This window comes from Pseudarthrobacter sp. 10T415, assembly GCF_056394175.1.
In genome coordinates this window covers 1-57,671 of record NZ_JBFTHJ010000002.1, presented here as the reverse complement: position 1 = coordinate 57,671, position 57,671 = coordinate 1, and the positions used below count along the sequence as shown (strand labels likewise).

The window sequence follows — 57,671 nt, the reverse complement described above, 5'->3', positions numbered from 1 at the left end:
GATCAGGGTCTCCTTGTCGATGGCCATCTCGATGGCCTGCCGGACCTTCTGGTTCTGCAGGACCGGGATGTCCTGGTTGATGCCCACATACATGACCGAGAACGGGTCGCGCTGGACGATCTGCTTTCCGCGCTTCACCAGCTGGTCGAAGTTGCCCACGGTGACGGCGTCGTAACCGTCGATCCGGCCGTCGAGCAATGCCTGCAGCCGTGTTTGCGGGTGGTCGTAGGCCAGGAAGTTAATAGTGGCGATCTGGCCCCGCTCGCCCCAGTAGGTCTTGTTGGTCAGCAGGGTGACGCTTTGGTCCTCCCACGAGCCAAAGCTGAAGGGACCGGTACCCACCGGCGCGGTGGCAAAGGCGGAAACGGGCCGCCCGGCGCGGTTCTGGTCAAGGACATCGGCTTTACCCGCCGCCAGGGCTGCCGGAGATGCGATGGCGAAGGCGGGCAGCGTCAGTGCCTGGAGGAAGGCCGTGAACCTTTGCGTGAGGTCGATCCGGACGGTGCCCTGGTCCACGGCCGTGCAGCTTTTGAAGATGGACAGCGCCGCTTCGTCGGAGTGCGCCTTGAAGACGCCCTTGAACGAGCTGCCGGGAGCCTGCCGGCGCAGCTCAGCGGGGAAGGCGAACCAGCGGTTGAAGTTTGTGCAGACGGCGTCGGCGTTGAAGGGGGTGCCGTCCTGGAAGGTGACACCGTCGCGCAGCTTAAAGGTGTAGCTGCGGCCCTCGTTGGACTCGGACCATTCGGTGGCGAGCAGGGGAGTGGGCTTGCCGGTGGTCTGGTCCACTCCCACCAGGCCTTCGAGGACCTGCCGGGTGATGCGCTGGGATTCGACGTCGCTGGAGAGCGCGGGGTCCAGGCCGAGCGGCTGGGCTGCAGTACCGAAGTTAAACGTCGCCGCAGGTTCGGCAGCGACCGCGGAACTGGGGGAATCCGACGACGGCGAGGGGGACGGTGCGTTGGTGCACGAGGTCACGCCCCAGGCCAGGAGTGCGGCGCCGGCAGTGAGGACCGTTCGCCGCGATGTACTTCTGGTCACCCGTTTATCACCCCTGGATTGTGGATCTCCGCCGCCTGCGGACCGGGTCCAGTCTAGCCGCCGCCACCGGGCCGGCGCGGGCGCTGGCCGCCGCCGGGCGGGTACAGGTCCAACGCGCTGAAGCTGGGCCCGCTCACAGCGGGCCCAGCTTCAACGATTTGGGCCGGAAATCCGGCATTTCCTACTTGGGCATCAGCACCGAGTCGACCAGGTAAACGGTGGCGTTCTTGGTCTTGACGCCGCCGCAGATCACGTTGGCATCGTCCACCTTGAGGTTGTCGCCGCTGCCCGTTACGGTCACGGAGCCGCCCTGGACAGTTGCGTGCGTGCCGGCGATCTTGTCGGGCGTGATCTGGCCGGGAACCACGTGGTAGGTCAGGATCTTGCTCAAGAGGGCGTCGTCGGTCTTCAGCGTTTCAATGGTGGCGGGATCGATCTTGGCGAAGGCGTCGTCAACCGGGGCGAAGACCGTGAATTCACCGCCGTTGAGCGTGTCAACCAGGTCAACCTTCGGGTTCAGCTTCCCGGAAACCGCAGCGGTGAGGGTGGTCAGGATCGGGTTGTTCGAGGCCGCAACTGCTACGGGGTCAAGGGCCATGCCCTGGACCGATCCGGCGCCGGTGGGTACCTTCTCGGCGTAGCCGGCGCAGCCCGGGCCCACCAGGTTTGCGGCCGGGTCCATGGCGCCGGCGGAGGCGCTGGCGGTGGAGCTTGCCGACGGTGACGGGGCCATGCTGGAGGCCGACGGCGCCGCTGACGGAGCGGTCGAGGATCCGGAGGTGGTTCCGGAGCCGCCACACGCGGTCAGGCTAAGCAGCGCGGCAGCTGCAACGCCTGCGACCGTGAAAGTTGTGCGCTTGATTGTCTGCATTGCGTTCTCCTTGATTGTTGTGGGCCGGCCGCCTACTGGATGTCTGCGGTAAAGGTACTGATCCGGCTGGTGGGCACCTGCGCTGTGGCTGGCGTCTCACAGTGCATTCGGGCGGCCGGTCCATCCGGATGGGCGGTTCCGAAAAGTTTTTCCGGGATCCACCTGCTTAAACACAAAAATCCCCCGGCCGGAGCCAGGGGATTCCCGTATTTACTGAGTGCGCAAGGGGGGACTTGAACCCCCACGCCCGAAGGCACAGGAACCTAAATCCTGCGTGTCTGCCAATTTCACCACTCGCGCCCGGCACCCCTGTGCTGCGTCAAAAAACGCGCACGACGGCGGATGCCAGCTTCCATTGTAGCTGTGCGCATGCGCACCGCCCGGCAGCCCGGGACGTTAGGCGTCGAGCTTCAGGTCCCGCCGCAGCTTGGCAACGTGGCCGGTGGCCCGGACGTTGTACTGCGCCATTGCTACCTTGCCGTCCGGGTCCACCACGATGGTGGAGCGGATGAGCCCCTGGTAGGTCTTGCCGTAGTTCTTCTTCTCACCCCACGCGCCATAGGCCTCCGCCACGGCGTGGTCCTCATCCGAAAGCAGGGGAAAGGTCAGTTCCTCCGCGGCAGCGAATTTGGCGAGCTTCTCCACGGGGTCCGGGGAGATTCCCACCACGTCGTATCCGGCGGACTGAAGGGACGCCAGGCTGTCCCGGAAATCGCAGGCTTCCTTGGTGCAACCCGGCGTGGCGGCTGCCGGATAGAAATAGACCACTGTGTTGCGGCCGGAGCCGGGGGAGAGGGAAACGTCCTTGCCCGTCGCGTCCTTGAGCGTGAATCCGGGCGCGTCGTCGCCGGTAACGAGTCTTTCAGCCATTGTTTTTCTCCTTGTTGCGGGCGGGACACAACAGCCTAATAAGCAGGGGAAGCCAGCGCTAATCAGCATTTGGCTATACTTGCTGCTATGCCTGATATGGATCACTGGCCCACCGGGCGCCTATTGTCCACTGCTGCGCGCCTCGTCGAGCACTCGTGGAACGAAAAACTCGGCGCCATTGGCCTGACTCACGCCGGCGTTATCGCCATCGAGGTCCTTGCTGCGCAGGGTCCCATGACCCAGGCGCAGCTGGCCCAATACGTGCGTGTCCAGGCTCAGACCATGGGGAAGACCCTCAGCCGGCTCGAGACGCACGGACACATTGCCCGCGTCCGCAGCACGTCGGACCGCCGCAGCCACGTGGTCTCCCTCACCGAGAGGGGCAAGGAAGCGGTGGCCGAGGCTGTCGAAATGGAGCGATCGGTGCTGGCGTCCTCATCCATCGACCCCGAACTCCTGCGGCAGGAGCTCAAATCAGTGGTCCGCGAACTGGCCAGCCAGTTCGCCACCACCCCTTCCAACGCTGCTGCCTTGGTGGACAACCCTTCCAGCTGAAGGCTCCACCGCACGCGCTGATTCCACACACAACGTGGCCCGGGCTCCCGGGCCACGTTTTTTGTGCCCGTGGGGGGGCCTGTCCTGCGGGAGGAGTCTCCCTTGAGGCGCGCGTGGCGATGCGGGGTGCCGGGCAAAGAATGCCGGACAAAACAAAACAGCCCCTGGCTTGCGTTTCCGCGAGCCAGGGGCTGTTTTCCCAGTGGTGCACCCCCCGGGACTTGAACCCGGAACCCATTGATTAAGAGTCAATTGCTCTGCCAATTGAGCTAGAGGTGCATCTTATTTGTTTCAATCTCCCGGGCTTTTTCTTTCCCGTTGATCTCCGCAACGACATGAAACTCTACACGAACTTTTGGTGCATGTGAAATCGGCCTGCCCGGCGGTTCCATGTGGAGGGTCTTCGGGTCCAGGAACCGCGGAAACTCAGGGATTTCCGGCACGTGCGGACGGCTGCAAGACGGTGGAAAGGGGCCCGCTGCGCGCACTCCGGCCGCCCGGCCCCGCTGTGAGTTGGGACACAGCGGGGCGCGGGCGGGATTGACGGGTTGCCGCCACCGCCTCAGAGGCGCCTGCGGCGGGGAGCGCGGAAACCGGCGGCTTCGGCATGGGCGGCGGATTCAAACCAGACCTCGGCGCGTGTCCCGTCGTAGTCCGGGTGGCCCTCTTCGTAATAGACCATCGAGCCGGCATCCCCCTTGACCGTGTACTCAGCGGGGCCACTGCCGTCCGCACCGGCCCCTGCGGACCCTGCTCCGTACGGTTCCTCTGCCGCAAGATGGCCCTGCGGTTCCGGGGCTCCCTGCGCGGGAGCGGACGTGGGTGCCTGCAGGTGGTCTGCGCCATTCTCGGCGAGGGCAGATGACTGGGTGCGGTCCGCTGTTTCCGCTGCAGCGAAGTCAGTGGCAGCGGATTCCGCAGCGGGGGCAACAGCGTCGCCGCCGGGGCTGCTGCCCGTACCGCTGTCTGGTGAGCCGGGTGCAGTCGCTGCGCCCGTACCGACGGGGGCGTCGGCGCCCTGGGCCTGATCGGGGGAGTAGCGTGTGTGTGCGCCGGTCCGGGCGGCAGCCGACGGGCCGGCGTCGTCCTCTTCCACGGCTGCCGTCTCAGCGCCGGGAAGGGTGGGTGCGTGGGACTCCGTGTATTCCGCGTGGTGAACCGGCTGGGCGGTCGGCGCGGGGGCCTGTTCCGCCGCGGGTGCGGCGTGGGGTGCTGACTCCGTGGTGCCCGAACCGCCGGCCTCGGACCATTGCGTCTCCCATTCCGCCTGGTCCTGGCGGGTCCGTTCGTCCCTGGGGCTTTCCGTGCCGGCCTCCGCCGTCGAAACGGGTTCCGCGCCGGCGGCTTCCAGCGGCGACGACCCAGGGCGATCTGCTGCTGCTTCGTGATGGGATGTGCCGGAAACATCCTGGCCGGCGTTTGCGTGGTCGGCTGCTGCCGTGTGGACGGCGCCTGGCCGGGCTGTGGCTTCTGCCGGTGCTGTTGCCGAGTCTGCAGGCTCGTCGGCGGCTGTGGGTGCCGCGGGCTCGGCTGGACGTCCGAAGCCGGCAGCGGAGGCAATCCCGGCCGTTCCCGCTGCTTCGGCCGATGCCGCGGCGCTGCCGCCGGAAAGGGCCCCGTCCGTCCGACGGTCTGCCGGGGAACCCGGAGGCCGTGTTGCGGCCTGCCGGGTGTTCCCGGCAGGGCCTGCACCGGAGCTCTTTGCGCGGCTGTTGCGGCTGATCAGCCACCACACCACGCCGATGACAATGACTGCTACCACGATCCACATGACGATATCCATGGCAATCCCTTCAATTTGGCTACAACGCGTTCTGCCCCGACGCTACGTCGGGTCACCATGGCTGTCTAGGTTTGCCGGCAGTGGCGGGCGGGGGAATGCCTTGGCTGGCCAGGGCCGCGGCGGGGGCGTATGGAGTTGCCGCGCGGCGCAGTGGGAGGCGGGCGGTGGGCGGCATGCCCGGCGATCCGGTTTTAACCGTTCCCCTTCAGTCCGTTTGGCACTGCGGGGGTCATAGACTTTCCCTCATGAGTGAGAGCCAGATCGAAACCGAGAGCAAGCCTGACATCAAGCCCCGCAGCCGGGTGGTTACTGACGGCATCCATGCCGCACCGGCGCGCGGCATGTTCCGTGCGGTCGGCATGGGCGACGACGACTTCGCGAAGCCCCAGGTGGGCGTTGCGAGTTCGTGGAACGAAATCACTCCCTGCAACCTTTCCCTGAACCGGCTGGCCCAGGGTGCCAAGGAGGGCGTCCACGCCGGCGGCGGCTTCCCCATGCAGTTCGGCACCATCTCCGTGTCCGACGGCATCTCCATGGGCCACGAGGGCATGCACTTCTCCCTGGTTTCCCGCGAAGTCATCGCTGATTCCGTCGAGACCGTCATGCAGGCCGAGCGGATTGACGGTTCGGTGCTGCTGGCCGGCTGTGACAAGTCCCTCCCCGGCATGCTCATGGCCGCAGCACGCCTGGACCTGGCCAGCGTGTTCCTCTATGCCGGCTCCATCATGCCGGGCTGGGTGAAGCTGGAAGACGGTTCCGAAAAGGAAGTCACCCTCATTGACGCCTTCGAAGCCGTGGGTGCCTGCGCCGCGGGCAAGATGAGCATGGAAGACCTGACCCGTATTGAAAAGGCCATCTGCCCGGGCGAAGGCGCCTGCGGCGGCATGTACACGGCCAACACCATGGCCTGTATCGGTGAGGCCATGGGCATGTCCCTGCCCGGCTCTGCCGCCCCGCCCTCGGCAGACCGCCGTCGTGATGAATTCGCCCGCAAGTCCGGCGAAGCGGTGGTCAACCTGCTCCGCCTGGGCATCACCGCCCGCGACATCATGACCAAGAAGGCCTTCGAAAACGCCATCGCCGTCACCATGGCGTTCGGCGGGTCCACCAACGCGGTCCTGCACCTGCTGGCCATCGCCCGCGAAGCCGAGGTTGAGCTGACCCTCGACGACTTCAACCGCATCGGCGACAGGATTCCGCACCTTGGCGACCTCAAACCGTTCGGCCGTTACGTCATGACCGACGTCGACAAGATCGGCGGCGTTCCCGTCATCATGAAAGCACTGCTGGACGCCGGCCTGCTGCATGGCGACTGCCTCACCGTCACCGGCAAAACCGTGGCAGAGAATCTCGCCGCGATCAACCCGCCGGACGTCGACGGCAAGATCCTGCGCGCGCTGGACAACCCGATCCACAAGACCGGCGGCATCACCATCCTGCATGGCAGCATGGCTCCGGAAGGCGCCGTGGTCAAGAGTGCAGGCTTCGACGCCGACGTCTTCGAAGGGACCGCCCGCGTGTTCGACCGCGAGCAGGGTGCCCTGCAGGCGCTGGACAAGGGCGAAATCCATGCCGGCGACGTCGTGGTCATCCGCTACGAGGGCCCCAAGGGCGGCCCGGGTATGCGGGAGATGCTCGCCATCACCGGCGCCATCAAGGGTGCGGGGCTGGGCAAGGACGTCCTGCTGCTGACAGACGGCAGGTTCTCCGGCGGTACTACCGGATTGTGCATCGGCCACGTCGCGCCGGAAGCGGTCGACGGCGGTCCTATCGCCTTTGTCAGGGACGGTGACCGGATCCGCGTGGACATCGCAGCGCGCAGCTTCGACCTGCTGGTGGATGACGCTGACCTTGAAGCCCGCAAGGCTGGCTGGGAGCCGCTGCCGGCCCGCTACACCAAGGGCGTCCTGGCCAAGTACGCCAAACTGGTGCACAGCGCCAGCACTGGTGCGTACTGCGGCTAACCGGCTCCGGCAGCCCAACCGCGCCGTCCGCGGTTGAGCTGAGGCCACACGCACCCTGACCGCTGGCGAGGTTGGGGTGCGGGTGGCGAAACCTTTGGTCCCCATGCCATATGATCAAGGGGTGGACATTGGAGTCCACATGGTGAGATGGGATTGTCCCGCGTTGACACCCGTCACACCAGAGGGAAAACTGAACGCATGACTTTCGTTACCAACTGCGCAGTTGCAGTCGTCGTCCTTACCAAGCGCGTGGCTCACTAGCCCCGGCAACGAACTGTCACGCGCAAACCCCTCGAAGAGCCACCACGGCTTGAGGGGTTTTTTTATTCCCCGCAGTTTCACCGTTATTGATGATCCACAAGGAAGAGTCCGATGAGCAAAGGATCGCCGATCAGCCCCTCGCTGATGGCTGCCAAGTCCCCTGGAGCCCCCAAGGCTCCGGAACGCGCCGACCGGACGGCTGAGCATGCCGCCGTCGTCGCCGACCTTGCTGCTGTCTCTCCTGTCCTTGGGCCGAACAACGTTGTACCCCCAACGGTGATGACCGGCTCGCAAGCTATTGTCCGCTCGCTCGAAGAACTCGGCGTCGACGATATTTTCGGTTTGCCTGGTGGCGCGATCCTGCCCACCTACGACCCCTTGATGGCCTCCACCATGAACCACGTGCTGGTCCGTCACGAACAGGGAGCCGGCCACGCCGCGCAAGGCTACGCCATGGTGACGGGACGGGTGGGCGTATGCATCGCCACCTCCGGCCCCGGCGCCACCAACCTCGTTACCGCCATCATGGATGCCCACATGGACTCCGTGCCCCTGGTGGCCATCACCGGCCAGGTGTCCAGCGGTGTCATTGGCACCGACGCTTTCCAGGAAGCGGACATCGTGGGCATCACCATGCCCATCACCAAGCACTCCTTCCTGGTGACGGACCCCAACGACATCCCGCATGTCATGGCGGAAGCTTTCCACCTGGCCTCCACCGGCCGTCCGGGCCCCGTCCTCGTGGACGTTGCCAAGGACGCCCAGGTGGGCCAGATGACCTTCTCCTGGCCGCCGCGCGTTGACCTGCCCGGATACCGGCCTGTCACCCGCGGCCACAACAAGCAGGTGCGCGAGGCAGCAAAGCTCATCGCGGCGGCCTCCAAGCCGGTCCTCTACGTTGGCGGCGGTGTGGTCAAGGCCCACGCCAGCGCCGAACTGCGGGCACTGGCCGAAGCCACCGGCGCGCCGGTGGTGACCACCCTGATGGCCAAGGGTGCTTTCCCTGACTCGCACCCGCAGCACGTCGGCATGCCCGGCATGCACGGCACTGTCTCGGCGGTGACCGCCCTGCAGCAGTCAGACCTGCTGATCACCCTGGGCGCCCGCTTCGATGACCGTGTCACCGGTGTGCTGAAGACGTTTGCGCCCCACGCCAAGGTGATCCACGCAGACATCGACCCCGCGGAAATCTCCAAGAACCGTGCCGCCGACGTTCCGATCGTGGGCTCGGTCAAGGAGATCATTCCCGAATTGACCGAGGCAGTTCGGGCTCAGTTCGAGGCAGCCGGAACCCCGGACCTCACCACCTGGTGGGCTTTCCTGAACAACCTCAAGGAAACCTACCCGCTGGGCTTCACCGAACCCGAGGACGGGCTCACCGCACCGCAGAAGGTCATCGAACGCATCGGCGCCCTGACCGGCCCCGAAGGCATCTACGTGGCGGGCGTTGGCCAGCACCAGATGTGGGCGGCGCAGTTCATCAAGTACGAGCGCCCGCACGCCTGGCTGAACTCGGGCGGTGCCGGAACCATGGGCTACGCCGTGCCGGCAGCCATGGGCGCCAAGGTGGGGGAGCCGGACCGCGTGGTCTGGGCCATCGACGGCGACGGCTGCTTCCAGATGACCAACCAGGAACTGGCCACCTGCGCCATCAACAAGATCCCCATCAAGGTTGCCGTCATCAACAACTCCTCGCTGGGCATGGTGCGGCAGTGGCAGACCCTCTTCTACGAAGGCCGCTACTCCAATACCGACCTCAACACCGGCCATGACACCGTCCGAATCCCGGACTTCGTCAAGCTGGGGGAGGCCTACGGCTGCGCTTCGTTCCGCTGCGAACGCGACGAGGACATCGACGCCACCATCCAGAAGGCCCTCGAAATCAACGACCGCCCCGTGGTGATCGACTTCGTGGTGAGCCCCAACTCCATGGTGTGGCCGATGGTGCCCGCCGGCGTGAGCAACGACCAGATCCAGGTTGCCCGCAACATGACCCCGGACTGGGAAGAGGAAGACTGACCGTGAGCCGCCATACACTTTCCGTCCTGGTTGAAGACAAACCCGGCGTCCTCACCCGCGTGGCAAGCCTCTTTGCCCGCCGGGCCTTCAACATCAACTCCCTGGCCGTCGGCCCCACCGAAGTCCCCGGAATTTCCCGGATGACAGTGGTGGTCGATGCCGATGGTGAGCTCATCGAGCAGGTCACCAAGCAGCTCAACAAGCTGGTGAACGTGATCAAGATCGTTGAACTGACCTCCGAATCTTCCGTACAGCGCGACCACATCCTGGTCAAAGTACGTGCGGATGCCGCAACACGCCTGCAGGTGACCCAGGCTGCAGACCTGTTCCGCGCCTCGGTGGTCGACGTGTCCACAGACTCCGTCGTCATCGAGGCAACCGGCCATCCCGAAAAGCTCACGGCACTGCTTTCAGTGCTGGAGCCCTTCGGCATCCGCGAAATTGTGCAGTCCGGCACCCTGGCCGTTGGACGGGGATCCCGCTCCATGAGTGACCGGGCACTGCGCTCCGCCTAGGCAGCACGCCACGGCGGGACGTTTGCCCGCAACCGCAGCACCGCAAGACCACCATCTACAAAACCACTCAAGAGGAGTTACGCAAGTGACTGAAATGTTCTACGACGACGACGCCGACCTGTCGATCATCCAGGGCCGCAAGGTTGCCATCGTTGGCTACGGCTCGCAGGGCCACGCCCACGCACTGAACCTTCGCGATTCCGGCGTCGAGGTTGTCATCGCCCTGAAGGACGGCTCCAAGTCAGCCGCCAAGGCCGAGGACGCCGGCTTCACGGTCAAGAACGTTGCCGACGCCGCCGAATGGGCCGACGTCATCATGATCCTGGCGCCGGACCAGTACCAGCGCTCGATCTACAACGACTCCATCAAGGACAAGCTGACCCCCGGCAAGGCACTGGCCTTCGCCCACGGCTTCAACATCCGCTTCGGCTACATCCAGGCGCCCGAGGGCGTTGACGTCATCCTGGTTGCCCCGAAGGCTCCCGGCCACACCGTGCGCCGCGAATTCGAAGCCGGCCGCGGCATCCCCGACATCATCGCCGTCGAGCAGGACGCTTCCGGCTCCGCCTGGGACCTGGCCACGTCTTACGCCAAGGCCATCGGTGGCACCCGCGCCGGCGTCATCAAGACCACCTTCACCGAAGAGACCGAAACGGACCTCTTCGGCGAGCAGTCCGTCCTGTGCGGCGGCGTGTCCCAGCTGATCCAGTACGGCTTCGAGACCCTGACCGAAGCCGGCTACCAGCCGCAGATCGCCTACTTCGAGGTACTGCACGAGCTCAAGCTCATCGTGGACCTCATGTGGGAAGGCGGCATCGCCAAGCAGCGCTGGAGCGTTTCCGACACCGCAGAATACGGCGACTACGTCTCTGGCCCGCGCATCATCACCCCCGAGGTGAAGGAAAACATGAAGGCAGTCCTGGCCGACATCCAGTCCGGCGCCTTCGCCAAGCGGTTCATCGAGGACCAGGACAACGGCGGCGTTGAGTTCAAGGAACTGCGCGCCAAGGCAGAGCAGCACCCCATCGAAGAGGTTGGCCGTGAACTGCGCTCACTCTTCTCCTGGCAGCAGCAGGACGCGGACTACGTCGAAGGTTCCGCAGCCCGCTAAGGCCACCGCTCGCCGCCAGGCGAACGTGCGACCGCCAGCTAAAGTGCCGCGATGAGGCCGGGTTCACACTTAACAATGTGAGCCCGGCCTTTCCGTCGGCCTAGACTTGTTCCCATCCCCAGGACTGCAACGCAGAGGATCAGCCGTGTCAAAACCCGTAGTACTGCTCGCCGAAGAACTTTCCCCCGCCACCATCGAGGCCCTCGGCCCGGACTTCGAAATCCGCCGGGCCGACGGCGCTGACCGTTCCCAGCTGCTTTCCGCGATTGGCGATGTTGACGCCATCCTGGTCCGTTCCGCAACCCAGGTGGATGCTGAAGCCATCGCCGCGGCGAAGAACCTCAAGGTCATCGCCCGCGCCGGCGTGGGGCTGGACAACGTGGACATCAAGGCAGCCACCCAGGCCGGCGTCATGGTGGTCAACGCCCCCACGTCCAACATCGTCTCCGCGGCAGAACTCACGGTGGGCCACATCCTCAGCCTTGCCCGCCACATCCCGCAGGCCAGCGCCGCCCTCAAGGACGGCGAGTGGAAGCGCTCCAAGTACACCGGCATCGAGCTCTTCGAGAAGAAGATCGGCATCATCGGCCTCGGCCGCATCGGCGCCCTCGTGGCGGCACGCCTGAAGGGCTTCGACACCAAGATCCTCGCGTACGACCCCTACATCACCTCGGCGCGCGCAGCCCAGCTCGGCGTCCAGCTGGTCACCCTGGATGAGCTGCTTGCCCAGTCCGACTTCATCACCATCCACATGCCGAAGACCCCCGAAACGGTGGGCATGCTCGGTGCGGACGCCTTCAAGAAGATGAAGAACACCGCCTACGTCATCAACGTCGCCCGCGGCGGCCTGGTGGACGAAGAGGCCCTGTTCACGGCCCTGCAGGACGGCGATATCGCCGGTGCCGGCGTCGACGTCTTCTCCAAGGAGCCGAGCACGGACCTTCCGTTCTTCAAGCTCGACAACGTGGTGGTCACCCCGCACCTTGGGGCCTCCACCGATGAAGCCCAGGAAAAGGCCGGCGTGTCCGTTGCCAAGTCGGTACGCCTGGCCCTCGCCGGCGAACTGGTTCCGGACGCAGTCAACGTCGCCGGCGGAGTCATCGCCCCCGACGTGCGCCCCGGCATCCCGCTCATCGAGAAGCTGGGCCGCATCTTCACTGCGCTGACCCACGACTCGCTGACGCAGTTCGACATTGAAGTTGCCGGCGAAATCTCCTCGCTGGACGTCAAGGTGCTGGAACTGGCGGCCCTGAAGGGCATCTTCGCCGACGTTGTCACCGAACAGGTTTCCTACGTCAACGCCCCGGTGATCGCCGAGCAGCGCGGCATCAACGTCCGCCTGATCACCACCCCGGATACCGAGTCCTACCGCAACGTGCTGACCCTGCGCGGCGCACTGAGCGACGGCAGCCAGATCTCCGTGGCCGGCACCCTGACCGGTCCCAAGCAGATCCAGAAGCTGGTGGGCATCAACGGCTTCGAGGTGGAAATCCCCATCAGCGAACACCTCGTGGTGGTGGCTTACGCCGACCGTCCCGGCGTGATCGGCACCATCGGCCACATCCTGGGCATGAACAACATCAACATTGCCGGCATGCAGGTGGCCCGTCACGACGAAGGCGGACAGGTGCTGGCGCTGCTGACCATCGACAGCTCCGTCCCGCAGCAGGTCCTGGACGCCATCAAGGCCGGCATCGGCGCCGAGATGGTCCGCGAAGTGGACCTGGAGGACTAGCAGTAGTTAGTCAGTAGGTCGCGCGAAACGCCGAACGACGCGTCTCCGCTCGGCGCGTCCCGGCGCGGCCACGTATGATTGGCCGGTCTGCTTAATATGGCCTGGTCCCGTCTCGGGACCGGTCCGGCAGGCCGGCCAATACTTTTTGCACATCCGTCCGTAATCGTCCATGTCCGCTGCCGCCACGTGGTCGACACGGGTGTGCGCTACGCAATCCAGGTTTCAGGGAGTTCAATGAACGCCGTCCAGAGGTTCATCAGGAGCAAAGTGCTGCTGTTGACCGCGGCCATCCTGATCGCAGCCATGTGCTTGTCGGTCCTCGTCCAAAGCCAGTCACAGGCTGCACTCAACAGGACCGTGGATGAAAATTCACGCGGCCTGTACGACGTGCTGGTCCAGGCCAAGGCTCCTGCCGGGGCCTTGCTGCAGCCCGAGATTGCCAACGGCACCGGCGGGATCAGCTTCGAGCAGCTGGACTCGATCCGGAAGCTCTCCGGGACGTCGGTGGCTGCCCCCATCAGCCTCGTGTCCCGCGTGACGCAGAACCTTGAGGCGCCCCGGCTGGACGCCATGGACTACCTTGGCTACAACGCCGGCCTAGCCGGAACGGCAACGGCCGACCAGGCTGCCGGAGCCACGTCCCCGGACAAGTGGCCCGCCGCTGAGTCAGTGCTGGGCGACAAAGCCAAGAAGTACCGCTTGACCGCCAGCGCAGTAAGCTCGGACGGCGTTTCCGAACAGACACTGTTCAAGTCCACCGCCGAGGGAACAGTGGGCAAGGCCAAGCTCGTGGAAGAGAAAGCCGCCGGAGGCAGCAGCATCCGCATCGCTGCGCCCGCCGGCGAAACCGGCATCAAATTCCCGTCCCCGGCCGGCGGTTCCGAGCACAACCTGTTCAACCTGTCCGTCTCCCTGCCGCTCGCTCCCGAGGTGACGGAATCCGTGGTGGCTGTCGACCCCGCATCGGAGCGCGCCCTCCTCGGCACGGCCGGGGACTTCCTGGCGCCGCTCGAGAAAGCGCCGCCGGCCGACGCACGGAACGCCGGCGCCGTCGGCCGGTACCTCGAAGGACTCTTCACCAACGGCATCGGCCTCGACGAACTCAAGGACGGGCCGGACTTCCTGGGCGTAAAGCTCAAATACTGGGCACCGCTGATGACCCAGTACCAGCAGGCCAAACGCAACGGCCAGCTGACGTCCGACTCCCAGGCCATCCCTCTGGTGGTCCGCTCCGGCACCTCCCTTGACCTGAAGTACAACGTCAAGATCGAAGAGATCGACGACTCCGGCAAGGTCATCAACGAGGTGGGCACCGCCACCCGCTCCCTCGACAAGGACTACCTCCCGTTCGTCTCGAAGGACCCCTTCGCGCTGTCCTGGCCCGGCTCGACCGACCACACGTCGCTGCTGGGCGCCAACGGAAACTTCAACCAGGGCCTCTACACGCCCGCAAAATGGAGCACCGACTTCGCGGCGGCTCCCAAGTACACCGACGCCGGCACGGCGGCCAACGGCGCAGTGGACAAGAACGCCGTCCCCGGTGAATGGGTAACCGTCAACCGCCTGCCCGAAAAGAGCGCCAACGGCGCCCCGGTGGACCAGACCCAGCGCGAGCCCGTGGACGAGCGGTCCTACCGGGACAACCTGTCCACCGGACAGAAGCAGGCTTCCCCGCTGGCCATGGTGTACGGCACGTTCGACCCGGCAGCAGTGGCCGAGGCCTCCGGCGACGTCAACAAGCTGCCCCTGGGCGGCTACGACCCCACGCCGTTCACGATGGTCAAGGACGCCGAAGGCAAGGATGTTCCGGCGAAGGAGCTCCAGCCTTCCCTTAGCGCCACCGGACTGGCCAGCCAGTCCGCGGGAGCCATCACGGACTACTACGGCCTGGCCGCAGCCCGCGGCTACACCAACAACGCCAACGTCATCGACGCCATCCGGGTCCGCGCCAAGGCGCCGGGCAGCTGGAAGGAAGCACAGCCCGACGTCGAGAAGCTCGCGGCGGAGATCCGCGACATGGGACTGGAAGCCACCATCGTGGCAGGTTCAGCCCGTGAAGACGCCAGCATCTTCGTCCCCGGCTACTCCAAGGACGACGCCGGCAAGGAATCGCCGCTGGGCACCGTCCAGCAGTCCTGGGTCCGGCAGAACGCCGCCGACGCCGTCACCGGATCGCTGTCCGGAACCAACGTCACCCTGCTGTTCCTGACTCTCTGCGGGGCCGCCCTGCTCACCGGGGCATCAACGGTCAGCTACATCCGCAAACGGCGCAGCGAGGCCGGAACCCTGCGCGCCATGGGTTGGACCCAGCGGAGGATCCGCAGCTGGGTGCTCGAGGAATTCGGCGTCGGCGCGGTTCTGCTGGCCGTGGCGGGCATCGCCCTGAGCCTCATCAGCTGGAGCCTGTCCACCGCACTGGTGTGCACCGCGGTCCTGGTGCTCTACGCCGCCGCAGCACTGTTTGCCGCGCAGCAGCTCAAGCACCGCGACGTCATCGACCAGGAACCGCAGCACGACGAACGGCTGATCCCGGTGGACTCGCCGCTGACCTTCGCCAACCGCCAGCTGGGCACCAACAAGTTCAACACCCTGTCCCTGGCCGTGGCAGTGGGTGTCTTCGGGGCCGCCGTGGGCGGACTGATCGCACTGCTGATCGACATTCCCCGCGCAGCCGGCGCCAGCGCGCTGAGCGGACTTGCCGCAGCCAGCGTGGCGTTGCCCAGCATCCTGCTGGCCATCGCCGGCGTGGCCGTGGGACTCGTCCTCACGCTGGTCACCGGCAGGTTCGAACTGAACGCCAAGCGCCAGTACCTGGGCATCCTTGAAGCCATGGGCTGGAACCCCGACATGCTGCGGCAGGTCCGCCTGTTCGAAAACGCGCTGGTGGGAACCGTCGCCCTGCCCCTGGGCGTGCTGGGCGCCCTCGGCATCGGCCTCTTGCTGGCCCCCTACGCCGCGCTGTGGGCAGGCGTTGCCGGCCTCGTGGCAGTACTTTGCTGGATTCCAATTGCAACGAAAGTGGTCCAATGACAAACCCGACGAACGTCCAGCGGAGCCGCAGGGGCGGCTCCGGCGAGGTTCCCCTGCAGACCCGCGCCAACACCATCGTCAAGGCGGCCGACCACGCCACCCCGCTGGAGCTGAGTGACATCACCATCCGCTACGGCGGCGGCAAGGGCGGGGCCGAAGCTGTCAGCGTCGTGGAGGGCTTCGACCTGACCTTGCACGCAGGCGAGATGCACTGCGTCGCCGGCCGAAGCGGCTCGGGCAAGACCAGCATCCTCACGGTCGGCGCAGGACTGACACTGCCGACGTCGGGACGCGTCTTCTGGGAAGGCGATTCCCTTGAAAGCATGGGTGACGACGAAATCGCCGACCGCCGTCGCGCGCTGATCGGCTACGTGGACCAGGGCGGTGCCCTGATCGACGGCATGAGCGCCCTGGAAAACGTCCTCCTGCCCGCCGTCCCCGACGGCGAGGTGGACCAGCGCCGCGACATGGCCAAGGACCTCCTGGACCTGGTGGGCCTGGGCCGCCGCATGCGGCACCGGCCCGCGCAGCTTTCCGGCGGTGAGCGGCAGCGCGTCGCCATCGCCCGCGCCCTGATCCTTGGCACCCGCGTCCTGGTGGTGGATGAGCCCACCGCCAGCTTGGACCGCGCCTCTGCCAACCGCATCATCAGCATCCTCAAGGACACCACCTCCGACGGCATCGCCGTCCTGGTGGCGTCACACGACCACGAACTGGTCCGGCTGAGCGATAGCCTGACTGAACTGATCTAGCCCGTCCCTCCGCATCGAAGGTAACTGTCCGCACGTGACTGCTTCAGAGAAAACGCCGTTCTACATCACCACGGCCATCACCTACCCCAACGGCGTGCCGCACATCGGCCACGCCTATGAGTACATCGCCACCGACGCCATGGCGCGCTTCAAGCGGCTGGACGGCTACGACGTGATGTTCCTGACGGGCACGGACGAGCACGGGATGAAGATCGCCCAGACGGCCGAAAAGGAAGGCATCACTCCCAAGGAGCTGGTGGACCGGAACGCGGAAGTCTACAAGGCGGCGCACGAAGCCCTCGGCATCACGTACGACCGCTTCATCCGCACCACGGACGAGGACCACTACGCGGCGTCGCAGGCCATCTGGCAGAAGATGGAAGCCAACGGCGACATCTACCTCGACAAGTACGAGGGCTGGTACTCCGTCCGGGACGAGGCCTTCTACGGCGAGGACGAGACCGTGGTGAAGGACGACGGCGTGCGCTACTCGAAAGAGACGGACACCGAGGTGACGTGGACGGCCGAGGAGAGTTACTTCTTCCGGCTGTCCGCCTACCAGGACAAGCTGCTGGCCCTTTACGAAGCGCAGCCTGAGTTCGGTGCCCCGCAGTCCCGCTTCAACGAAGTGATCAGCTTCGTCAAGCGCGGCCTGGACGACCTGTCCATCAGCCGCACCACCTTCGACTGGGGCGTCCCGGTTCCAGGCAACAGCAACCACGTCATGTACGTGTGGGTGGATGCACTGACCAACTACCTCACCGGTGTGGGCTACCCGGACGTGGACTCGGAGAAGTTCCGCCGGTTCTGGCCGGCCGATGTCCACGTGATCGGCAAGGACATCTCCCGGTTCCACGCCATCTACTGGCCCGCCTTCCTCCTGAGCGCCGGCCTGGATCTGCCCAAGCGCGTCATGATCCACGGCTTCCTGCACAACAACGGCGTCAAGATGTCCAAGTCGCTGGGCAACGTGGTGGCGCCGGCCGATTTCGTGGATCAGTACGGTTTGGACCAGGTACGGTTCTTCTTCCTCCGGGAGGTGCCGTTCGGAGCTGACGGCAGCTACAACCACGAGGCCATCGTGGGCCGGATGAACTCGGACCTGGCGAACAACTTCGGCAACCTGGCGCAGCGTTCCCTGTCCATGGTGGCCAAGAACTGCGGGGGAGCGGTTCCCACCCCGGGCGCTTTCACGGACGCGGACACCGCCATCCTGGAACAGGCCGGTGCCCTGCTGGACACCGCGCGGGCTGCCTTCGACAAACAGGAATTCAGCCGCGCCCTCGAGGCCATCTGGGCGGTCCTTGGCGACACCAACGCCTACTTCGCCGACCAGGCGCCCTGGGTGCTGCGGAAGACCGACGTCGAACGCATGAACACCGTCCTTTACGTCACCCTTGAGGTGCTCCGGATCGTGGCCATCCTCGCCCAGCCGGTGATGCCGGGCTCGACGGCGCGGCTGCTGGATGCCCTCGGCCAGCCCGAGGGGGAAGCACGCCAGTTCGCTGCCGTCGCCACGCGCATCGCCGCCGGGACGCCGCTGCCTGCACCGGCGCCCGTGTTCCCCAAGTACGAGGAACCGGCAGAGGCCTAGCCGGTCCGATACACGAGAGGGCAGGAGCCGCGGAATTCCTGCGGGTCCTGCCCTTTACCGGTGGTCTTGTCTGAATAGTGAGACAGGTTGACCAGCATATGGATGTTTTGGCTACCCTGAAAGTATGAGCGCATCCTCCATTAACCTTGCAGTAATTCCCGGCGACGGCATCGGCCCTGAAGTCATTGCCGAGGCAGTCAAAGTGCTGGAAAAGGCTGTGGCCGCGGAGGGAGTGGAGCTCAAGCAGACCCACTACAAGCTTGGTGCCGAGCACTGGCTGGCCACCGGCGAAACCCTGCCGGACGAGGTCCTCGCGGACCTGCGGACCCGCGATGCCATCCTGTTCGGCGCTGTCGGCGCAGCCCCCGGCGACACCCGCATCCCGTCCGGCATCATTGAGCGCGAGATGCTCCTGAAGCTGCGCTTCAGCCTCGACCACTACGTCAACCTGCGCCCGTCAAGGCTGTACGGCACCGTTGGCAGCCCCCTCGCCAACCCTGGCACCATTGATTTCATCGTGGTCCGCGAAGGAACCGAGGGCCCTTACGTGGGCAACGGCGGCACCCTGCGCGCCGGCACCCCGCACGAGGTAGCCACCGAAGTGTCCCTGAACACCGCCCACGGCGTGGAGCGCGTGGTCCGCGATGCCTTCCGCCGCGCCAGCGCCCGCGAACGCAAGCACGTCACCCTGGTCCACAAGCACAACGTCCTGGTCTTCGCCGGGCACCTCTGGAAGCGCACCGTCGAGGCCGTGGCGCAGGAGTTCCCCGAGGTCACCCACGACTACCTGCACGTGGACGCCGCCACCATCTTCATGGTCACCGACCCGTCGCGCTTCGATGTCATCGTCACCGACAACCTTTTCGGTGACATCCTCACGGACCTTGCTGCCGCCATTACCGGCGGCATTGGGCTGGCCGCCAGCGGAAACATCAACATGGACCGCACTGCGCCGTCCATGTTCGAACCCGTCCACGGTTCCGCGCCGGACATCGCCGGCCAGGGCAAGGCAGATCCGACGGCGGCCATCCTCTCCGCCGCGCTCCTGCTGGACCACCTCGGCTATGAAGCAGCGGCACGGAAGATCGAAGCCGCTGTAGTGGCCGACGTCGAAAAGCGCGACGGCACCGCCCGCAGCACCACCGCCGTCGGCGACGCCATCGCCGCCGGACTCTGACCCGCGCCGGAGCCACCGGCATCGGGCGTAAGCTTGTCTCGAATTACCAACTGCCGCCACCTCGTTCAGCGCTGAACCCCGGCGGCCGATCGTGGAGGAACCATGACCCAGACTGCCCATGGCGTCGAATTCAGCCTGCAGCCTTCGGCGAACCCGAAGACCGCAGAACAGCGTGAAGCCATCCTGGCGAACCCGGGATTCGGCAACTACTTCACCGACCACACCGCCGTCGTCGACTACAGCGTGGACGCGGACGGCAACGGCGGCTGGCACGACCCCCGGGTCGAAGCCTACGGACCCATCGTCCTGGATCCTTCTGCAGCCGTCTTCCACTACGGCCAGGAGATCTTCGAAGGGCTGAAGGCCTACCGCCACGCCGACGGTTCCGTCTGGACGTTCCGTCCGGAGGCCAACGCGGCCCGGCTGAACAAGTCCGCACGCCGGCTTGCCCTGCCCGAGCTGCCCGTGGAGTACTTCCTCGGCGCCATCCGCGAGCTTGTGGCCGCGGACAAGGACTGGGTTCCCAACGGCGACGGTGAGGCCCTTTACCTGCGGCCGTTCATGATCGCCACCGAGGCGTTCCTCGGCGTCCGCGCCGCTCGGGAGGTTTCCTTCCGGGTCATCGCTTCGCCTGCCGGCAACTACTTCGGCGGCGAGCTCAAGCCGGTCTCCATCTGGATCTCGCGCGAGTACGCCCGTGCAGGGCGCGGCGGAACGGGCGATGCCAAGTGCGGCGGCAACTACGCCGCGTCCCTGATCGCCCAGCAGGAAGCCGAAGCCAACGGCTGCAAGCAGGTCCTCTTCCTCGACCACTTCAACGACGACGCCGTGGAAGAGCTCGGGGGCATGAACGTCTTCTTCGTCATGAAGGACGGCTCCCTGGTCACGCCCGCCCTTACCGGCACCATCCTCGAAGGCGTCACCCGGATGTCCGTCATGCAGGTGGCCAAGGACATGGGCCGGGAGGTAACCGAGCGCAAGATCACCCTCGATGAATGGCGCGACGGCGTTGCCTCCGGCGAGATCACGGAGGTCTTTGCCTGCGGAACCGCGGCCGTCATCACCCCCATCGGTGTCCTCAAGGACGCCACGGAATTCATCGGCACGGAGGACGCCAAGGCCGGTGAAACTACCATGGCCATCCGCGAGCAGCTGCTGGGCATCCAGACCGGCACCGTTCCGGACACCCACGGCTGGCTGACCCGCCTCGCCTGAGCGGGCTGACGGTTTAGAAGCGCACGACGGCGCCTGCCGGACTTCGGTCCATGCAGGCGCCGTTTGCGTCTAAGCCCTTCGCCTGCCGGTCCGGGCCTTGTTCGCGGATCACAACCGTCGAGGCCGGGTTTCGCGAAGAAGCTTCGGAGCTTTGGAGCGGTGTGCGCGGGTCGGCATAATGCCTACGACGGCGGTCAGCGCCGGGCTGCCTTGCGGGCGGCGTTCTTCTGGGCTTTGCGGGAGACCGGCTTCAGGGCCTTCCGGGCCGCCTCTTCGGCCAGCGCGTGCTGGCGCCGGGCATCGATGATGTCGTTAAACAGGGAGGAGGCAAACACGCCGCCGTCCTGCGCGTAAACCTCGTAGGGATAGCCCTCGAAGGCCGCGGGGGTGGCTCCGGCGGTGAACGGTTCCCTGCCCGTGGCCTTGGCGGCCGCGTCACCCAGCGCCCAGGTGCGGGTCAGGTGGCCGGTGAGGTTTTCACTGGCGAAAGCTGCGGCGTCACCCGACACAGCGGCACGCGTCAGCAGGTCCTCCAGTTCGCCGGCCAGGATACCGGCCGCCTGCGCGTCTGCTGCCTCCGACTCGGCGAGGTCCGCCCCGGCGGCGTCCACTGCTTCGCTCCAGTCGGCCGTCCCGCGGAACGTCTTCCAGGTGGGAAACCAGACCACGGTTCCTGCCGCATGGTTGTGGATGTGCAGGAGCCCGGTGCTCTTCTCCGTGGAGGAGTGGTCGTGGCCGTCCGCTTCTGCGTTGGCGATGAGTTCTGCAAGGCTGGGTGCGCTGGTCATGAATGTATCCGGCTTCCTGATGGTGGATGGGGCGTCATTTGTGGTCAACCCGCCCGGGTGTTCGATCTATTCCGGCCAGTGATCCGGCGCCGGTGATCGGGCAGCGCCGGTCCATCGGTGCAAGGATGGGGCAGTGACTCCAGATCCCGCCGCCAGCCTGCAGCGCAGTTCAGACCTGACCCGGTTCATCCTGGCGCCCAATCCCGGGCCCATGAGCCTGGACGGGACCAACTCCTACGTCCTTGCCGCTCCCGCTAGCCCCACCGCGGTGGTGGTGGATCCCGGACCGGACGACGAAGCCCACCTGCGGGCGCTGGCGCGCGCGGCCGCCGTCGAACTCGTCCTCATCACCCACCGGCACGCCGACCACACGGCGGGTTCGGCACGATTGCACGAGCTGACCGGCGCCCCTGTCCGCGCCGCGGATCCCGCCCACTGCCACGGCGGGGGAGCGCCGCTGCAGGACGGCGAGGTGGTCCGCGCCGCCGGGCTCCAGCTGACCGTCCTGGCCACTCCGGGGCACACCTCCGACTCGGTCTGCTTCCACCTGCCCGGCGACGGGCCGGACGGGTCCGTCCTGACCGGGGACACCATCCTGGGCAGGGGAACCACCATGCTGGACTATCCGGACGGGACGCTGGGGGACTATCTGGCCACCCTGGACCGGCTTGAGGACATGGGGGCGGCCACCGTCCTGCCGGCCCACGGACCAGTCCTCCCCTCCCTGGCGGAGGTTGTCCGCGGCTACCGGACGCACCGCCACGAACGCCTGGCGCAGATCCGCGCAACCCTGGACCGGCTGGGCCGGGACGCGTCCGTCGGCGACGTGGCGGACGCCGTCTATTCCGACGTCGGACCTTCCGTCAGGCGCGCCGCCGAGATGTCAGTGGCCGCGCAGCTGCACTACCTGCGGGAGGGGCCCGGCAATGCGGGGGCCCACCCGGGAAACGGTAGGGTATGAACCATGCGTATTGCGAGGTTTGTCGTCGATTCCGATCCCCTGTACGGCGTTGTTGAAGGTGACGCCGGCAGCGAGGAAATTACTGTCATCCAGGGTGACCCGTTCTTCAATGGCGTGGAGCGCACGTCGGTCCGCCACAAGCTGGAGGACGTCCGGCTGCTGGCGCCGATTATCCCGCGCAGCAAGGTGATCGGCGTCGGCCGGAACTTCGTGGAGCACGCCCACGAGCTCGGCAACGACGTGCCCGCCCAGCCGCTGCTGTTCCTGAAGCCGAACACGGCCGTCGTCGGCCCGAACGATCCGGTCGTGCTGCCGGAGTTCTCCGAGGAGATCTCCTTTGAGGCAGAGCTGTGCGTCGTAATCGGCCGGATCTGCAAGGACGTCCCGGAGGACCGCGTCGACGACGTCATCTTCGGTTACACCTGCGGCAACGACCTCACGGCCCGCGACGTCCAGAAGACCGACCTGCAGTGGACCCGCGCCAAGGGGTTCGATACGTCCGCGCCGCTTGGCCCGTGGATCGAAACGGAGCTGGACACCGAGGACCTGCAGATCCAGGGCAGGCTCAACGGCGAAATGCGCCAGGACGGCAACACCAACCAGATGATCCGCGGCGTCCGGGAACTGGTCTCGATCGTCTCCCAGGCGTTCACCCTGCTGCCCGGTGACGTGATCATGACCGGCACTCCCGCCGGCGTCGGTCTGGTCACCGCCGGTGACCGGTATGAAGTGGAAATCGAAGGGATCGGCCGGCTGTCCAACCCGATCGTCCGCCGCTAACGGACAAGCCGCGGTGGCGGCAGGCGCCAGACGGTAAAGTTGAAGCCACTATGACTATCGCTTCTTCGTCGCCTGCCGCCTCCATCCCGTCTGTTACCCCGGAAACACCCGTACGGGTCCGTTTCTGCCCCTCTCCCACCGGCACCCCGCACGTGGGCCTGATCCGTACCGCCCTGTTCAACTGGGCCTACGCACGGCACACCAAAGGCACCCTGGTGTTCCGCATCGAGGACACGGACGCGGCGCGGGACAGCGAGGAGAGCTACCACCAGCTGCTGGACGCGCTGAAGTGGCTCGGCATCGACTGGGACGAGGGCGTCGAGGTGGGCGGCCCGCACGAACCCTACCGGCAGTCCCAGCGCAGCGATATCTACCAGGACATCATCAAGCGGCTGCATGAGGGCGGATTCATCTACGAGTCGTACTCCACGCCGGACGAGATTGAGGCCCGTCACCGCGCCGCCGGCCGTGACCCCAAGCTCGGCTACGACGGGTACGACCGGCACCTGACGGACGAGCAGCTGGCGCAGTACCGGGCCGAGGGCCGCCAGGCCGTCCTCCGCCTCCGGATGCCCGACGAGGACCTCACCTTTACCGACCTGGTCCGCGGCGAGATTACCTTCCGTGCCGGTTCGGTTCCCGACTTCGCAGTGGTGCGGGCCAACGGCCACCCGCTGTACACCCTGGTCAACCCGGTGGACGACGCGCTGATGGGCATCACCCACGTGCTCCGCGGCGAAGACCTGCTCAGCTCAACCCCGCGTCAGATTGCCCTCTACCGGGCGCTCCACGCAGTGGGTGTTGCTGAGTACATGCCCGAATTCGGCCACCTGCCCTACGTCATGGGCCAGGGGAACAAGAAGCTTTCCAAGCGCGATCCCGAGTCCAGTCTCTTCCTGCACCGCGAGCGGGGCTTCATCCCGGAGGGCCTGTTGAACTACCTGTCCCTGCTGGGCTGGTCACTCAGCGCCGACGAGGACATCTTCACCGTGGAGCAGTTGGTGGAGAACTTCGACATCCACGACGTCCTGGCCAACCCCGCGCGCTTCGACCTGAAGAAGGCCGAAGCCATCAACGGCACGCATGTGCGGATGCTCGCCCCGGAGGATTTCCGGAACCGGGTGGCGCACTACCTGCGGGAAGCCGGACTGGTGGGGGAGATCCTGACCGACCGCGAAGAAGAGATCGTCACCGAAGCCGCACCCCTGATCCAGGAGCGCATCACCCTGCTGGGCGAGGCACCGGAAATGATCGCCTTCCTGTTCAAGGCCGATGACGCCATTGACGTTGCCGACGACGCGCGCAAGGGCCTGCCGGAAAACCTGGCCGAAGTCCTGGACGCAGCGATCGGTGCCCTTGAGCCCATCGAGGAATGGAATCCGGAGACCATCCAGGCTGCCCTCAAGCAGGCCCTCGTCGAGGACCTTGGACTGAAGCCGCGACTGGCCTTCGGACCGGTCCGCACCGCCGTGTCCGGCCGCCGCATCTCGCCGCCGCTGTTCGAGTCGATGGTGATCCTGGGCAAGGATGCCTCACTCCGCAGGCTTCAGGCTTTCCGCGGCTGATGGTTGTGGCCAGTTCCGCTGCCGGCGGCCTCCTGGAGGCCCAAGTGGGTACCGTCCGGGGTGTCCTGTTCGATATCGACGACACCCTCGTGGATCTCGAATACTCCATGACCACCGCCTTGCGGGAGGTCAGCGAGCATCTCCTGCCCGGCCTCGACCAGTCCGGGTGGGAGCGGTTCGGCCGCATCTTCACCCATGAGACCACGCACTATTACGACCAGTACCTTGCGGGCGAGCTGACGTTCAATGAGCAGCGCCTCCTGCGGGGCCGGGCTGCGCTGGGACACTTCGGCATCGAACTGGCCGACGGCGAGGAATCGCACCAGTGGCTGACCGCCTACATCCAGAAGCAGCCGTCCTACGTGAAGCCGTTCCCGGACGTCCTGCCGCTGCTCGATGTCCTGGACCGGGCAGGGATCCCGTACGGGGCCGTCAGCAACAACGTCCACGACTACCAACGGGCGAAACTGGATGGCGCCGGCCTGGAGCGGGTGGCGCACCTCGTGGGCACCGACACGTTGGGGGTGGCCAAGCCCAACCCGGCGATCTACCTCGAAGGTGTCCGGCTCCTGGGCACTGCACCCTCCGAAACCCTCTACGTGGGCGACAACAGGTTGCTCGATGCGGAGGGCTCGACGGCGGCCGGGCTGCAGGGCGTTTGGCTGAACCGGAACGCGGAAACCGCAGCGCATTTTTCAGGTGCCGCGGTTTCCACGCTGGCGGAATTGCTCCCGCTCTTTCACTAGGGGAGTGCCGGGTCAGTGCAGCCGGGCCGCCGTCGCCCAGTCCGCCACCGCTCAGTCCCTCACCGCTCAGTCCGCTCCCGTACGGGCAGCGCGGCGGCGCAGGACGAGGAAGGCGGCGACGCCGGCGGCCAGCAGCAGCCCGACGAGCAGAAGCGCCGTTGCAGGGCCGTTCAGCCACGACGACGGCGATACTGCCGTCACCTTCGCGTGCAGCTCTTCCGTGCCCGCGGCCAGCTGTGAGTTCCCGTTGGCCAGGGTGCCCGCGCCCTCCGCCAGCTTGCCCGAACCGTTGTCCAGCTTGCCGTTGCCCTCGGCGAGCTTTCCCGTGCCCTCAGCCAGTTGGCTGCTGCCAGCCTGGAGCTTGCCCGCCCCGGCGCTCAGCTGGACGGTGCCGTCGGAGAGGGCCTGCGCCCCTGCGAGGAGGCCGGGGTTCGACGGGTCGGCGTCGCCGTTAATCCCTGTCATGAGCTTGGCGGTGCCGTCATTGAGGGTGTTTGCGGCGTAAATCAGTCCCGGCCTCTCCGGGTCCCCGGGCACGCCGTCCATGCCGGTGCGGATCTTTGCCGTGCCGTCTGCCAGCAGGGATGTGCCCAAAACCACTCCCGGGTTGTGCGGGTCCGTCGAGTTGAGCCGCTGCGCCAGCGTGGCAAAGCCTGCCGTGAGCCTGCCCGCACCGGAATTCAGCTCGTCCGCTCCCGCAGCGAGGGTGCTGGTTCCGGCCTTGAGCCTGCCTGCGCCGTCGCTGAGGGCAAACGCCCCGGAGTCGAGCGTTCCAGCACCCGCATTGAGCTGGGCTGCCCCCGAGTAGGCCCTGCGGCCGCCCTCGGCAGGTTTGGCAATCTTGTCCTTGAGCAGGCCGATCGGCACCAGGCCCTGGGGGCCGTTCGCCGCAGACTCGAGCTGGTCAAGGCCCTGGCTGAGCGCAGCCAGCCCGTCTCCCTTGGCGGGGTCGTTGCCCGCGCCCGGGTAGCCCTCAAGCCGATCTGTTCCTGCCTTGAGCTTGGCTGTGCCGTTACGCAGCGCCGCCGCACCGGCGTTGAGGGTGCCCGCACCGGTGTCCAACTGTCCTGCGCCCGCAGCGAGGCGGCCGGTTCCTGCCGCCAATTGCCCGGCGCCGTCGGCAAGGTTGTTCGGGGCGTTCCCGGCCGGCGAGGGGGTCAAAGCAGTGGAAAGCTCGATGGCACCTGCCTGAAGCTTCCTGGCGCCGTCATCGACCTGGTAGACACCCGGAACGAGCCTGTTGACCACGTCGTTCTGGAGCTTGGTGGTGCCTGAATGCAGTTTGTCCGCTCCGGGCGCGAGTTTGTCCCGGACTCCGGAGTAGATCCCGCCCGCCCCGGACTGGAGGGCCACGGCGCCGGTGTTCAGTGCCTTTGTCCCGTCCTCGACTTTTGCTGAGCCGTCCCTGACCTGCACGGCGCCCGAGTTGGCCGCCCCGGCCCCGGTGGCGAGCTGGCCGGAGCCGTCCCTGAGTTGGGCCGCACCGGCCGCTGCCTTGGCGGCGCCATCACTGAGCCGGGCGGCGCCACCGGAAATCTGGCCGGTCAGGTAGGTGTAGAAAGCAAGAAGTAGAACAAGCAACAGGGATAAAGCGAAGATTGCTGTGGATTGGGACCAGCTCTTGCGGCCGTCTGCCGCAATGGCTGCTGTACGGGTTGTCAACGCTGACTTCCTAACCCGCCACCGGACGACGCTGCCCGGCGGCGAAGACCATGGTGGTTGGAACGGTTCCAGTTCTGTGGAGGTGCCCGCTTGGCAGGGCATGCATCTAGTTACCGATGAGTAACTTACTCGACAGTAACTTTAAATTTAGCCCGTGGGCAAGGGGTCAATTCCGGGGCGGTGCCGGGCGCGGTGAAAGGTCCCGTCGTCTCGATTTGTGCGAGTCGAAAGTCTCGGGTAGAGTATTTTCTCGTGCTGAGGCGCACGGAGCAGGGCGAAGGCCCTGAAGACCGGGCCCGAAAGTTCCATTGGGATATGGTGTAATTGGCAACACTACGGTTTCTGGTACCGTCATTCTAGGTTCGAGTCCTGGTATCCCAGCTCTGGTTTGAATATGGTTTACATCTTCACATCAGGCAGTTTCAGCCGGTTCGCCGATTTGAAACTAAAGCGAAGTGTATGAAACAATCACTGAGCTTGAACGGCGGAAACGCCAAAAAAGTTACTTGGCCCCATCGTATAGCGGCCTAGTACGCTGCCCTCTCACGGCGGTAACGCGGGTTCGAATCCCGCTGGGGTCACCACCAAATGGTCCCGGGCAATAAGCCCGGGGCCATTTTGTATTTCCGGCCATAATCAATTCCTCCGCCGGTCTCAGCTGGCATGATGTTGCTGTGAGCTCACCGAATGAGAACCGCCACGCGGACCGGCAGGAGCAGCGGAACACGGCAGCCGTGTCCCTGCTTGAACAGGTCCGCGGCACCCTGGCGGAGGTGGCCTTGCCCCTGGCCCTGCCGGGGGCGGAGCAGGGGCGGCGTGACGCCGCGGCCGGCGTGGCCCAGCTCGACGACTACATCCTTCCCCGCTACCGCAGCCTCGATGCCCCGCTGCTTGCCGTCGTCGGCGGGTCAACCGGCGCCGGAAAGTCAACCCTGGTGAATGCGCTGGCCGGCCATCCCGTCACCCGCTCCGGTGCCATCCGCCCCACCACCCGCCAGCCGATCCTCCTGCACCATCCTGCCGAAGCCGCCTGGTTCGAGGGCAGCAGGGTCCTGCCGGGCCTGGGCCGGATCCGTGGTGCCCTGTCCGCCGGACCTGTCCCTGCAGCCCAGACGGTGACGGGACCGGACGCTGCTGCCGTCTCCTCGCTGGTCCTGCTCGCCGATGACGCCGTTCCGGCGGGCATTGCGCTCCTCGACGCCCCCGACGTCGATTCCATCTCCGATGACAACCGGAAGCTCGCCGGACAGCTGCTCGCAGCCGCGGACCTTTGGATCTTCGTCACCACCGCCAACAGGTACGCCGACGCCGTCCCCTGGCGGCTGCTCCTGGATGCGGCCGCGAGGGACATCATGGTGGCGGTGGTCCTGGACAGGGTCCCGCCGGGCGCGGAAGAAGAAGTCAGTGAGGACCTGCGGCGCCTCCTCGACGGCGAGGGCCTGGCCGGTGCCCAGCTCTTTGTCATCCCCGAGTCCACGCTGGATCCGCTGGGCATGCTGCCCGCCGGCGCTGTCCTCCCGCTGCGGAACTGGCTCACCGGCCTGGCCGCCGACGCCTCCGGCCGGGCCGACGTCGCCCGCCGCACCCTCAACGGTGCGGTCCGGGCACTGGCCGGCCGTGTTGCAGCGATCTCCGCATCCGCCGCAGAGCAGCAGCGCGCGGCCGCTGCGCTGGAGGCCGGCGTCGGTGCCGCGTACCGGGGCGCGGGCAGCAGGATCCTCGACGCCACGCGCGACGGCGCACTTCTCCGCGGGGAAGTGCTGGCCCGCTGGCAGGACTTTGTGGGCACCGGTGAGTTTTTCCGGACCCTCGAGCAGAACGTGGGCCGCTTCCGCGACCGGTTGGGTGCCTTCTTCCGGGGTGAACCGCCGCCCGCCATCAAGGTCGAAGCAGCCATCGAAACGGGCCTGCAGGCCGTCATTGTCGATGAGGCAGCAAACGCCGCCGAGGAAACCGACCACCGCTGGCGGTCCGACCCGGCCGGCCGGCAACTGCTGGGCACAGACGACCTTTCGGGGACCGGTCCCGGTTTCGCGGACCGGGCAGCACAGGAGATCCGCGCCTGGCAGGAGGCGCTGATGGAACTTATCCGCACGGAGGGCCAGGGAAAACGGACCCAGGCCAGGTGGCTCTCCTTCGGCATCAACGGGCTGGGTGCCGCACTGATGATCGTCGTCTTCTCGATGACAGCAGGCCTGACAGGGCTGGAGGTCGGCGTGGCAGGGGGAACCGCCGTCGTAGGCCAGCGCCTGCTCGAGGCCGTGTTCGGTGAAGACGCTGTGCGCCGGATGGCCGAAAAGGCGCGCACGGACCTGGCTGCCCGCTGCCAGCGGCTGCTCGAGGAGGAACAGCAAAGGTTCCTGGTTCGGCTCCCGGCCGCAGACACGATGGCGGCCGGCGTACTCGACAGCCAGGCCGACGCTCTGGCCCGCCTGGCGGGCACCGCGTGAGCCGGCACAGCGGCGCCCGGGACTCATCGCGGCTGGACCGGCGCCTGGAAGCACTGAACGATGCACGGCAGCTGGCCGGTGGTGTCCTTCCGGACGCGCAGCTCGAGGAGGTCTTCCAGATCCTGGAGCGCGCCGGATCGCGCCGCTCCCTGTCAGCGGAACACACCGTGGTGGGGTTCTTCGGTGCCACCGGCAGCGGAAAGTCCTCGCTGTTCAATGCCGTGAGCGGCGGTGACATCGCGACGACGGCGGCGCGCCGCCCCACAACATCGGAGCCGCTGGCGGGGGTCTGGGGAGTGGACGGCAGTGAACCGCTCCTGGACTGGCTCGATGTCCGCAACCGGCACTACGCAGCTCCCGTGGAAGGCTTTGCCGGCGAGGACACCGGCCTGATCCTGCTGGACCTGCCGGATTTCGATTCCACCCGCGCGGCCAACCGTGAAGTGGTGCAGCGCATGGTGGGACTGGTGGATGTCCTCGTCTGGGTGCTCGACCCGCAGAAGTACGCGGACGCGGCGGTCCACCAGGATTTCCTCGCCCCGCTGGCCTCGCACGGCGCCGTCACGCTGGTGGTCCTCAACCAGGTGGACAGGCTCCCCGCCCATGACGTGCCACCGGTGCTGGAATCCCTCCGCGGGATCCTTGCCGCTGAGGGCCTCGGGAAAGTAAAGGTCCTCGCCGCTTCCGCGCTGACAGGCCAGGGCGTGGACGGCGTGCGTGCTGCGATCAGGAACGTGGTGGTGCAGCGCAAGGCCCGCTCGCAGCGGCTGGAGGCGGACGTCGCGAAGGCTTCCAGGGAACTGCGGAACGCGTCAGGGGACGGTGAAGCCGCCGGCGTCCGGAACCAGGCGACGGCCAGGCTGGGTACGGAGCTGGCGGCGGCAGCCAACGTGCCGGTGGTTGTCAGTGCCGTGGCCCGTTCCTACCGCCTCGAATCCGTCCGGCGGACGGGCTGGCCCGCCACCCGATGGCTCTCGAGGTTCCGGCCCGACCCCTTGCGCAGGCTCAACCTCCGCAGGGACGCTCCGGCTGAACTCAACCGCACGTCGCTTCCGCCGGCCAGTGCCCCCGAGCGGGCCCGCACCGACTCCGCCGTGAGGGAGTTTGCCGACGCCGCCAGCGCCGGCGCGCCGGGCCCCTGGCGTGCCGCCATCCGCAGCGCGGCCCGGGAGGGCCGGGAGCGGCTTCCGGATGCCCTGGACCAGGCCATCGCCGGGACCGACCTCGGGGCCAACCGGAAATCCTGGTGGTGGGGCGTCTTCAACGTGGTCCAGTGGCTGGCGCTGCTTACCGTCCTGGGTGGCCTCGGCTGGCTGGGCGGCCTTGCGGTACTTCAGTACTTCCAGATGCCGGCGCCCGAGCCGCCACGGGTGGAAGGGTGGCCGGTGCCCACCCTGATGGCCGCCTTCGGAGTGGTGCTGGGGATTGTCCTGGCACTGGCCGGCCGCTTTATCGCCGCAGGAGCCGCCGCGGCACGGGCATCGAGGGCACGGAAACGGCTGGAAGCGGCCGTGTCCGGGGTTGCCCGGGATCTTGTGGTGGAGCCGGTTGAGGTTGAGGTCAGCAGGCTTGCGGCGTTTAACGCTGCACTGAAGGTGGCGGCGGGCTAGGGGAGGGGCTCATCCCTTGGTGCCGGCGGCTTCCAGGCCGGCAGCAGCGTCCCGCACCTTGATCATGGTGCGCAGGTTCCGGGTAGTGGTGGCCGCCTTGAACTTGGCCTTCGACGAAACCTTGCTGAACGGGCTGTCCAGGGTACCGCCGGCCGGTGCGAGCCAGGCGAGGGCTTCCGGGCCAAGCCGGTGCTGCTTGTGTACGTCCCCGAGGGCCTGGCCCGCAGCGTCCAGTTCGTCCAGGACTGCGTGGTCGGAGGACAGCGTGATGTACGAATGCGTGGACTTGTCGTCCTCCGGATACGGGCATGCTTCCACCAGTTCAGCCACCCTGCCGGCCGGCAGGACCACCACCCAGGCCTCGTAGCCGAAAGCGGCGCGAAGGGCCTTCTCGCACTCCCGCTTCACGCCGGCGGCGTCCAGTCCGCTGGCAAGGACCACGTTGCCACTGGCCAGCAGTGTCTTGGCGTCCGCGAAGCCGCTGCTGTTCAGCGCGTCCCGAAGGTCCGCCATTTTGATGTTGATGCCGCCCACGTTGATGCCGCGGAGAAATACTGCGTAGCTGCCCATGGGCCACAGCCTAACCGGCGGAGGGCGGGTTGGGTGCGGGTTTGGCCCGACGTCGGTCAGTCGTTGTTCTTGCGCAGCGCTTCGGTGAGGATGCGGCCGGCGTTGCAGACCACTTCAGCATGCAACCTGCCGGGCTGGCGGGTAAGCCGCTCAATGGGGCCGGAGATCGATACGGCCGCAATGACGCGGCCGGACGGTCCGCGCACCGGTGCCGAGACCGAGGCGACCCCCGGCTCGCGTTCGCCAAGGCTCTGGCCCCAGCCCCGCCGTCGTACTCCTGCCAGGACTGTCGGCGTGAAGCGCGCGGACTGCAGGCCCTCCAGCAGGCGGTCGTGGTCTTCCCAGGCAAGCAGGACTTGGGCTGCGGAACCGGCCTTCATGGACAGCTGGGTGCCGACCGGAATGGTGTCGCGCAGGCCGATGGGGCGCTCGGCTGATGCCACGCAGACCCGCCAGTCGCCCTGGCGGCGGAAGATCTGTGCGCTCTCGCCCGTGGCGTCGCGAAGCTGCATCAGGACGGGGCCGGCAGAAGCGATGAGGCGGTCCTCGCCGGCGGCCGATGCCAGTTCAACCAGCCGGCTGCCAAGCACGAACCTGCCTTGGATGTCGCGGCTTACCAGCCGGTGGTGGACCAGCGCGAGGGCGAGGCGGTGGACAGTGGGACGGGCCAGTCCGGTGGCCGCTACGAGCTGTGCCAGCGTGGTGGGGCCGGCTTCGAGCGCGTCAAGCACCTGTGCTGCTTTATCAATGACGCCGACTCCACTAGAATTGTCCATGTAATGATATTGCCGTCTCATTATCTGAGATGCAAATCTTTCGGCTGGCGCAGTGCGGAGCCGTCCTGCTTCAGTTGAAGCATTCAGCCAAACAGCAGTGAAGGGAGATGGCCATGGCAAAGACATTGGCCGAGAAAGTCTGGGACGCGCACGTGGTGCGCAAAGGCGACGGCGTAGGTGCCAACGCCCAGCCCGACCTTCTCTTCATCGACCTTCACCTGGTCCACGAGGTCACGTCCCCGCAGGCATTCGAGGGCCTGCGCCTGGCAGGCCGCCCGCTGCGCCGCCCGGACCTGACCATCGCCACGGAGGACCACAACACTCCCACGCTGGACATCGACAAGCCTATCGCCGACCTCACCAGCCGGACCCAGATCCAGACGCTGCGCAACAACTGCGCCGAGTTCGGCGTCCGCCTGCACAGCCTCGGTGACGCCGAACAGGGCATCGTCCACGTGGTGGGTCCGCAGCTGGGCCTCACCCAGCCAGGCATGACGGTGGTCTGCGGCGACTCGCACACCTCCACGCACGGCGCCTTCGGCGCGCTGGCCATGGGCATCGGCACGTCCGAGGTGGAGCACGTCATGGCTACCCAGACCCTGTCCCTGAAGCCGTTCAAGACCATGGCCATCAACGTTGAGGGCACGCTGCGCTCCGGCGTCACGGCCAAGGACATCATCCTGGCGGTCATCGCCAAGATCGGTACCGGCGGTGGCCAGGGCTACGTCCTGGAATACCGCGGATCGGCCATCCGTGCCCTGTCCATGGATGCCCGCATGACCATCTGCAACATGTCCATCGAAGCCGGCGCCCGCGCCGGCATGGTGGCGCCGGACGAGACCACCTACGCCTACATGCTGGGCCGCCCGCACGCTCCCGAAGGCGCTGACTGGGATGCCGCCGTCGAGTACTGGAACACGCTCAAGACCGACGACGACGCCACCTTCGACGTCGAAGTGGACCTGGACGCCGACACGCTGGAGCCATTCGTCACCTGGGGCACCAACCCCGGCCAGGGCGTGTCCCTGTCCCAGGCCGTTCCGTCCCCCGAGGACTTCGGCGACGAAAACGCCAAGGCCGCCGCCGAACGCGCCCTGCAGTACATGGGGCTGGAAGCCGGCACGCCGATGAAGGACATCCGGGTGGACACCGTGTTCCTCGGTTCCTGCACCAACTCCCGCATCGAGGATCTCCGTGCCGCCGCGGACATCATCCGCGGCCGCGAAAAGGACCCGAAGGTCCGCATGCTCGTGGTGCCGGGCTCTGCCCGCGTCCGCCTCGAAGCGGAGGCTGAAGGCCTGGACCGGGTGTTCAAGGACTTCGGTGCCGAATGGCGCTTCGCCGGCTGCTCCATGTGCCTGGGCATGAACCCTGACCAGCTGGAACCGGGGGAGCGCTGCGCCTCCACCTCGAACCGCAACTTCGAGGGCCGCCAGGGCAAGGGCGGCCGCACCCACCTGGTGTCCCCTGTGGTGGCAGCGGCCACGGCCGTCCGCGGCACGCTCAGCTCGCCGTCGGACCTTGATCCTGCCCCCGAATCCGCCGCCATCCGCACCGACGCAGCCTAGGACGCAACCATGGAAAAGTTCACCAAGCACACCGGCATCGGCGTTCCGCTGCGCCAGAGCAACGTCGACACGGACCAGATCATCCCCGCGGTGTACCTCAAGCGCATCACCCGCACCGGCTTCGAGGACGCCCTGTTCTCGGCCTGGCGCAAGGACTCCTCCTTCATCCTCAACCAGGAGCCCTTCAACGCCGGCTCCGTCCTGGTGGCCGGGCCCGACTTCGGCACCGGTTCCTCCCGCGAGCATGCGGTGTGGGCACTGAAGGACTACGGCTTCAAGGCGGTGCTCTCCTCCCGGTTCGCCGACATCTTCCGCGGCAACTCGGGCAAGCAGGGACTGCTTGCCGCCCAGGTGGCCCAGGACGACATCGAGTTGATCTGGAAGGAACTGGAAAACGCGCCGGGAACCCAGGTGACCGTTGACCTGGAGTCGAAGACTGTAGTGTGCGGCAACATCGTGGCCCCCTTCGAGATTGACGACTACACTCGCTGGCGCCTGCTCGAAGGCCTGGACGACATCGGACTCACCCTGCAGCATGAGGCCGAAATCACCGCCTACGAGGCCACCCGGCCCTCGTTCAAGCCCAAGACCCTGCCTGCCAAGGTTTCCTAGCGCCAGCGCCCTGCTCCTTGGCCCTGCGCGGGGCGCCGTACTTGGCCGCCACGCCCCGGCCAAGGAGCCTGCGTATTTCGGTTCGGTAACGCGACCTCCTATGCTTGGGTGGAGCCTTTGCAAGGATTTGGGGGCGAGTAATCGTGAGGAAACCGGTATATGAGTAGTGTTCTGACAATCCGCGGCGGAGTCCCGCTTACTGGCCGCGTCACCGTCCGGGGGGCCAAGAACCTTGTCCCCAAGGCAATGGTGGCGGCGTTGCTGGGCAACGAACCGTCGGTGTTGCGGAACGTTCCGGAGATCAAGGACGTGGAGGTTGTCACCTCCCTCCTGCAGCTCCACGGCGTGACGGTGGAGAAGGACCCGGTCAGCGGGGACCTTACCCTTGATCCGAAGGCAGCAAAGACGGCGTCCAGCACGGCCATCGATGCCCACGCCGGGGACTCCAGGATCCCCATCCTGCTGTGCGGCCCCTTGATCCACGCCATTGGCGAAGCTTTCATCCCGGACCTTGGCGGCTGCAAGATCGGCGACCGCCCCATCGACTACCACCTGGACGTGCTCCGCCAGTTCGGCGCCGTGGTGGAAAAGCGCCCGGGCGGGATCCATATTTCTGCCCCCAAGGGCCTGCACGGCGCCAAGATCTCCCTGCCGTACCCGTCCGTGGGCGCCACCGAGCAGGTCCTGCTTAGCGCCACCCGCGCCGAGGGCATCACCGAACTGAGCGGTGCCGCCACGGAGCCGGAGATCATCGACCTCATCGCCGTGCTGCAGAAGATGGGCGCGATCATCAGCGTCCAGACTGACCGCACCATCCGCATCGAGGGCGTCCGCGACCTCGGCGGCTACAACCACCGTGCCCTCTCCGACCGCAATGAGTCGGCGTCCTGGGCGTCCGCTGCCCTGGTCACGCGCGGCGACATCTTCGTCGAGGGTGCTTCCCAGCGCGACATGATGACCTTCCTGAACACCTACCGCAAGGTGGGCGGCGGTATGGACATCGGCGAGGACGGCATCCGGTTCTACCACCCCGGCGGGAAGCTCAACCCACTGGTGCTTGAGACCGACGTACACCCCGGATTCATGACCGACTGGCAGCAGCCGCTGGTGGTGGCGCTGACCCAGGCCGAGGGCGTCTCGATCGTCCACGAGACGGTCTACGAGAACCGCTTCGGCTTTACCGACGCACTCATCCGGATGGGCGCCAGCATCCAGGTGCACCGCGAATGCCTGGGCAGCGTTCCCTGCCGGTTCGGGCAGCGCAACTTCCTGCACTCGGCGGTCATCTCCGGGCCCACCCAGCTCAAGGGCACCGACATTGACGTGCCGGACCTGCGCGGCGGGTTCAGCCACCTCATTGCCGCACTGGCCGCCACCGGCGTCTCGCGGGTGACGGGCATCGACATCATCAACCGCGGCTACGAGCGCTTCACGGAGAAGCTGGCCGGGCTGGGTGCCGATTTCGACATCACTGCCGCGAAGTAGCGGGCTGCCGTGAAGGAATCTGCCAAGAGCAGGGCCACATTCGTGTTCATCGCCGGCATCGCCCGGCCGCTGTTGAACATCATGATGAGCAAGAAATGGGAAGGCCTTGAAAAGCTTCCCGCCGGTGGATTCATCGCTGCGCCCAACCACTGCACGGAGATCGATCCGCTGGTGGTGGGGCACATGCTGTACAACCAGAAACGGGCGCCGCATTTCCTCGCCAAGGCCGGCCTGTTCAAGGTTCCCGCGCTCGGCTGGCTCCTGCACGCCACCAAGCAGGTCCCGGTGGAACGTTCGACGGCGGGAGCGAACCGGTCGCTGCAGGTGGCCCAGGAGATCGTGGCCGAAGGCGGTGCCATCATCATCTACCCCGAAGGCACCCTCACCCGTGACCCGGACCTGTGGCCGATGAAGGGCCACACGGGAGCAGCCAGGCTCGCGCTCGAAGGCGGCATCCCGGTAGTCCCGATCGCCCACTGGGGAGCGCACGAGGTGTTTCCGCGCTACGGCAAGAGCTTCCACATCTTCCCCCGCAAAACATCCAGGGTGGTCATCGGTGACCCGGTGGACCTGAGCGCCTTCGCCGGCCGGCCGTTGGACAAGGCCACGCTGACGGAAGCCACCGAAGCCATCATGGATTCCATCACCGGCCTCCTCGCCGGCCTAAGGGGCGAGGAACCGCCCGCCGAGCGCTGGGATCCGGCAAGGAAGCAGCAGTCCAAGCACGGTCGTTTCATGGAGCGCGGCGGCCAGCACCCCGGCAACGGGCCGGACGAGCAGTGACCCTGAACCTGGCGGGTTCAGCCCGCTCCGTCGCCGTCCTGGGCGCCGGTTCCTGGGGAACAACGTTCGCGAAGATCCTGGCCGACGCCGCCACGGCGGCCGGTACCCCTCGTGAGATCAGGCTGTGGGGCCGCCGGGGTGAGGTGGTTGAGCAGGTCAACAACAGCCACCGCAACCACCAGTACCTCAAGGACGTGCCGCTGCCGGGCAGCATCACGGCGTCCACCGACGTCGCGGACGTGCTCCGAGGGGCCGACCTTGTGGTCCTTGCCGTCCCCGCACAGTCGTTGCGTCCGCAGCTGCGGGAGTGGCGCCACCTCATCGCCCCCGATGCTGTGGTGGTCTCGCTCATGAAGGGCCTCGAGCTCGGCACCGACGCGCGCATGAGCCAGGTCATCAGCGAGGAGCTCGGCCTCGAGGCCGGCAGGATCGCCGTCGTTTCCGGTCCAAACCTGGCCATGGAAATTGCGCGGGAGGAGCCCACCGCCTCGGTGGTCGCCTGCGCCGATTCCGCCGTCGCCGGCTGGCTGGCGCGCAGCTGCACGGCCCCCTATTTCCGTCCCTACACCACATCTGATGTGGTGGGCGTGGAGATCGGCGGGATCGTCAAGAACGTCATTGCGCTGGCCGTCGGAATCTGCGAAGGCAAGGAGATGGGGGACAACACCAAGGCCTCCGTCATCACCCGCGGCCTGGCCGAGACGTCGCGCCTCGCTTTGGCCCTCGGCGGTGAAGCCAAGACCATGGCCGGGCTTGCCGGACTGGGCGACCTCGTGGCCACCTGCTCATCGCCGCTGTCCCGGAACCACACCGCGGGAAGGCTGCTGGGCCAGGGCCTCACGCTGGAGGAGGTGGGCCAGAAGATGACCCAGACCGCCGAAGGCATCAAATCCGGCCAGGCCGTGCACGAACTGGCGGGCAAGCTGGGCGTGGAAATGCCTATCACCGCCGCCGTTGTGGCCGTGCTGGCCGGCAAGCTGTCCGTTGACCAACTGGGACCCGTCCTGCTGTCCCGGGAATTGAAACCTGAAGGTGATGACTGACGATGTCCCACAACAACCTGACGTCAGGGGAGCCGGCCCGGCTTCCGAAACCGCGGGTAGCGGTCCTGTTCGGCGGCCGGTCCAGCGAGCACGCCGTCAGCTGCGTCACCGCCGCCGGAGTACTCGGCGCTATTAACAAGGACAAGTACGAGGTCATCCCCATCGGGATCGCCAAATCCGGCCAGTGGGTACTGGCCGGCGGTGACACTGCCCAGTGGTCCCTTGCCGGCGCGGCGCTGCCTGAGGTGGCGCCGTCCGACCAGACCGTCACGCTGGCTGAGATCGGAGGAGAGCACCAGCTGATCGTCGCTGCCCCCAACGAGGTTCCGCAGGAACTGGGCACTGTGGACGTGGTCTTTCCCCTCCTTCACGGGCCATTTGGTGAAGACGGAACCATCCAGGGGCTCCTGGAACTCTCGGATACCCGCTACGTCGGCGCCGGGGTCCTGGCTTCCGCCGTGGGCATGGACAAGCACTTCATGAAGGTTGTCTTCGAATCGGCCGGCCTCCATGTTGGGCCCTATGTCGCCGTTACCGACAGGCAATGGCAGAAGGACCCCGAGGCTGTCCGGAAGCAGGTCGACCGGCTGGGCTTCCCCGTGTTCGTCAAGCCTGCACGGGCTGGTTCCTCCATGGGTATCTCCAAAGTCGACTCGCTGGAAGGGCTGGATGCAGCCATCGAGGAAGCGCGCCGGCACGATCTCAAACTGGTCATCGAGGCCGGCATCGTCGGCCGGGAAATCGAGTGTGCCGTGCTGGAAGGCCGTGGAACCGATGCGCCCCGGACCTCCATGCCCGGCGAGATTTCCGTGGCCGGCGGCGGCCACGAGTTCTACGACTTCAATGCCAAGTACGTCGAGGACGACGCCGCGTCGCTGAGCTGCCCGGCAGACATTCCCGATGAAGCCATCGCCAGGGTGCGCGACCTCGCCGCCGCAGCGTTCGATGCTGTCGGTGCCGAAGGCCTGAGCCGCGTTGACTTCTTCTACACGCCTGACGGCGACCTGATCATCAACGAGATCAACACCATGCCCGGGTTCACGCCCAAGAGCATGTACCCGCAGATGTGGGCTGCGTCCGGGCTCGGCTATGCCGATCTGATCGACGAGCTGATCCACCTGGCCCTGAACCGGAAGACCGGACTGCGCTGATCTGCGCTTTTCCTGGAGGCTGGGCGTGCCGAAACCGGCCTACTGGCTCTGGGGCAGGTCCTGCAGTTCCTGCTGGCCCACGCAGTTGCGGCCGGCAGGTACCTTGCCTGCCGCCGTGGCGAGGTCGGCCAGCACCGTAGCTGAGCTGATCTTGTCCGGATCCATCAGGATTTCGGTGGCGGGTTCGCGGCCATAGGTGGTGAGCGTCCACACCGGATCGCCCTCTTTGATGACCCAGTCAATGCCGTTGACGGTGACGCAGCGGTCCGTGGTGGGGCCAGGAACGTTCACGCCGCAGCGCAGGATCACCAGCGACGGATCGCCCCAGGCCGCGGTGGCCTGGCTGTTGGTCTGCCGCCGCTTCGCCTCACCAATGGTGTCCGGGAGGGCCACCATCATCGGTGCGCAGGCGGGGTTGGCGGCGTCCTGGGCGGGGGCAACGTCGACGGCGGGAGAACAGCCTGCCAGCGGGAGGGCAACCATGGCCCCAATGAGCACCGTCCGGGCAGCACGGCGGGGCAGGGACGGGTGGGGGCGGGGCATGGTCCAAGCCTATCGCCGGAACGGAGTGTTCCGGACATCGCCGTACCCCATCCGAACAGCCGGCAGCTCACCCAAGCTCCGGCCAACACCTGCCCTTCCTGGAATGTCAGTGCCGCGCTGTAGCGTAGTGGGGTGCCTGAAAAGCCTATGACTGAAGCAGATTCTCCGGTGGTTGCCGCCCTCTCCGAGGCCGAGCTGCTGGCACGGATCTTCCCCCGCCTGGCGATGGACGCAGGGCATTCCGCCGCCACCCTCCTCGGCCCCGGCGACGACGCCGCCATCATCAGCGCACCTGACGCCAGGACGGTTATCAGCATCGACACCCAGGTGCAGGACCAGGACTTCCGCCTCACCTGGCCCAACGGATACTGCACCACGGGGTTTGACGTCGGCTGGAAGGCTGCGGCCCAGAACCTCAGCGACATCAACGCCATGGGTGCCCGGGCCACTTCCATGGTGGTAAGCCTCACGTTGCCGCCGGACACTCCTGTTGCCTGGGTGGAGCAACTGGCCGACGGCCTCACCGCCGGGATCCGGGAACTGGGAGCGTCGGGCTGTTCGGTGGCAGGCGGCGACCTTGGCCGGGGCCGAGAGATATCCGTGACCGTGGCAGTGCTCGGAACGCTCGACGGCGGGCAGCCGGTCCTCCGCTCGGGCGCCAGGCCCGGGGACGTCCTTGCCCTGGCAGGTACGGCGGGCCGCGCCGCTGCGGGCCTGGCCCTCCTGGAGTCCCCGGTCCAGGTAGGACGGCTGGATCCGCAGCAGCGCAGCCTGGTGGACCTCCAATGCCGTCCCGTACCGCCGCTCGCCGCCGGGCCTGCGGCACGGGCGGCAGGTGCCACCGCAATGCTGGACGTCTCGGATGGCCTGCTGCGGGATGGAAACCGGATCGCACTGGCCAGCAGCGTCTGCGTGGACCTTGATCCTGACAGGCTGGACCTGCTGGCCGCTGCCCTGGAACCTGCCGCGGACCTGCTGCATACGGATGCAGGGACGTGGTTGCTGGGTGGGGGCGAGGACCATGGATTGCTCGCCACCTTCCCGCCGGACGTTCAGCTTCCTCCCGGATTCACTGCGATAGGCTCGGTACAAGCACTGGGAATCGACGAAGGTCCGCGCGTGACGATTGCGGGCCGGGCCGCGGACACCGGGGGATGGGACCACTTTGCAGACTAAGATCGCCGCCAATGCCCAGGCTATGAGGCGGTGGCTCAACAAAGCGGAAACCGCGCTGGGCAACCACAGTGACCGCCTCAACGCCATCAATATCTTCCCTGTCGCGGACGGCGACACCGGCACCAACCTCTACCTCACGGTCCGGGCCGCCTCCGATGCCCTGGACGCGCTGGACCCGTCAGTCACGGACGTCGGCGCCGTCCTGACCCACGCGGGCCAGGCAGCCCTGGAAAAAGCCCGGGGCAACTCCGGGACGCTGTTCTCCGTCTTCCTTTGCGCGGCGGCGGAACCCCTGGCGGGGCAGCAGCGCCTCAGTTCGGCCCTGCTGGCAACAGCCCTGCACCGGGCCCAGATCCGCGCCTGGACCGCTTTGAGCGATCCCGTGCCCGGCACCATGCTTTCTGTGATGGAAGCCGCGTCCCTGGCGGCCGGAGAGATCGACGCCCTGCACCCCGGAGACGACAGTAACCACGCCCTCGGAGTGACGCTGGACGCCGCGGTGGCCGCGGCATTGGCCGCCGTCGTCTCCACGGAGGACCAGCTCGATGCCCTGCAGGCAGCCAAGGTGGTGGATGCCGGTGGCGTGGGGCTGCTGCTAATCCTGGACTGCCTCCGTTCCGTGGTGCTGGGGGAGGAGCTGCAGGGTACGCTGCTCGATGACCTTCACGGCTACAGCGTCCAGGACCCCCACATCCACTCCAGCATGCCGGTGGACGAAGGCGTGGAGGTCATGTGCACCATCAGCCTTTCGCCCCTGGACGCAGCCACGCTTCGTCAGCACCTGGACGAGCTGGGCGACTCTGTCATCATGAGCCAGCTGGGCGGTGGGGAAGCCGGCGATGGCACCTACCGGTGGCGGGTCCACGTGCACGTCCCCACGCCGGGGCCCACAGTGGAACTGATCCGCACCCTGGGGACGCCCACCGACATGTCCATCAGCGCCCTGTCTGACACGTCCGGCCACCGGAGCCAGGCGCTCCAGGAGGCAGTGGACTCCGGTGGGCATGAACGCTGAGCCCGGCCTCGCCCTCGAACGCCGCATCGGCAAGCGTTCAGCGGGGGTCATCGAAAAACACCTCAACATCAGCACGGTTGAGGGCCTGCTTAACTATTTTCCGCGGCGGTACATGGCACGCGGCGAACTGACGCCCATCAGCGAACTGCCGCGTGACGAAGAAGTAACCCTCATCGCGCGCGTACTCTCGAGCAATACCCGTTCCATGCAGGCACGCAAGGGAACCATCACCGACGTCGTTATCTCGGACGATGACGGCCGGAACGGCCTGAAGCTGGTGGGCGGTACTGATTTCCACGGCAAGGTCCCCGGGACCCTGAAAATAAGTTTCTTCAACGCTTTCCGGGCCAAGAGCGAACTGCAGCCCGGCCGCCGGGCGTTGTTCTCGGGCAAGGTCACCAGTTTCAAGGGGTCCCTCGGCCTGACCAACCCTGATTTCCAGGTACTGGATTCGGACCCCTTCACGGCCGGCGGCGATGACCCGGAGAAACTCGCTGCCATGCCCATTCCCGTGTACCCGGCCACGTCAAAGCTGCCCAGCTGGAAGATCCAGCAGGTCATCGCCACCCTGCTCGAAACGGTGGACCTGGACGCCCTTCCGGATCCCGTTCCGGAGACCGTCTCCGCGCGGGAGGAATTCCTGCCGCTCGCGGAGGCTTACCGCCTGATCCATGAGCCGGAAAGCGCCGTGGACTGGCAACGCGCACGCCACCGGTTCCGCTACCAGGAGGCGCTGGTGCTGCAGTCCGCCCTGGCCAGGCGGCGGTCCCAGCTGGCCGCTGAGGAAGCGACGGCCAGGCGACCGGTCCAGGACGGCCTGCTGGCTGCATTCGACCGCAACCTTCCCTTCACGCTTACCGACGGCCAGGCCGCCGTCGGTAAGACCCTGGCGGCCGGGCTCGCCGCTGACCACCCCATGAACCGCTTGCTGCAGGGCGAAGTGGGTTCGGGTAAAACCGTCGTGGCGCTGCGGGCCATGCTGCAGGTGGTGGACGCCGGAGGCCAGGCCGCCCTGCTGGCTCCAACGGAAGTCCTCGCCGCCCAGCACTTCGACTCCATCCGCCGGACCCTCGGCCCGTTGTCCAGGGATGGATTGCTCGGCGCATTCGGCGGCACGGACGGGGAAGCGGTGCAGGTCACCCTGCTGACGGGTTCCATGCCTACCGCGGCCCGCAGGCAGGCCATGCTGGACGCCGCGTCAGGGACAGCGGGGATCGTCATTGGTACCCACGCATTGTTGAGTGACAACGTGTCCTTCTACGATCTGGGACTGATCGTGGTGGACGAGCAGCACCGCTTTGGCGTGGAGCAGCGCGATGCCTTGCGGGCGAAGGCCAGGAAACCTCCGCACCTGTTGGTGATGACCGCTACACCCATCCCGCGCACCGTGGCCATGACCGTCTTTGGCGACCTTGAAACCTCCACCCTGGACGAACTTCCCAAGGGCCGTGCCCCCATTTCCACCCATCTGGTCGGCCTGGCAGAGAACCCGGGCTGGGCCGGGCGGATCTGGGCCCGCGCCCGCGAGGAAATTGATGCCGGCCACCAGGTCTACGTTGTCTGCCCCAAGATCGGCACCGACGACGACGGCGACTTCAGCCCGGGCGAAGCGGAGCCGGCCGCCGCCGACCTCGAGGAGAACGGGCGGGAACTTGCCTCCGTGACAGCCGTCGTCGAGCAGCTGCAGGACGAACCATCCATCGCCGGCGTGTCCGTGGCCCCGCTGCATGGACGCCAGGACCCGGACCTCAAATCGGCCACCATGGCAGGCTTCGCGGCCAACTCCGTTAAACTGCTCGTTTCCACCACCGTGATCGAGGTGGGCGTGGACGTCCATAACGCAACGATGATGGTCATCCTGGACGCCGACCGGTTCGGCATCTCCCAGTTGCACCAGCTTCGGGGACGGGTGGGCCGGGGTGGGCTTCCCGGGACCTGCCTCCTGGTCACCTCGCTGGAACGCGGGCATCCCAGCCGGCGTCGGCTTGAGGCGGTGGCGGCCACAACCGACGGTTTCGTCCTGTCCCAGGAGGACCTCAAGCTGCGCCGGGAGGGCGACATCCTGGGCGCCTCCCAGTCCGGCGGGCGGTCCACGCTCAGGCTCCTCCGCGTCCTGGAGCACGAAGACATCATTGCCCAGGCCCGGTCCGACGCCCAGGAAATCGTCACCGGCGATCCGTCCCTTGCTGCCCACCCTGAGCTGGCGGATGCCATCGACAGATACCTCAACCCCGAGAAGGAGGCGTTCCTTGAACGCGGTTAGCAAGGACCCTGCCGGAAGCAGCAGGACCGCGGCCGGACAGCGGGTGCCAGCATGAGCCGGATCATCGCAGGGGCGGCCGGCGGCACCCCGCTGTCCTCTGTCCCGGGCTCACTGACCCGTCCCACCACCGACCGCGTCAAGGAGGCACTCTTCTCCCGCCTGGATGCCTTCGATGTCATCGCCGGAGCCCGCGTACTGGATCTCTACGCCGGGTCCGGTGCGCTGGGGGTTGAGAGCGGCAGCCGGGGAGCCGGCAGCGTGGACCTTGTCGAGTCCGATGCCAAGGCAAGCGCGGTTTGCCAGCGCAACGCGGACCTGATCAACGGCGTTATGGGCCGCAAGGCAGTAACCGTCCACCGGTCCAAGGTGGAGCCTTTCCTGGACCGTGCCGCGGAGTCGGCAGCGTGGGACCTGGTATTCCTGGACCCGCCATACCCGCTCGACGAAGTGGCGCTCGCCGCTGTAGTGCGGAAACTCGCAGCGCACCTGGCTCCGTCCGCCGTCGTCGTCGTGGAACGGTCCTCCCGCTCGCCCGAACCTGACTGGCCCGCCGAACTGGAACGGTTCGCCGAGAAGAAGTACGGCGAAACCCGGCTCTGGTTCGTTGAGCCCTACGTGCCGGACGCCATTGAAAGCGATGACCTACCGGCCGCTGCGGAGTCCTAGCAGCCTCATTCGGCCCGGATGACGCTGAGGGGCCGGGCGGCTACGGGGCGAGGCGGTCCAGGTCCACTCCCGCCAGCACGCCCGCCGGGTGCGGACCCCGGGCAGTGAGCTGGGCGGTCCAGTCCTGCGGCCAGGCCCCCTGGGTTCCGGCCAGGATGATGTTGCCCGGGTACCGGCCCTCGAACATGCCGGTTTCGGCGAAGGCCGCAACGTCCGCCATGGTCTCGCGCAGCGCGGCCACCTGGCTTCGGACCAGGGTGAGCGCGGGCTCGTCCCCCACATTGACCACCAGCAGCCCCGAGGGTCCCAGCTTCGCCCGGACTTCGCTGTAAAAGCCGGCGCAGGCGATGTGCTCCGGCGCTTCCGGCCCGGAGAAGATGTCCAGGATGACGACGTCGAACGTGAGCTCCGGGTCAAGGTCACCGAGTGCCTGCCGGGCGTCGCCGATGATGGCGTGCAGGTCCGTTCCCTCAGACAGGGGCAGTTCCCGCAGGACGAAATCCAGCAGCTCGCGTTCCAGCTCCACCGCGTACTGCTTGGAGCCGGGGCGGGTGGCCTGGATGTAGCGGGCCAGGGTCAGCGCGCCCGCTCCCAGGTGCAGCGCACGGACTGGCGCTCCGGTGGGGGCGGCCAGGTCAACCAGGTGGCCGATCCGGCGAAGGTACTCGTAGAAGATGTCTTCGGGGTGGGACAGGTTCACGTGCGACTGCTCTGCCCCGCCGATGCTGAGCACATAGCTGCCGTCGGTGAATGCGTCCGGCTCGATGGTGGCGTGCTGGCCGGTGGCGCGGAGGAACCGGGAGGCGTGCCCGGGGTTGCCGGCCGCCATCAGAGCCTGCTGCTGAGCGTGGCCAGCCGGCCGGCTGCCTCTTCGAGGACGTCCGCTTTCTTGCAGAAGGCGAAGCGGAGCAGGCTGCGCGTGCGTTCGGCACCTTCCGGGTGGCAGAACACCGGCACCGGGATGGCAGCCACCCCTACCAGCCCGGGCAGTCGCCGCGCGAGGTCCACCGAGTCGGTGATGCCCAGTGGCGCCGTGTCTACGTTGACGAAGTAGGTGCCCTGCGGGGTGTAGACGCCGAAGCCGGCGGCGCGCAGCCCCTCACTGAGGATGTCGCGCTTGTGCTCGAGCGAGGCCGCAATTCCCTGGTAGAAACTATCCGGGAGGCCCAGCCCTGCTGCTATGGCGGGCTGGAACGGGGTGCCTGAGCTGTAGGTGAGGAACTGCTTCACGGTCCGCGCGGCGGCCACCAGCTCTTCGGGCCCTGTCAGCCAACCGATCTTCCAACCCGTGAGGGAGAAGGTCTTCCCGGCGGAGGAGATGGTGATGGTCCGTTCGGCCGCACCGGGCAGGGACGCCACCGGAATATGGCGGACCCCGAAGGTGAGGTGCTCATAGACCTCGTCGGTGATGATCAGAACGTCGTGCAACTGCGCCAGGTTTACGATCTTCTGCAGCACCTCACGGGGAAAGACCGCCCCGGTGGGGTTGTGCGGATTATTCAGCAGGACCACGCGGGTCCGTTCGCTGAAGGCGGCCTCAAGGGCGGCCAGGTCCGGCATGAAATCGGGCGCAAGCAGCGGCGCAGTGACATGCGTGGCGCCGGACAACCCGATCACTGCGCCGTACGAGTCGTAGAACGGTTCAAGGGTGAGGACTTCATCTCCGGGTCCCGTAAATGCCAGCAGCGAGGCGGCGATGGCCTCGGTGGCGCCGGTGGTGATCAGGACCTCCGTGTCAGGATCCGGGGTCAGCCCGTAGAAACGTTCCTGGTGTGCGGCCACCGCGGCACGCAACTGGGGGATACCTTTACCGGGCGCGTACTGGTTGGCGCCCGCGGCGATGGCGTCCCGTGCGGCGTCGAGGATTTCCTGCGGGCCGTCTTCGTCGGGGAAACCCTGGCCCAGGTTGATCGCCCCGGTCTGGACCGCGAGGTTGGTCATCTCCTCGAAGATCGTGACGCCAAGCCCGCCGTCAGCGGCCAGGAGGTTCGCTCCCAGGGCGGTCCGCTGCCATGGAGCGGGGGCAGAAGGCGCGGAAAGTTCCCGTGACGCATGCATCCAGTCATGGTATCCCGGGCTTCGCATGGGGTAGGTTCGGAGCATGAGACGAGCTGTCTGCCCCGGATCCTTTGATCCCATCCATAACGGCCATCTCGAAGTCATTGCCCGCGCTGCCGGTCTCTTCGACGAAGTCATTGTGGCCATCTCCACCAACTACGCCAAGAAGTACCGGTTCGGCCTCGATGAGCGCCTCGAAATGGCGCGCGAGACCCTCGCGTCCCTCAAGGGAATTGTGGTGGAACCCGTAGGTGAGGGGCTGCTGGCTGAATACTGCCGCCAGCGGGGCGTCTCGGCCATCGTTAAGGGCCTCAGGTCCTCCTCGGACTTTGATTACGAACTGCCCATGGCCACGATGAACAGGCAACTGAGCGGCGTGGAAACTGTCTTCCTGCCTGCCGAAGCCCACTACATCCATCTGTCGTCGACCCTCATCAAGGAGGTGGCCGGGCTGGGCGGCAGCGTCTCCGAGTACGTTCCCCGGTCCGTGCTGCGGAGGCTGCTGGCGGGCGAGCCTTCGGCAAATCAGCAGCCCAGGCGGTAGGCTGGTCCGGTACTTCGGCGGTATCGCCGGCCGGTTTGAGTCCCCGTGGCTCTTCAGGCTAAGATGGTACGTCGGTCATATGTTCAACAGGAGTTCTCATTAAAAGAGATGCTGGTTCGCCCCTGGCGTTCGACGTCAAGGACCTCGGGCGCAGCCCGGGAAGCATGCGGACACTGAAGGAACATGTACCCGCACCGGGTGATCTTGGTGTGGCGCTCATTGGTGTTCAGGAAGGCTCGGATGTCGAGCTGGACCTGAGGCTGGAGGCCGTACACGAAGGAATTCTGGTATCAGGAACCGTCATCGCCGGTGTAACCGGGGAATGCGGTCGATGCCTGGATCCCCTTGCGTATGACCTTGAGGTCAATGTGCAAGAACTTTTCTTCTACGAAGGCGTTGAGCTTTCTGACGGAGAAGAAGATGAAGAGCAACGTCGAGTCGAGCACGATGTAATCGATCTTGAACCGGTGTTGCGGGACGCGGTTGTCACCAACCTGCCGTTCCAGCCGGTGTGCCGGGAAGACTGCCAGGGCCTTTGCTCCGAATGCGGAGTACGCCTGGAAGACGAGCCGGGGCACCACCACGAGGTCTTGGATCCTCGCTGGGCTGCCCTAGCTGATATGGCTAAGCCTGACCGGCAAAATTGATTTGTACGTGTTTGTCTAGAGAGAAATGAGTTAGCCGTGGCTGTCCCGAAGCGGAAAATGTCTCGCTCGAATACCCGCGCCCGCCGCTCGCAGTGGAAGGCGACCGCCCCCCACCTGGTGAAGACTGTTGAAAACGGCCAGGTCACCTACAGCCTGCCGCACCAGGCTAAGGTCGTTACCGACTCTGCTGGCACTGCGCTGTTCCTTGAGTACAAGGGCCGCAAGGTCGCTGACGTCTAATCGGCCACTCAGGCTGACTGATGTCTTCAACTGAAGAGCTTCTGAAGCGTCTCGGTGTCACTATTGACGCCGGGACGCTTCGTCTTGCGCTCACACACCGTTCCTACGCCTACGAAAACGGTGGGATCCCCACCAACGAGCGGCTGGAATTCCTGGGTGATTCAATCCTGGGCTTCTCGGTCACGGATTCCCTTTACCGGGACAATCCGGATCTCCCCGAGGGCGAGCTGGCCAAGCGTCGTTCGGCCGTTGTCAGCACGCGTGCGCTTGCCAACATCGGCCGGAGCCTTGGCATCGGCGAGTTCATCTACCTGGGACAGGGCGAGAAACTTACGGAGGGGAAGAACAAAGCCTCCATCCTCGCTGACACCATGGAAGCGCTGATCGGTGCCACCTACGTCTCCAACGACATTGAGACCGCGCGCCAGCTGGTCATGCGCCTGATCGGACCCCTGCTCAAGGATGCTGCCGTGCTGGGCGCCGGGACTGACTGGAAGACCAGCATCCAGGAGCTTGCGGCAAGCCGGCAGCTTGGATCCATCCACTATGCAGTGGAGGGTGCGGGGCCGGACCACGCACGCACCTTCAGCGCTGTCCTGAACATCGGCGGCAAGCCGTACGGCAAGGGCGCCGGCCATTCCAAGAAGGAAGCGGAGCAGGAGGCCGCGGCGGATGCGTGGCGCGTCCTGTCCGGACCGGGTGCCGCTGACGGCGCCGTTAAGTCCTCCGGTTCCGCCGCCGCCAAGTAGGCTCCCATGCCTGAACTGCCCGAGGTGGAGGTGGTCCGCCGCGGCCTGGTGAGCTGGGTCCGCGGCAGGACCATTGAGTCCGTCGAAGTCCTGGACCCCCGCTCCATCCGCCGCCACGCCCTGGGCGTGGAGGACTTCATCGGCAACCTGCAGGGTGCCACTGTGTCCGACGTCGTCCGGCGGGGCAAATTCCTTTGGCTCCCGTTAGACGATGGTTCCGCAGACCAGCAGGCGGCAGGCAACGGGCATGCCCCACCACCGGAGGTGGCGCTGATGGCCCACCTTGGCATGAGCGGGCAGTTGCTCATGCAGGATGGGGACGTCCCTGACGAAAAGCACCTGAAAGTCAGGCTCCATCTCAGCCCCAGGGACGGCATGCCCGCCCAATTGCGGTTCGTGGACCAGCGCATTTTCGGTGGGCTCTTCGTCACCGCTTTGGTTCCCACCGACGACGGCGGCCCCGGCGGCCTCGCGGAGTCACCCCTTCCGCTGATCGCCGAAGAAGCTTCCCATATTGCCCGGGATCCCCTTGACCCGGCGTTCTCGTTCGACCTTTTCTACCAGCGCCTCCGTGCGCGGAAAACCGGGTTGAAGCGGGCGCTCCTGGACCAGGGGCTGGTTTCAGGCATAGGGAACATCTACGCGGATGAGGCCCTCTGGCGTGCGCGGCTGCACTACGCGCGGCCCACCGACAAGCTGCGGCGGGCTGACGCCTTCCGCCTTATCGAAAGCGCCCGTGAGGTCATGCTCGATGCCCTGGCCGCCGGCGGAACCAGCTTCGATTCCCTGTACGTGAACGTCAACGGCGCCTCCGGATACTTTGACCGGTCGCTCAACGCCTACGGGCGGGAAGGCGAGCCCTGCAAACGATGCGCGGCCGCAGGAATCCACGCCACCATCCGGCGTGATCAGTTCATGAACCGGTCCTCCTACACGTGCCCGGTGTGCCAGCCGCGTCCCCGCAACGGACGCTGGTAACGCCAACCAAAAGTTTCGGTTTTCTTGATTCCCCAAGCGGCCACCGGCTGAAATGCTGGCCCGGAACAGGCGGTGCGCGGCCCGCGGCAGTGCAACGCCATCCCAGCTCATTGAGGGACGGGCAGCCGTTGTACATATCGATGTCGGACCGCAAGGACCAGGCGGACACTGTCCCTGCCGCCACCCGCGCAGCATTCCGCCTGTCCCCGGTGATCATCTGGCTTGGCATCGTCAGCATGGCCACTGACATCTCTTCGGAGTCCGTGGCCGCCGTCCTTCCCCTTTATGTCACGGGGTTCCTGGGGCTTTCCACCATTGCCTTCGGAATTATCGACGGCATCAACCAGGGCGCCAGCGCCATCGTCCGGATTGGCGCCGGTTGGGTCTCCGACCGGACGGGCCGGCCCAAGAGCGTGGCCGTGGCCGGATACGGGCTCTCCATGGTGGCCCGCGTGGGCTTCCTCTTCACCGGCGGGTTCTGGTCGGTCGCAGCCATTGTTACCGGTGACCGGGTTGGCAAGGGCATCCGTACCGCCCCGCGCGACGCCATGATCGCTGCGGAAGCCCAGCCCGACTACCTTGCGCGGTCCTTCGGTGTCCACAGGATGCTGGACAACATCGGCGCTGCCGCCGGGCCGCTGATTGCGTTCGCGCTGCTGTCACTCATTCCCAACGGGTACAGCAGCGTTTTCGTGGTGTCGCTGGCGTTTGCCGTCATCGGTGTCGCCGTGCTGCTGCTGGCGGTGCCCAACAGGACGGTATGGCCCGGCAAACCGCCGGCGCCGGAGGCCACAACGCGGGAACAGTTGGCCGAAGCGCCCGCGCGGCAACCGAAAGCGGGCTGGTCCCGGACGTCATGGCGGGCACTCAAGGTCCAGGGCCTGCCACGGCTGCTCGTTGCAGCAGGCCTCTTGGGCCTGCTGACCATTGGTGACGGCTTCGTGTACCTGCTCCTGCAAAGCCGCGAAGCGTTTCCCGTGCAGTGGTTCCCCCTCCTGTTCGTGGGCACCAACGCCGCATTCCTCGTTTTCGCGATCCCCATCGGGCGCCTGGCAGACCGCTGGGGCCGGGTGCCAATGTTCCTGGCCGGCCACCTGGCGCTCTTCGCCTGTTACCTGCTGGCTGCCGTCCCGGCCGGTGGCACGGCAGCAACCCTCGGCTGCCTGCTGCTGCTCGGCCTGTTCTATGCCGCAACGGACGGGGTCCTGGCTGCCTTAGTCTCCCAGCTGGCGGTACCGGAACATCTGGGCATCGCGCTTGGGACGGCCCAAACCGTGGTGGCCCTGAGCCGGATGGTATCCGCGGCTGCTTTCGGCGTGCTGTGGTACGCCGCAGGTCCGGCAGCGGCGGCGGCCTGCGTGGCTGTCCTGCTTCTCCCGGCCCTTGGCGCAGCGACGGTACTCCTGCGCCGCACCCCGCGGACTGTGTCATGAGCGGCCGGCCCCGGCAGGTCCGGCCCGCCCGCCAGGAAGGAACGGGCGACGGCGGCGGGCCGGCTGAAGCTTCGGGTCACCACCTTCGGTCCGTTGCCGGCGTCCCCCGGCGGATAGTGGCGCTGCTGGCGGTCACGCTCCTGGCCCTGGCCGCGGCCGGAGCTTACGCCGCCACTGCATTCCAGGAGGCCAGAAACAGCCAGGCTTCCGTGCCCGCGGTCCAGGTCGCTGCTGCGAACGCCCTCCCCGCGGAACCCTTCGTGATGTTTCGCAACACCGCGGCAGGCCGGGGGTACGGTGAAGCCGCCTTTGCACCACTCGCCAATCCGTCGGGGGAACGGTTCCTCTCCGGCCACGCATGCGACCGCGTCTATGCCACCCGGCAGATTGTCAGCTGCCTGGCGACGCAGAGCGGGATTCCCACCAGATTCGAGGCAGGCCTTTTTGGCCCTGCGCTTCAGCCGCTGCAGGGCTGGGCACTCGGGGGCATCCCCAGCCGGACCCGGATCAGTCCCGACGGAGACCTCGTTGCCAGCACCGTCTTCGTCGCCGGCCACTCCTACGCATCCGCCGGGTTCTCCACGGAGACCGTGATCCGCGGCGCAGACGGCACCGTCCACGGAAACCTCGAGACCTTCGCCCTGATGTCGGACGGAACCCGGATCAAGGCCACAGACCGGAACATCTGGGGCGTGACGTTCGTCCCGGGCTCGCCCAACGATTTCTACGCCACCGCCTCATCCCAGGGGAACATCTGGCTGGTCCGCGGCGACCTGGCAGAGCGGACGCTGACAGTGGTTGCCTCAGGGGTGGAATGCCCGTCCATCTCCCCGGACGGCAAGCGGATCGCGTTCAAGAAAAGTGACTCGGGGACCCTGGTTGGTGATCGCCACCCCGCCGTGCTGGACCTCGCCACGGGGAACGTCACCGTGCTGGACGAACAGCGGAACATTGACGACCAGATCGAATGGCTGGACGGCAACACCATCCTCTATGGCCTTCCCCGCGATGACACCGGCCAGGACAGCGACATCTGGTCCCTGTCCGCACGGCCCGGAGCGACACCCGAACTCTTCATCGAGCATGCCTGGTCTCCGGCCGTGGTCCGATGACGCGTCCTGGCCCAACTGCCGGCGGATTCCTGCAGGGCCGGGCGGGACAGGCGGCGCCGGATCCGGGACTTTCGGCGGCAACCCGGTAGATTTAGGACCGCCAAGCAGCCGCCCAGCCCCGTCCAGGAGACCCGAAAAGCCTTGCACCTCAAAAGCCTGACCGTCCGGGGGTTCAAGTCCTTTGCCTCCGCCACCACCTTCGACTTCGAACCGGGAGTCACTGCCGTGGTGGGCCCCAACGGCTCCGGTAAGTCCAACGTGGTGGACGCACTGGCCTGGGTGATGGGGGAGCAGGGCGCCAAGACCCTCCGCGGCGGCAAAATGGAGGACGTGATTTTCGCCGGCACCTCCGGCCGCCCTCCGCTGGGACGGGCACACGTGTCGCTGACCATTGATAACACTGACGGCGCCCTGCCCATTGAGTACAGCGAAGTCACCATCTCCCGGACACTGTTCCGCACAGGTGGCTCGGAGTACGCCATCAACGGTGCCGGCTGCCGCCTGCTCGACATCCAGGAACTGCTCTCCGATTCCGGCATGGGGCGGGAAATGCATGTCATCGTGGGCCAGGGCCAGCTGGACCGGGTCCTGCACGCCACCCCCGAGGACCGCCGGGGCTTCATCGAAGAAGCCGCCGGCATCCTCAAACACCGCCGGCGCAAGGAACGGACGGTGCGCAAACTCGAGGCAATGCAGGCGAACCTGCAGCGCCTCTCGGACCTGACGGGCGAGATCCGCCGGCAGCTCACGCCGCTGGGCAAGCAGGCCGAAGTGGCACGCCGCGCCCAGCGCGTCCAGTTCGACGTCCGGGACGCCCGCGCCCGCCTGCTGGCCGATGACCTGGTGCAGCTGCAGCAGGTCCTGGAGCAGGACGTCGCCGACGAAGCCGCCCTGAAGGAGCGGCGCACCATCGTGGGGCAGGAACTGGAGTCCGGGCGCCGGCAACAGGCAGCCCTGGAGCAGCTCGCAGCAGAGGCAACGCCGCGCCTCAACGCGGCCCGGGACACGTGGTACCGGCTCACCGCCGCACGGGAGCGGCTCCGTTCACTCGGATCACTGGCCCAGGAACGGAGCCGCGTGCTCGGATCCGTGGACGACGCACCGTCCGGGGGCCGGGATCCCGAGCAGCTGGACCGGCAGGCGGCGCGCGTAGGCAGCGAACTGGCCGGACTTGAGCACTCACTCGCGGGCCGGCGGACTGCCCTTGAAGCAGCAACGGCGGCCAAAGCGGAAGCGGAGCGTGCAGCCCAGGCCGAGGACCAGCGGCTCACCGGTGAACTGCGCGCGGTCGCCGACCGCAGGGAGGGCCTGGCGCGCCTCGCCGGCCAGGTTGGAGCAGCCCGCTCCCGGGTGGAGTCCGCCCAGGCAGAACTCGGCCGGCTGCGCGAGTCGCTGGCCGCGGGCGCCGGGCGGCGTGCCCGGGCACAGGAAGAGTTCACCGCCCTGGAAAACCAGGTGGCGGGCGTGGAGGAAGGCGAGGAATCCCTCGACGCCGAATACGAGGCCGCCAGCGACGAGCTGGATACCGTGCTGCAGGAAATCTCGGACCTCAAATCAGAAGTCAACGAAGGCATCCGCCGGCGCGACGCCCTCGCAGCCCGCCTTGAGGCGCTGAAGCTCGGCCTGGAGCGGAAAGACGCAGCCAGGCACGTCCTGCAGTCCGGGCTTCGCGGGGTCCAGGGCGCGCTCGCCGGTGAGCTGCGGGTGCGGGCCGGATTCGAAACCGCCATCGCCGCGGCACTCGGGGAAGCCTCCGAGGCGCTCCTGGTCGAGGACCCGTCCACCGCGGAGTCCGTCCTGCAGATGCTCAAGGACGACGACGCCGGCCGGGCCTCGCTGTTGCTGGCCCCCTCCGGCACTTTGCACGAAGACCTTCCGCCCGCCCCTGTACTCCCCGCAGGTGCGGTTCTGGCCGCCGGACTCGTGGACACCGCCGACGCTTACACCCCGTTGGTGCGGCACCTGCTGTGCCGGACCGCCGTCGTACCCGACATCCTGTCCGCCGCGGCGCTCGTGGCGGAACAGGCAGGCCTGACAGCAGTTACCCACGCGGGTGACGTCTTCACCGCCGTGTCCGTTACCGGAGGTTCGGCGAAGGCTCCGTCACTCCTGGAAGTCCAGGCCGCCGTGGACGACGCCGACAGGGAACTTGGGCAGGTAACCGCGGCCCTGGAGCGCAACAGGTTCGCCCTGGCCGGCGCCGAGGCGAAGCGCGCCGGAGCGCAGGAAAAGGCGGATGCCGCCCTGGACAGGTTGCACGAGTCCGACGCGCGGCTGGCCGCAGTAGCCGAGCGGCTGGGACACCTCAACTCAGTACTCCGCAGCGCCGTAGGCGAAAGCGACCGGCTGGCGGCCTCTCTGGCCCGTGCCGAGGCCAACGTGGAGTCCGAGGAGCAGGCGCTCGCGGCCATCACCGCCCGGCTTGCCGCCGCGCAGGAGGTGCCGCTCGAGCAGGAACCGTCAACGGCGGAGCGTGATGCCCTCGCGACGGCTGCCTCGGCCGCCCGTGCTGCCGAGGTTGAGGCGCGGTTGTCGCTGCGGAGCACCGAGGAGCAGGTGGCGGCCACACGCAACCGCGTTGCCTCACTGGAACGTGCCGCCGCCACTGAACGGCGTGCCCGCGAGGAGGCAGCTGAAAGGGCGCGGCGCCGGCGCATCGAGGCCCGGCGGGCCGCCGCGGTCCGGGCCGCAGTGGACTCGGCCCTGGACTTCGTGGACGTGTCCGTCGACGTGGCGCGGCACGCGCGTGACCTGGCAGAAGAAAACCGCGAACGCCGGGACCGGGAGCTGCAGGAACTCCGTGCCGCGAACGAGCTGCTTGCAAAGGAGCTTGCCGAACTGACCGATAACGTCCACCGTGACGAACTCGCCAGGGCCCAGCAGCGCGCCCGCATCGAAGCCCTGGAAACGCGGTCCGTCGATGAACTCGGGATCACCCCTGACGCCCTGGTGGCGGAGTTTGGCCCCCACGTTGCGGTTCCGGTTCCGGCAGGGGAGACGGGTGACAAATGGGCTGCCCTCCGTGCGCCGGTGGACGAAACCGGTGAAGCCATCGTCGAGGGCGTGCCGTTCGTCAGGGCTGAACAGGAGAAACGCCTCCGGAAGGCCGAACGCGACCTGTCCAGCCTGGGCAAGGTCAATCCGCTGGCGCTGGAGGAATTCGCGGCGCTGGAGGAGCGCCACCAGTTTCTCAGCACCCAGCTGGAGGACCTCAAGGCCAGCCGCAAGGACCTGCTGGACATCATCAAGGAAGTGGACGACAGGGTCCAGCGGGTGTTCACCGAGGCATTCGAGGACACCCAGGCACAGTTCGTCCGGGTCTTTGACCGGCTGTTCCCCGGCGGCGAAGGCCGGCTGGTCCTGACTGACCCTGCAGACATGCTCACCACAGGAATCGAAGTGGAGGCCCGTCCCGCGGGTAAGAAGATCAAGCGGCTGTCACTGCTGTCCGGCGGGGAGCGGTCCCTGACAGCGGTGGCCCTGCTCGTGGCCATCTTCAAGGCCCGGCCCTCCCCGTTTTACGTCATGGATGAGGTGGAGGCCGCCCTCGACGACACCAACCTGGGCCGGCTGATCACCATCTTCGAAGAGCTCCGCGAGTCCAGCCAGCTCATTGTCATCACCCACCAGAAGCGCACCATGGAAGTGGCAGACGCCCTCTACGGAGTCACCATGCGCGGCGACGGTGTCTCTACGGTGATCAGCCAGCGCCTGGGGAACGACAACTGAACGTGGTTGCCTGACCGACGCTGCGAAACCGCCGGGTGGACCTCTGAGTCAGGGCAGGTCAGCTCCCTGCCGGAGCGGGAAAGGGCTCCGGCGGTTGTGAGAAGCTAGGGGAGTGAATGACATCCTTCCCATAATCCTGTCCATTCTCGGTGCCCTGGTGGTTGTCGGAGCCCTGATCCCGGTCCTGGTGAAGACGCGGAAGAACATCAACCGCTACCCGGGAACGCGTGACGCGAACGACCCCGAACTCCGGCCCGGTGGCGGCACCCTCGTGGCCGACGACACTGCCACGGCGGAGCGGCCGGCGGAGCGGACAGCACCCGCCGAAGCGGACCTTGACGGCGTTGACACCACGGTCCCCGACGATGCCGCCGGACTGGAAACCATTCCGGTTGAAACCCCCCTGCCCGTAGCAGGCCGCCTGACCCGGCTGCGCGAACGCCTGGTCCGGTCCAACAGCATCATGGGCAAGGGCCTGCTGGCGCTGCTTTCCAGCGACAAGATCGACGAAAACGTTTGGGACGAGGTGGAAGAAACCCTCCTCCTGGCGGACCTCGGCACGGAACCGACCATGCAGCTGGTGGATGCCCTCCGCGAACGCGTCAAGGTGCTCGGCACGCGCAGCCCGGAGCACGTCAAGGCCATGCTCCGCGAGGAACTCATTAAGGTGGTCGACCCCACCATGGACCGCACCCTCAATGTCCAGCGCCACGGGGACAAGCCGGCCGTCATGATGGTGGTTGGCGTCAATGGCGTAGGCAAGACCACCACGGTGGGCAAGCTGGCGCGCATGCTGGTGGCCGAGGACAAGGACGTGATCCTCGGTGCCGCGGACACCTTCCGTGCCGCGGCCGCCGAACAGCTGGCCACGTGGGGACAGCGGGTGGGCGTTCCCACGGTCAAATCCGACATTGACGGGGCCGACCCCGCCTCGGTGGCCTACGAAGCCGTGAAGGCAGGCATCGACCAGGAGGTCGACGTCGTCATGATCGACACCGCCGGCCGGCTGCAGAACAAAGTGGGCCTCATGGACGAACTTGGCAAGGTCAAGCGCGTGGTGGAAAAGCTCGCCGAAGTGGACGAGGTCCTGCTGGTCCTGGATGCAACCACCGGCCAGAACGGCCTCAACCAGGCCCGGGTCTTCGCCGAGGTGGTGAACATCACCGGCATCGTCCTGACCAAGCTGGACGGCACCGCCAAGGGTGGCATCGTCGTCGCAATCCAGAAGAGCCTCGGCGTCCCGGTCAAGCTGATCGGCCTGGGCGAAGGCGCGGACGACCTCGCCCCGTTCGACGCCGAGCAGTTTGTGGACGCGCTGCTGAACTAGCCGCTAGCTGTAATTCCCACGGACGTTGTGAACAGCGTGGCGTGATGTAAAGGGCGAGGGCCTCCGGTATCGATTTGGGTTACCACACTCATCTCGATGCCCAGGAGGCCCTCGTGTCCTACGTTACTCATGCCAACGCCGACCTCACACC

Annotated in this window: 47 protein-coding genes and 4 tRNA genes (1 of these 51 running past the window's edge); 38 read left to right on the top strand and 13 right to left on the bottom strand. The window is 66.7% G+C overall.

Annotated features, from left to right (window positions below; translation table 11 throughout):
- The 4 genes from AC1DBN_RS03095 to bcp form a co-directional block, all read right to left on the bottom strand.
- On the bottom strand, window positions 1–1,038 hold the 5' portion of the coding sequence (locus AC1DBN_RS03095) for an ABC transporter substrate-binding protein (protein ID WP_314213520.1). Its footprint begins 633 nt before the window's first position; the window shows 1,038 of its 1,671 coding nt (coding positions 1–1,038); its start codon is at window positions 1,036–1,038; its stop codon lies beyond the left edge, outside the window.
- 181 nt (window positions 1,039–1,219) lie between these two features.
- Window positions 1,220–1,909 carry a fasciclin domain-containing protein gene (locus AC1DBN_RS03090; protein ID WP_314213518.1) on the bottom strand — a complete coding sequence of 230 codons (690 nt, stop codon included), beginning with the start codon at window positions 1,907–1,909 and terminating at the stop codon, window positions 1,220–1,222.
- Between the two features lie 218 nt (window positions 1,910–2,127).
- Window positions 2,128–2,209 (bottom strand) — tRNA-Leu (locus AC1DBN_RS03085).
- Window positions 2,210–2,305: 96 nt separating this feature from the next.
- Window positions 2,306–2,779 carry a thioredoxin-dependent thiol peroxidase gene (gene bcp / locus AC1DBN_RS03080; RefSeq protein ID WP_314213516.1) on the bottom strand — a complete coding sequence of 158 codons (474 nt, stop codon included), beginning with the start codon at window positions 2,777–2,779 and terminating at the stop codon, window positions 2,306–2,308.
- A gap of 96 nt (window positions 2,780–2,875) precedes the next feature.
- Between bcp and AC1DBN_RS03075 the strand changes: the two genes are divergently transcribed.
- Complete coding sequence (locus AC1DBN_RS03075; protein ID WP_314213817.1) at window positions 2,876–3,334, top strand: MarR family winged helix-turn-helix transcriptional regulator; 459 nt, start codon at window positions 2,876–2,878, stop codon at window positions 3,332–3,334.
- A 203-nt stretch (window positions 3,335–3,537) separates the two neighbouring features.
- Here the strand turns inward: AC1DBN_RS03075 and AC1DBN_RS03070 are convergent.
- Window positions 3,538–3,613 (bottom strand) — tRNA-Lys (locus AC1DBN_RS03070).
- 283 nt (window positions 3,614–3,896) lie between these two features.
- Window positions 3,897–5,117: a sunset domain-containing protein gene (locus AC1DBN_RS03065; RefSeq protein WP_477722557.1), complete on the bottom strand. Its 1,221-nt coding sequence runs from the start codon at window positions 5,115–5,117 to the stop codon at window positions 3,897–3,899.
- 245 nt (window positions 5,118–5,362) lie between these two features.
- On the opposite strand from AC1DBN_RS03065, the gene ilvD reads away from it, so the two are divergent.
- From ilvD to AC1DBN_RS03015, 10 genes are all read left to right on the top strand, one after another.
- Window positions 5,363–7,081 (top strand): dihydroxy-acid dehydratase, encoded by a 1,719-nt coding sequence (gene ilvD, locus AC1DBN_RS03060; protein WP_477722556.1) that lies wholly within the window; start codon window positions 5,363–5,365, stop codon window positions 7,079–7,081.
- A 372-nt stretch (window positions 7,082–7,453) separates the two neighbouring features.
- A complete protein-coding gene (locus AC1DBN_RS03055) occupies window positions 7,454–9,361 on the top strand; it encodes an acetolactate synthase large subunit (protein ID WP_314213512.1) in 1,908 nt (635 codons plus the stop codon).
- A gap of 2 nt (window positions 9,362–9,363) precedes the next feature.
- Complete coding sequence (gene ilvN / locus AC1DBN_RS03050; protein WP_045730609.1) at window positions 9,364–9,876, top strand: acetolactate synthase small subunit; 513 nt, start codon at window positions 9,364–9,366, stop codon at window positions 9,874–9,876.
- Between the two features lie 85 nt (window positions 9,877–9,961).
- Window positions 9,962–10,987, top strand: a complete 1,026-nt coding sequence (gene ilvC / locus AC1DBN_RS03045) for a ketol-acid reductoisomerase (protein WP_314213510.1) — start codon at window positions 9,962–9,964, stop codon at window positions 10,985–10,987.
- 145 nt (window positions 10,988–11,132) lie between these two features.
- Window positions 11,133–12,722, top strand: coding sequence for a phosphoglycerate dehydrogenase (gene serA / locus AC1DBN_RS03040; protein ID WP_314213508.1), 1,590 nt, complete (start codon window positions 11,133–11,135; stop codon window positions 12,720–12,722).
- 234 nt (window positions 12,723–12,956) lie between these two features.
- Complete coding sequence (locus tag AC1DBN_RS03035) at window positions 12,957–15,752, top strand: FtsX-like permease family protein (RefSeq protein ID WP_314213506.1); 2,796 nt, start codon at window positions 12,957–12,959, stop codon at window positions 15,750–15,752.
- Window positions 15,749–16,504 carry an ABC transporter ATP-binding protein gene (locus tag AC1DBN_RS03030; RefSeq protein ID WP_091721010.1) on the top strand — a complete coding sequence of 252 codons (756 nt, stop codon included), beginning with the start codon at window positions 15,749–15,751 and terminating at the stop codon, window positions 16,502–16,504. Before AC1DBN_RS03035 ends, AC1DBN_RS03030 begins: the two co-directional genes overlap by 4 nt.
- A 34-nt stretch (window positions 16,505–16,538) precedes the next feature.
- A complete protein-coding gene (gene metG / locus AC1DBN_RS03025) occupies window positions 16,539–18,098 on the top strand; it encodes a methionine--tRNA ligase (protein ID WP_477722555.1) in 1,560 nt (519 codons plus the stop codon).
- A gap of 124 nt (window positions 18,099–18,222) precedes the next feature.
- Window positions 18,223–19,275 carry a 3-isopropylmalate dehydrogenase gene (locus AC1DBN_RS03020; RefSeq protein ID WP_477722554.1) on the top strand — a complete coding sequence of 351 codons (1,053 nt, stop codon included), beginning with the start codon at window positions 18,223–18,225 and terminating at the stop codon, window positions 19,273–19,275.
- A gap of 102 nt (window positions 19,276–19,377) precedes the next feature.
- Window positions 19,378–20,490, top strand: coding sequence for a branched-chain amino acid aminotransferase (locus tag AC1DBN_RS03015; RefSeq protein WP_091720991.1), 1,113 nt, complete (start codon window positions 19,378–19,380; stop codon window positions 20,488–20,490).
- 194 nt (window positions 20,491–20,684) lie between these two features.
- On the opposite strand, the gene AC1DBN_RS03010 is transcribed toward AC1DBN_RS03015, so the two are convergent.
- The gene (locus tag AC1DBN_RS03010; RefSeq protein WP_477722553.1) at window positions 20,685–21,278 is read right to left on the bottom strand and encodes a hypothetical protein; all 594 of its coding nucleotides are present in this window, start codon (window positions 21,276–21,278) and stop codon (window positions 20,685–20,687) included.
- A 133-nt stretch (window positions 21,279–21,411) separates the two neighbouring features.
- Here AC1DBN_RS03010 and AC1DBN_RS03005 point away from each other — a divergent pair, with 133 nt between their 5' ends.
- From AC1DBN_RS03005 to AC1DBN_RS02990, 4 genes are read left to right on the top strand one after another with little or no spacing between them, the layout of a single operon-like run.
- Window positions 21,412–22,239, top strand: coding sequence for an MBL fold metallo-hydrolase (locus AC1DBN_RS03005; protein ID WP_477722552.1), 828 nt, complete (start codon window positions 21,412–21,414; stop codon window positions 22,237–22,239).
- A gap of 3 nt (window positions 22,240–22,242) precedes the next feature.
- The gene (locus AC1DBN_RS03000) at window positions 22,243–23,019 is read left to right on the top strand and encodes a fumarylacetoacetate hydrolase family protein (protein ID WP_091720984.1); all 777 of its coding nucleotides are present in this window, start codon (window positions 22,243–22,245) and stop codon (window positions 23,017–23,019) included.
- A 50-nt stretch (window positions 23,020–23,069) separates the two neighbouring features.
- A complete protein-coding gene (gene gltX / locus AC1DBN_RS02995) occupies window positions 23,070–24,584 on the top strand; it encodes a glutamate--tRNA ligase (protein ID WP_477722551.1) in 1,515 nt (504 codons plus the stop codon).
- Complete coding sequence (locus AC1DBN_RS02990) at window positions 24,584–25,330, top strand: HAD family hydrolase (RefSeq protein ID WP_314213494.1); 747 nt, start codon at window positions 24,584–24,586, stop codon at window positions 25,328–25,330. The genes gltX and AC1DBN_RS02990 overlap by 1 nt, the downstream gene beginning before the upstream one ends.
- A gap of 66 nt (window positions 25,331–25,396) precedes the next feature.
- Here AC1DBN_RS02990 and AC1DBN_RS02985 read toward each other — a convergent pair whose 3' ends face one another.
- Window positions 25,397–26,992, bottom strand: coding sequence for a hypothetical protein (locus AC1DBN_RS02985; protein ID WP_477722550.1), 1,596 nt, complete (start codon window positions 26,990–26,992; stop codon window positions 25,397–25,399).
- 309 nt (window positions 26,993–27,301) lie between these two features.
- Between AC1DBN_RS02985 and AC1DBN_RS02980 the strand changes: the two genes are divergently transcribed.
- From AC1DBN_RS02980 to AC1DBN_RS02965, 4 genes are all read left to right on the top strand, one after another.
- A tRNA-Gln gene (locus tag AC1DBN_RS02980) sits at window positions 27,302–27,373 on the top strand.
- A gap of 127 nt (window positions 27,374–27,500) precedes the next feature.
- Window positions 27,501–27,576 (top strand) — tRNA-Glu (locus AC1DBN_RS02975).
- 90 nt (window positions 27,577–27,666) lie between these two features.
- A complete protein-coding gene (locus AC1DBN_RS02970; protein ID WP_477722549.1) occupies window positions 27,667–29,442 on the top strand; it encodes a dynamin family protein in 1,776 nt (591 codons plus the stop codon).
- Window positions 29,439–31,052, top strand: coding sequence for a GTPase (locus AC1DBN_RS02965; RefSeq protein ID WP_091720970.1), 1,614 nt, complete (start codon window positions 29,439–29,441; stop codon window positions 31,050–31,052). The genes AC1DBN_RS02970 and AC1DBN_RS02965 overlap by 4 nt, the downstream gene beginning before the upstream one ends.
- Window positions 31,053–31,061: 9 nt before the next feature.
- Here AC1DBN_RS02965 and AC1DBN_RS02960 read toward each other — a convergent pair whose 3' ends face one another.
- Window positions 31,062–31,622, bottom strand: coding sequence for a DUF1697 domain-containing protein (locus AC1DBN_RS02960; RefSeq protein WP_091720967.1), 561 nt, complete (start codon window positions 31,620–31,622; stop codon window positions 31,062–31,064).
- A 56-nt stretch (window positions 31,623–31,678) separates the two neighbouring features.
- Window positions 31,679–32,398, bottom strand: a complete 720-nt coding sequence (locus tag AC1DBN_RS02955) for an IclR family transcriptional regulator (RefSeq protein ID WP_009356552.1) — start codon at window positions 32,396–32,398, stop codon at window positions 31,679–31,681.
- A 113-nt stretch (window positions 32,399–32,511) separates the two neighbouring features.
- Between AC1DBN_RS02955 and leuC the strand changes: the two genes are divergently transcribed.
- The 6 genes from leuC (at window position 32,512) to AC1DBN_RS02925 (ending at window position 39,040) form a co-directional block, all read left to right on the top strand.
- On the top strand, window positions 32,512–33,966 hold the full coding sequence (leuC, locus tag AC1DBN_RS02950; RefSeq protein WP_091724011.1) for a 3-isopropylmalate dehydratase large subunit: 1,455 nt from the start codon (window positions 32,512–32,514) through the stop codon (window positions 33,964–33,966).
- 9 nt (window positions 33,967–33,975) lie between these two features.
- On the top strand, window positions 33,976–34,578 hold the full coding sequence (leuD, locus tag AC1DBN_RS02945; RefSeq protein WP_091720964.1) for a 3-isopropylmalate dehydratase small subunit: 603 nt from the start codon (window positions 33,976–33,978) through the stop codon (window positions 34,576–34,578).
- Between the two features lie 159 nt (window positions 34,579–34,737).
- A complete protein-coding gene (murA, locus tag AC1DBN_RS02940) occupies window positions 34,738–36,063 on the top strand; it encodes a UDP-N-acetylglucosamine 1-carboxyvinyltransferase (protein WP_091720961.1) in 1,326 nt (441 codons plus the stop codon).
- 9 nt (window positions 36,064–36,072) lie between these two features.
- On the top strand, window positions 36,073–36,846 hold the full coding sequence (locus AC1DBN_RS02935; protein ID WP_477722548.1) for a lysophospholipid acyltransferase family protein: 774 nt from the start codon (window positions 36,073–36,075) through the stop codon (window positions 36,844–36,846).
- Window positions 36,843–37,889 (top strand): NAD(P)H-dependent glycerol-3-phosphate dehydrogenase, encoded by a 1,047-nt coding sequence (locus tag AC1DBN_RS02930; protein WP_091720956.1) that lies wholly within the window; start codon window positions 36,843–36,845, stop codon window positions 37,887–37,889. The genes AC1DBN_RS02935 and AC1DBN_RS02930 overlap by 4 nt, the downstream gene beginning before the upstream one ends.
- A 2-nt stretch (window positions 37,890–37,891) precedes the next feature.
- Window positions 37,892–39,040 carry a D-alanine--D-alanine ligase family protein gene (locus tag AC1DBN_RS02925; protein ID WP_091720954.1) on the top strand — a complete coding sequence of 383 codons (1,149 nt, stop codon included), beginning with the start codon at window positions 37,892–37,894 and terminating at the stop codon, window positions 39,038–39,040.
- A gap of 39 nt (window positions 39,041–39,079) precedes the next feature.
- On the opposite strand, the gene AC1DBN_RS02920 is transcribed toward AC1DBN_RS02925, so the two are convergent.
- Window positions 39,080–39,583 carry a DUF3515 domain-containing protein gene (locus tag AC1DBN_RS02920; RefSeq protein ID WP_477722547.1) on the bottom strand — a complete coding sequence of 168 codons (504 nt, stop codon included), beginning with the start codon at window positions 39,581–39,583 and terminating at the stop codon, window positions 39,080–39,082.
- Window positions 39,584–39,730: 147 nt separating this feature from the next.
- Here AC1DBN_RS02920 and thiL point away from each other — a divergent pair, with 147 nt between their 5' ends.
- Genes thiL through rsmD form a run of 4 tightly spaced genes read left to right on the top strand, consistent with a single transcriptional unit; the run spans window position 39,731 to window position 44,703 of the window.
- The gene (thiL, locus tag AC1DBN_RS02915; protein WP_477722546.1) at window positions 39,731–40,759 is read left to right on the top strand and encodes a thiamine-phosphate kinase; all 1,029 of its coding nucleotides are present in this window, start codon (window positions 39,731–39,733) and stop codon (window positions 40,757–40,759) included.
- A gap of 22 nt (window positions 40,760–40,781) precedes the next feature.
- A complete protein-coding gene (locus AC1DBN_RS02910) occupies window positions 40,782–41,774 on the top strand; it encodes a DAK2 domain-containing protein (RefSeq protein WP_477722545.1) in 993 nt (330 codons plus the stop codon).
- Window positions 41,764–44,037 (top strand): ATP-dependent DNA helicase RecG, encoded by a 2,274-nt coding sequence (locus tag AC1DBN_RS02905; protein WP_477722544.1) that lies wholly within the window; start codon window positions 41,764–41,766, stop codon window positions 44,035–44,037. Before AC1DBN_RS02910 ends, AC1DBN_RS02905 begins: the two co-directional genes overlap by 11 nt.
- 51 nt (window positions 44,038–44,088) lie before the next feature.
- On the top strand, window positions 44,089–44,703 hold the full coding sequence (rsmD, locus tag AC1DBN_RS02900; protein ID WP_091720943.1) for a 16S rRNA (guanine(966)-N(2))-methyltransferase RsmD: 615 nt from the start codon (window positions 44,089–44,091) through the stop codon (window positions 44,701–44,703).
- 40 nt (window positions 44,704–44,743) lie between these two features.
- On the opposite strand, the gene AC1DBN_RS02895 is transcribed toward rsmD, so the two are convergent.
- Window positions 44,744–45,532 (bottom strand): spermidine synthase, encoded by a 789-nt coding sequence (locus AC1DBN_RS02895; RefSeq protein WP_477722543.1) that lies wholly within the window; start codon window positions 45,530–45,532, stop codon window positions 44,744–44,746.
- Window positions 45,532–46,761, bottom strand: a complete 1,230-nt coding sequence (locus tag AC1DBN_RS02890; protein WP_477722542.1) for an aminotransferase class I/II-fold pyridoxal phosphate-dependent enzyme — start codon at window positions 46,759–46,761, stop codon at window positions 45,532–45,534. Before AC1DBN_RS02890 ends, AC1DBN_RS02895 begins: the two co-directional genes overlap by 1 nt.
- A 43-nt stretch (window positions 46,762–46,804) precedes the next feature.
- On the opposite strand from AC1DBN_RS02890, the gene coaD reads away from it, so the two are divergent.
- From coaD to ftsY, 9 genes are all read left to right on the top strand, one after another.
- Window positions 46,805–47,305, top strand: a complete 501-nt coding sequence (gene coaD / locus AC1DBN_RS02885) for a pantetheine-phosphate adenylyltransferase (RefSeq protein WP_091720938.1) — start codon at window positions 46,805–46,807, stop codon at window positions 47,303–47,305.
- A gap of 122 nt (window positions 47,306–47,427) precedes the next feature.
- The gene (locus tag AC1DBN_RS02880; RefSeq protein ID WP_091720936.1) at window positions 47,428–47,952 is read left to right on the top strand and encodes a YceD family protein; all 525 of its coding nucleotides are present in this window, start codon (window positions 47,428–47,430) and stop codon (window positions 47,950–47,952) included.
- 36 nt (window positions 47,953–47,988) lie between these two features.
- Entirely contained in the window at window positions 47,989–48,192 is a 204-nt protein-coding gene (gene rpmF, locus AC1DBN_RS02875) for a 50S ribosomal protein L32 (RefSeq protein ID WP_009356569.1), read from the top strand.
- 20 nt (window positions 48,193–48,212) lie between these two features.
- The gene (gene rnc / locus AC1DBN_RS02870; RefSeq protein WP_091720934.1) at window positions 48,213–48,941 is read left to right on the top strand and encodes a ribonuclease III; all 729 of its coding nucleotides are present in this window, start codon (window positions 48,213–48,215) and stop codon (window positions 48,939–48,941) included.
- Between the two features lie 6 nt (window positions 48,942–48,947).
- Complete coding sequence (gene mutM / locus AC1DBN_RS02865; protein WP_091720931.1) at window positions 48,948–49,919, top strand: bifunctional DNA-formamidopyrimidine glycosylase/DNA-(apurinic or apyrimidinic site) lyase; 972 nt, start codon at window positions 48,948–48,950, stop codon at window positions 49,917–49,919.
- A gap of 140 nt (window positions 49,920–50,059) precedes the next feature.
- Window positions 50,060–51,352: an MFS transporter gene (locus AC1DBN_RS02860; RefSeq protein WP_477722541.1), complete on the top strand. Its 1,293-nt coding sequence runs from the start codon at window positions 50,060–50,062 to the stop codon at window positions 51,350–51,352.
- Window positions 51,349–52,464, top strand: a complete 1,116-nt coding sequence (locus AC1DBN_RS02855) for a TolB family protein (RefSeq protein ID WP_477722540.1) — start codon at window positions 51,349–51,351, stop codon at window positions 52,462–52,464. Before AC1DBN_RS02860 ends, AC1DBN_RS02855 begins: the two co-directional genes overlap by 4 nt.
- 141 nt (window positions 52,465–52,605) lie before the next feature.
- Entirely contained in the window at window positions 52,606–56,193 is a 3,588-nt protein-coding gene (gene smc, locus AC1DBN_RS02850) for a chromosome segregation protein SMC (RefSeq protein ID WP_477722539.1), read from the top strand.
- 112 nt (window positions 56,194–56,305) lie between these two features.
- Complete coding sequence (ftsY, locus tag AC1DBN_RS02845) at window positions 56,306–57,520, top strand: signal recognition particle-docking protein FtsY (RefSeq protein ID WP_056085331.1); 1,215 nt, start codon at window positions 56,306–56,308, stop codon at window positions 57,518–57,520.
- The last annotated feature ends 151 nt before the right edge of the window (window positions 57,521–57,671 follow it).

Coding starts and splice junctions, on each gene's coding strand:
- AC1DBN_RS02925 (WP_091720954.1), top strand. CDS start 37,892: ATGTCCCACAACAACCTGACGTCAGGGGAGCCGGCCCGGCTTCCGAAA.
- AC1DBN_RS03035 (WP_314213506.1), top strand. CDS start 12,957: ATGAACGCCGTCCAGAGGTTCATCAGGAGCAAAGTGCTGCTGTTGACC.
- AC1DBN_RS02920 (WP_477722547.1), bottom strand. CDS start 39,583: ATGCCCCGCCCCCACCCGTCCCTGCCCCGCCGTGCTGCCCGGACGGTG.
- AC1DBN_RS03000 (WP_091720984.1), top strand. CDS start 22,243: ATGCGTATTGCGAGGTTTGTCGTCGATTCCGATCCCCTGTACGGCGTT.
- AC1DBN_RS03090 (WP_314213518.1), bottom strand. CDS start 1,909: ATGCAGACAATCAAGCGCACAACTTTCACGGTCGCAGGCGTTGCAGCT.
- ilvD (WP_477722556.1), top strand. CDS start 5,363: ATGAGTGAGAGCCAGATCGAAACCGAGAGCAAGCCTGACATCAAGCCC.
- AC1DBN_RS02960 (WP_091720967.1), bottom strand. CDS start 31,622: ATGGGCAGCTACGCAGTATTTCTCCGCGGCATCAACGTGGGCGGCATC.
- coaD (WP_091720938.1), top strand. CDS start 46,805: ATGAGACGAGCTGTCTGCCCCGGATCCTTTGATCCCATCCATAACGGC.
- thiL (WP_477722546.1), top strand. CDS start 39,731: ATGACTGAAGCAGATTCTCCGGTGGTTGCCGCCCTCTCCGAGGCCGAG.
- AC1DBN_RS03055 (WP_314213512.1), top strand. CDS start 7,454: ATGAGCAAAGGATCGCCGATCAGCCCCTCGCTGATGGCTGCCAAGTCC.
- AC1DBN_RS02990 (WP_314213494.1), top strand. CDS start 24,584: ATGGTTGTGGCCAGTTCCGCTGCCGGCGGCCTCCTGGAGGCCCAAGTG.
- AC1DBN_RS02860 (WP_477722541.1), top strand. CDS start 50,060: ATGTCGGACCGCAAGGACCAGGCGGACACTGTCCCTGCCGCCACCCGC.
- AC1DBN_RS03065 (WP_477722557.1), bottom strand. CDS start 5,117: ATGGATATCGTCATGTGGATCGTGGTAGCAGTCATTGTCATCGGCGTG.
- AC1DBN_RS02895 (WP_477722543.1), bottom strand. CDS start 45,532: ATGGCGGCCGGCAACCCCGGGCACGCCTCCCGGTTCCTCCGCGCCACC.
- AC1DBN_RS02890 (WP_477722542.1), bottom strand. CDS start 46,761: ATGCATGCGTCACGGGAACTTTCCGCGCCTTCTGCCCCCGCTCCATGG.
- gltX (WP_477722551.1), top strand. CDS start 23,070: ATGACTATCGCTTCTTCGTCGCCTGCCGCCTCCATCCCGTCTGTTACC.
- AC1DBN_RS03010 (WP_477722553.1), bottom strand. CDS start 21,278: ATGACCAGCGCACCCAGCCTTGCAGAACTCATCGCCAACGCAGAAGCG.
- AC1DBN_RS02855 (WP_477722540.1), top strand. CDS start 51,349: ATGAGCGGCCGGCCCCGGCAGGTCCGGCCCGCCCGCCAGGAAGGAACG.
- AC1DBN_RS03015 (WP_091720991.1), top strand. CDS start 19,378: ATGACCCAGACTGCCCATGGCGTCGAATTCAGCCTGCAGCCTTCGGCG.
- AC1DBN_RS02910 (WP_477722545.1), top strand. CDS start 40,782: ATGAGGCGGTGGCTCAACAAAGCGGAAACCGCGCTGGGCAACCACAGT.
- leuC (WP_091724011.1), top strand. CDS start 32,512: ATGGCAAAGACATTGGCCGAGAAAGTCTGGGACGCGCACGTGGTGCGC.
- AC1DBN_RS03020 (WP_477722554.1), top strand. CDS start 18,223: ATGAGCGCATCCTCCATTAACCTTGCAGTAATTCCCGGCGACGGCATC.
- murA (WP_091720961.1), top strand. CDS start 34,738: ATGAGTAGTGTTCTGACAATCCGCGGCGGAGTCCCGCTTACTGGCCGC.
- AC1DBN_RS03075 (WP_314213817.1), top strand. CDS start 2,876: ATGGATCACTGGCCCACCGGGCGCCTATTGTCCACTGCTGCGCGCCTC.
- rsmD (WP_091720943.1), top strand. CDS start 44,089: ATGAGCCGGATCATCGCAGGGGCGGCCGGCGGCACCCCGCTGTCCTCT.
- bcp (WP_314213516.1), bottom strand. CDS start 2,779: ATGGCTGAAAGACTCGTTACCGGCGACGACGCGCCCGGATTCACGCTC.
- leuD (WP_091720964.1), top strand. CDS start 33,976: ATGGAAAAGTTCACCAAGCACACCGGCATCGGCGTTCCGCTGCGCCAG.
- AC1DBN_RS02905 (WP_477722544.1), top strand. CDS start 41,764: ATGAACGCTGAGCCCGGCCTCGCCCTCGAACGCCGCATCGGCAAGCGT.
- mutM (WP_091720931.1), top strand. CDS start 48,948: ATGCCTGAACTGCCCGAGGTGGAGGTGGTCCGCCGCGGCCTGGTGAGC.
- rnc (WP_091720934.1), top strand. CDS start 48,213: ATGTCTTCAACTGAAGAGCTTCTGAAGCGTCTCGGTGTCACTATTGAC.
- AC1DBN_RS02955 (WP_009356552.1), bottom strand. CDS start 32,398: ATGGACAATTCTAGTGGAGTCGGCGTCATTGATAAAGCAGCACAGGTG.
- AC1DBN_RS03030 (WP_091721010.1), top strand. CDS start 15,749: ATGACAAACCCGACGAACGTCCAGCGGAGCCGCAGGGGCGGCTCCGGC.